This window comes from Mixta intestinalis, assembly GCF_009914055.1.
In the GTDB taxonomy this organism is placed as follows: domain Bacteria; phylum Pseudomonadota; class Gammaproteobacteria; order Enterobacterales; family Enterobacteriaceae; genus Mixta; species Mixta intestinalis.
This window is the reverse complement of the sequence record NZ_CP028271.1, coordinates 4133366-4191036: the sequence shown is the minus strand read 5'-3', so window position 1 is coordinate 4191036 and position 57671 is coordinate 4133366. Positions and strand designations below refer to the sequence as shown.

The 57671-nt window shown below is 52.7% G+C and carries 48 protein-coding genes and 3 pseudogenes (1 of these 51 cut by a window edge); 18 read left to right on the top strand and 33 right to left on the bottom strand.

Annotated elements, in window-relative coordinates:
* From nirB to cysG, 3 genes are all read left to right on the top strand, one after another.
* Positions 1–1360: the 3' portion of a nitrite reductase large subunit NirB gene (gene nirB, locus C7M51_RS19360; RefSeq protein ID WP_160623160.1), read on the top strand. Its footprint begins 1184 nt before the window's first position; the window shows 1360 of its 2544 coding nt (coding positions 1185–2544); its start codon lies off the left edge, out of view; its stop codon occupies positions 1358–1360.
* Positions 1357–1686: a nitrite reductase small subunit NirD gene (nirD, locus tag C7M51_RS19355; RefSeq protein WP_160623159.1), complete on the top strand. Its 330-nt coding sequence runs from the start codon at positions 1357–1359 to the stop codon at positions 1684–1686. Before nirB ends, nirD begins: the two co-directional genes overlap by 4 nt.
* A 104-nt stretch (positions 1687–1790) precedes the next feature.
* The gene (cysG, locus tag C7M51_RS19350) at positions 1791–3155 is read left to right on the top strand and encodes a siroheme synthase CysG (protein ID WP_160623158.1); all 1365 of its coding nucleotides are present in this window, start codon (positions 1791–1793) and stop codon (positions 3153–3155) included.
* A gap of 77 nt (positions 3156–3232) precedes the next feature.
* Here cysG and trpS read toward each other — a convergent pair whose 3' ends face one another.
* The 12 genes and pseudogenes from trpS to pilM all read right to left on the bottom strand — a co-directional run bounded on the left by trpS (position 3233) and on the right by pilM (position 13148).
* The gene (gene trpS / locus C7M51_RS19345) at positions 3233–4237 is read right to left on the bottom strand and encodes a tryptophan--tRNA ligase (protein ID WP_160623157.1); all 1005 of its coding nucleotides are present in this window, start codon (positions 4235–4237) and stop codon (positions 3233–3235) included.
* 18 nt (positions 4238–4255) lie between these two features.
* Positions 4256–4933, bottom strand: coding sequence for a phosphoglycolate phosphatase (locus C7M51_RS19340; RefSeq protein ID WP_160623156.1), 678 nt, complete (start codon positions 4931–4933; stop codon positions 4256–4258).
* Entirely contained in the window at positions 4917–5603 is a 687-nt protein-coding gene (rpe, locus tag C7M51_RS19335) for a ribulose-phosphate 3-epimerase (protein WP_160623155.1), read from the bottom strand. The genes C7M51_RS19340 and rpe overlap by 17 nt, the downstream gene beginning before the upstream one ends.
* A gap of 66 nt (positions 5604–5669) precedes the next feature.
* Positions 5670–6483: pseudogene (dam, locus tag C7M51_RS19330) on the bottom strand (adenine-specific DNA-methyltransferase).
* A gap of 181 nt (positions 6484–6664) precedes the next feature.
* A pseudogene (locus tag C7M51_RS19325) lies at positions 6665–7679 on the bottom strand (SPOR domain-containing protein).
* A gap of 59 nt (positions 7680–7738) precedes the next feature.
* Positions 7739–8827, bottom strand: a complete 1089-nt coding sequence (aroB, locus tag C7M51_RS19320) for a 3-dehydroquinate synthase (RefSeq protein WP_160623154.1) — start codon at positions 8825–8827, stop codon at positions 7739–7741.
* 40 nt (positions 8828–8867) lie between these two features.
* Complete coding sequence (gene aroK / locus C7M51_RS19315; RefSeq protein ID WP_038629709.1) at positions 8868–9389, bottom strand: shikimate kinase AroK; 522 nt, start codon at positions 9387–9389, stop codon at positions 8868–8870.
* A gap of 361 nt (positions 9390–9750) precedes the next feature.
* On the bottom strand, positions 9751–10974 hold the full coding sequence (gene hofQ, locus C7M51_RS19310) for a DNA uptake porin HofQ (RefSeq protein ID WP_160623153.1): 1224 nt from the start codon (positions 10972–10974) through the stop codon (positions 9751–9753).
* Entirely contained in the window at positions 10916–11323 is a 408-nt protein-coding gene (locus tag C7M51_RS19305) for a HofP DNA utilization family protein (RefSeq protein ID WP_160623152.1), read from the bottom strand. Before C7M51_RS19305 ends, hofQ begins: the two co-directional genes overlap by 59 nt.
* Positions 11277–11786: a HofO family protein gene (locus C7M51_RS19300; protein ID WP_160623151.1), complete on the bottom strand. Its 510-nt coding sequence runs from the start codon at positions 11784–11786 to the stop codon at positions 11277–11279. The genes C7M51_RS19305 and C7M51_RS19300 overlap by 47 nt, the downstream gene beginning before the upstream one ends.
* The gene (locus C7M51_RS19295; protein ID WP_160623150.1) at positions 11776–12324 is read right to left on the bottom strand and encodes a PilN domain-containing protein; all 549 of its coding nucleotides are present in this window, start codon (positions 12322–12324) and stop codon (positions 11776–11778) included. The genes C7M51_RS19300 and C7M51_RS19295 overlap by 11 nt, the downstream gene beginning before the upstream one ends.
* Positions 12324–13148: a type IV pilus biogenesis protein PilM gene (gene pilM / locus C7M51_RS19290; RefSeq protein WP_160623149.1), complete on the bottom strand. Its 825-nt coding sequence runs from the start codon at positions 13146–13148 to the stop codon at positions 12324–12326. Before pilM ends, C7M51_RS19295 begins: the two co-directional genes overlap by 1 nt.
* Positions 13149–13268: 120 nt before the next feature.
* On the opposite strand from pilM, the gene mrcA reads away from it, so the two are divergent.
* The gene (mrcA, locus tag C7M51_RS19285; RefSeq protein WP_160623148.1) at positions 13269–15818 is read left to right on the top strand and encodes a peptidoglycan glycosyltransferase/peptidoglycan DD-transpeptidase MrcA; all 2550 of its coding nucleotides are present in this window, start codon (positions 13269–13271) and stop codon (positions 15816–15818) included.
* A 90-nt stretch (positions 15819–15908) separates the two neighbouring features.
* On the opposite strand, the gene nudE is transcribed toward mrcA, so the two are convergent.
* Positions 15909–16475, bottom strand: coding sequence for an ADP compounds hydrolase NudE (gene nudE, locus C7M51_RS19280; RefSeq protein ID WP_160623147.1), 567 nt, complete (start codon positions 16473–16475; stop codon positions 15909–15911).
* A 406-nt stretch (positions 16476–16881) separates the two neighbouring features.
* Here nudE and C7M51_RS19275 point away from each other — a divergent pair, with 406 nt between their 5' ends.
* The 5 genes from C7M51_RS19275 (at position 16882) to pckA (ending at position 23155) form a co-directional block, all read left to right on the top strand.
* Positions 16882–19020 (top strand): intracellular growth attenuator family protein, encoded by a 2139-nt coding sequence (locus tag C7M51_RS19275; RefSeq protein WP_160623146.1) that lies wholly within the window; start codon positions 16882–16884, stop codon positions 19018–19020.
* Positions 19021–19072: 52 nt separating this feature from the next.
* Positions 19073–19753 (top strand): GMP/IMP nucleotidase, encoded by a 681-nt coding sequence (gene yrfG, locus C7M51_RS19270; RefSeq protein ID WP_160623145.1) that lies wholly within the window; start codon positions 19073–19075, stop codon positions 19751–19753.
* Positions 19754–19770: 17 nt separating this feature from the next.
* Positions 19771–20172 carry a ribosome-associated heat shock protein Hsp15 gene (hslR, locus tag C7M51_RS19265; RefSeq protein ID WP_160623144.1) on the top strand — a complete coding sequence of 134 codons (402 nt, stop codon included), beginning with the start codon at positions 19771–19773 and terminating at the stop codon, positions 20170–20172.
* Between the two features lie 26 nt (positions 20173–20198).
* On the top strand, positions 20199–21077 hold the full coding sequence (hslO, locus tag C7M51_RS19260; protein ID WP_160623143.1) for an Hsp33 family molecular chaperone HslO: 879 nt from the start codon (positions 20199–20201) through the stop codon (positions 21075–21077).
* 458 nt (positions 21078–21535) lie between these two features.
* Complete coding sequence (pckA, locus tag C7M51_RS19255; RefSeq protein WP_160623142.1) at positions 21536–23155, top strand: phosphoenolpyruvate carboxykinase (ATP); 1620 nt, start codon at positions 21536–21538, stop codon at positions 23153–23155.
* A gap of 52 nt (positions 23156–23207) precedes the next feature.
* Here the strand turns inward: pckA and envZ are convergent, their stop codons facing one another.
* Positions 23208–24575 (bottom strand): two-component system sensor histidine kinase EnvZ, encoded by a 1368-nt coding sequence (gene envZ, locus C7M51_RS19250; protein ID WP_160623141.1) that lies wholly within the window; start codon positions 24573–24575, stop codon positions 23208–23210.
* Entirely contained in the window at positions 24572–25291 is a 720-nt protein-coding gene (gene ompR, locus C7M51_RS19245) for an osmolarity response regulator transcription factor OmpR (RefSeq protein ID WP_038629697.1), read from the bottom strand. Before ompR ends, envZ begins: the two co-directional genes overlap by 4 nt.
* A gap of 537 nt (positions 25292–25828) precedes the next feature.
* On the opposite strand from ompR, the gene C7M51_RS19240 reads away from it, so the two are divergent.
* Complete coding sequence (locus C7M51_RS19240; RefSeq protein WP_160623140.1) at positions 25829–26062, top strand: hypothetical protein; 234 nt, start codon at positions 25829–25831, stop codon at positions 26060–26062.
* 115 nt (positions 26063–26177) lie between these two features.
* Here the strand turns inward: C7M51_RS19240 and greB are convergent, their stop codons facing one another.
* A complete protein-coding gene (greB, locus tag C7M51_RS19235; protein WP_160623139.1) occupies positions 26178–26672 on the bottom strand; it encodes a transcription elongation factor GreB in 495 nt (164 codons plus the stop codon).
* A gap of 195 nt (positions 26673–26867) precedes the next feature.
* On the opposite strand from greB, the gene C7M51_RS19230 reads away from it, so the two are divergent.
* The 4 genes and pseudogenes from C7M51_RS19230 (at position 26868) to C7M51_RS19215 (ending at position 33658) form a co-directional block, all read left to right on the top strand.
* The gene (locus tag C7M51_RS19230; RefSeq protein ID WP_160623138.1) at positions 26868–29195 is read left to right on the top strand and encodes a Tex family protein; all 2328 of its coding nucleotides are present in this window, start codon (positions 26868–26870) and stop codon (positions 29193–29195) included.
* Positions 29196–29326: 131 nt separating this feature from the next.
* On the top strand, positions 29327–29566 hold the full coding sequence (feoA, locus tag C7M51_RS19225; RefSeq protein WP_160623137.1) for a ferrous iron transporter A: 240 nt from the start codon (positions 29327–29329) through the stop codon (positions 29564–29566).
* Positions 29563–31872 carry a Fe(2+) transporter permease subunit FeoB gene (gene feoB, locus C7M51_RS19220; RefSeq protein ID WP_160623136.1) on the top strand — a complete coding sequence of 770 codons (2310 nt, stop codon included), beginning with the start codon at positions 29563–29565 and terminating at the stop codon, positions 31870–31872. Before feoA ends, feoB begins: the two co-directional genes overlap by 4 nt.
* Before the next feature lie 90 nt (positions 31873–31962).
* Positions 31963–33658: pseudogene (locus tag C7M51_RS19215) on the top strand (alpha-amylase family glycosyl hydrolase).
* Positions 33659–33678: 20 nt separating this feature from the next.
* Here C7M51_RS19215 and C7M51_RS19210 read toward each other — a convergent pair.
* A complete protein-coding gene (locus tag C7M51_RS19210) occupies positions 33679–33948 on the bottom strand; it encodes a YdgH/BhsA/McbA family protein (RefSeq protein ID WP_160623135.1) in 270 nt (89 codons plus the stop codon).
* A gap of 178 nt (positions 33949–34126) precedes the next feature.
* A complete protein-coding gene (bioH, locus tag C7M51_RS19205; RefSeq protein ID WP_160623134.1) occupies positions 34127–34900 on the bottom strand; it encodes a pimeloyl-ACP methyl ester esterase BioH in 774 nt (257 codons plus the stop codon).
* Between the two features lie 38 nt (positions 34901–34938).
* Here bioH and gntX point away from each other — a divergent pair, with 38 nt between their 5' ends.
* Together gntX and nfuA are read left to right on the top strand one after the other, a co-directional pair.
* The gene (gene gntX / locus C7M51_RS19200) at positions 34939–35622 is read left to right on the top strand and encodes a DNA utilization protein GntX (protein ID WP_160623133.1); all 684 of its coding nucleotides are present in this window, start codon (positions 34939–34941) and stop codon (positions 35620–35622) included.
* A 58-nt stretch (positions 35623–35680) separates the two neighbouring features.
* Entirely contained in the window at positions 35681–36256 is a 576-nt protein-coding gene (gene nfuA, locus C7M51_RS19195) for a Fe-S biogenesis protein NfuA (protein WP_141176421.1), read from the top strand.
* Positions 36257–36330: 74 nt separating this feature from the next.
* Here the strand turns inward: nfuA and C7M51_RS19190 are convergent, their stop codons facing one another.
* The 6 genes from C7M51_RS19190 to malP form a co-directional block, all read right to left on the bottom strand.
* Complete coding sequence (locus C7M51_RS19190; protein ID WP_160623132.1) at positions 36331–37503, bottom strand: glycosyltransferase family 2 protein; 1173 nt, start codon at positions 37501–37503, stop codon at positions 36331–36333.
* Positions 37504–37574: 71 nt separating this feature from the next.
* Positions 37575–37769 (bottom strand): hypothetical protein, encoded by a 195-nt coding sequence (locus C7M51_RS19185; RefSeq protein WP_160623131.1) that lies wholly within the window; start codon positions 37767–37769, stop codon positions 37575–37577.
* A gap of 5 nt (positions 37770–37774) precedes the next feature.
* On the bottom strand, positions 37775–38131 hold the full coding sequence (locus C7M51_RS19180; RefSeq protein ID WP_160623130.1) for a nitrogen fixation protein NifS: 357 nt from the start codon (positions 38129–38131) through the stop codon (positions 37775–37777).
* Positions 38132–38626: 495 nt separating this feature from the next.
* Positions 38627–39538: a chitinase gene (locus tag C7M51_RS19175; RefSeq protein WP_160623129.1), complete on the bottom strand. Its 912-nt coding sequence runs from the start codon at positions 39536–39538 to the stop codon at positions 38627–38629.
* A 320-nt stretch (positions 39539–39858) separates the two neighbouring features.
* Positions 39859–41928, bottom strand: coding sequence for a 4-alpha-glucanotransferase (gene malQ, locus C7M51_RS19170; protein WP_160623128.1), 2070 nt, complete (start codon positions 41926–41928; stop codon positions 39859–39861).
* Between the two features lie 50 nt (positions 41929–41978).
* Positions 41979–44384, bottom strand: coding sequence for a maltodextrin phosphorylase (malP, locus tag C7M51_RS19165; protein ID WP_160623127.1), 2406 nt, complete (start codon positions 44382–44384; stop codon positions 41979–41981).
* A 484-nt stretch (positions 44385–44868) separates the two neighbouring features.
* Between malP and malT the strand changes: the two genes are divergently transcribed.
* Positions 44869–47586 carry an HTH-type transcriptional regulator MalT gene (gene malT, locus C7M51_RS19160; RefSeq protein ID WP_160623126.1) on the top strand — a complete coding sequence of 906 codons (2718 nt, stop codon included), beginning with the start codon at positions 44869–44871 and terminating at the stop codon, positions 47584–47586.
* Positions 47587–47588: 2 nt separating this feature from the next.
* Here malT and C7M51_RS19155 read toward each other — a convergent pair whose 3' ends face one another.
* The 3 genes from C7M51_RS19155 to glpE form a co-directional block, all read right to left on the bottom strand.
* A complete protein-coding gene (locus C7M51_RS19155; protein ID WP_160623125.1) occupies positions 47589–48347 on the bottom strand; it encodes a DeoR/GlpR family transcriptional regulator in 759 nt (252 codons plus the stop codon).
* Positions 48348–48410: 63 nt separating this feature from the next.
* Positions 48411–49235, bottom strand: coding sequence for a rhomboid family intramembrane serine protease GlpG (glpG, locus tag C7M51_RS19150; RefSeq protein WP_160623124.1), 825 nt, complete (start codon positions 49233–49235; stop codon positions 48411–48413).
* Between the two features lie 33 nt (positions 49236–49268).
* Entirely contained in the window at positions 49269–49586 is a 318-nt protein-coding gene (gene glpE, locus C7M51_RS19145; RefSeq protein ID WP_160623123.1) for a thiosulfate sulfurtransferase GlpE, read from the bottom strand.
* Positions 49587–49863: 277 nt separating this feature from the next.
* Here glpE and glpD point away from each other — a divergent pair, with 277 nt between their 5' ends.
* On the top strand, positions 49864–51372 hold the full coding sequence (gene glpD, locus C7M51_RS19140; protein ID WP_160623122.1) for a glycerol-3-phosphate dehydrogenase: 1509 nt from the start codon (positions 49864–49866) through the stop codon (positions 51370–51372).
* Positions 51373–51569: 197 nt separating this feature from the next.
* Here the strand turns inward: glpD and C7M51_RS19135 are convergent, their stop codons facing one another.
* The 6 genes from C7M51_RS19135 to C7M51_RS19110 all read right to left on the bottom strand — a co-directional run bounded on the left by C7M51_RS19135 (position 51570) and on the right by C7M51_RS19110 (position 57392).
* Positions 51570–52079, bottom strand: coding sequence for a hypothetical protein (locus tag C7M51_RS19135; protein ID WP_160623121.1), 510 nt, complete (start codon positions 52077–52079; stop codon positions 51570–51572).
* Positions 52080–52091: 12 nt separating this feature from the next.
* Entirely contained in the window at positions 52092–52991 is a 900-nt protein-coding gene (locus tag C7M51_RS19130; RefSeq protein WP_160623120.1) for a hypothetical protein, read from the bottom strand.
* A 4-nt stretch (positions 52992–52995) separates the two neighbouring features.
* Positions 52996–53712: a hypothetical protein gene (locus C7M51_RS19125; RefSeq protein ID WP_244323773.1), complete on the bottom strand. Its 717-nt coding sequence runs from the start codon at positions 53710–53712 to the stop codon at positions 52996–52998.
* On the bottom strand, positions 53699–56194 hold the full coding sequence (locus C7M51_RS19120) for a TcfC E-set like domain-containing protein (protein WP_244323772.1): 2496 nt from the start codon (positions 56192–56194) through the stop codon (positions 53699–53701). Before C7M51_RS19120 ends, C7M51_RS19125 begins: the two co-directional genes overlap by 14 nt.
* Before the next feature lie 89 nt (positions 56195–56283).
* The gene (locus C7M51_RS19115; protein ID WP_160623118.1) at positions 56284–56799 is read right to left on the bottom strand and encodes a hypothetical protein; all 516 of its coding nucleotides are present in this window, start codon (positions 56797–56799) and stop codon (positions 56284–56286) included.
* A gap of 47 nt (positions 56800–56846) precedes the next feature.
* Positions 56847–57392: a hypothetical protein gene (locus tag C7M51_RS19110; RefSeq protein WP_160623117.1), complete on the bottom strand. Its 546-nt coding sequence runs from the start codon at positions 57390–57392 to the stop codon at positions 56847–56849.
* Between the last annotated feature and the right edge of the window lie 279 nt (positions 57393–57671).

Sequence of the window (57671 nt, the reverse complement as noted above, 5' to 3'; positions counted from 1 at the left end):
TGACAGCCTGATTCTGCCTTCGCACGCGGGCAGTGAAAAACCGGTGCTGGGCGTTGATTCACTGCCGGAAAGCGCGCAGATTTGCTCCTGCTTTGACGTATCCAAAGGCGACATTATTAAAGCGGTAGCGCAAGGCTGTCATACCGTTGCCGCCATCAAAGCGGAAACCCGTGCCGGTACCGGCTGCGGTGGCTGCATACCGTTAATCACTCAGGTACTGAACGCCGAGCTGAGCCGCCAGGGTATTGAAGTCAACAACCACCTGTGCGAACACTTCGCCTGGTCACGTCAGGAGCTTTATCACCTGATCCGTGTTGAAGGTATTAAGACCTTTGATGAGTTGCTGACTAAGTATGGCAAAGGCTACGGCTGCGAAATCTGTAAACCGACTATCGGCTCGCTGCTCGCGTCCTGCTGGAACGACTATATTCTGGAACCGCAGCATACGCCGCTTCAGGAAACCAACGATAGCTTCCTCGGTAATATCCAGAAAGATGGCACCTACTCCGTGATCCCCCGCTCCGCTGGCGGCGAAATCACACCTGAAGGTCTGGTGGTGATTGGGCAGATTGCACGTCAGTACAACCTGTACACCAAAATCACCGGTTCTCAGCGTATCGGCCTGTTTGGCGTACAGAAAGACGATCTGCCCGCTATCTGGAGCAAGCTGATTGATGCTGGTTTTGAAACCGGTCACGCCTATGCCAAAGCGCTGCGCATGGCGAAAACCTGCGTCGGCAGCACCTGGTGCCGTTACGGCGTCGGTGACAGCCTGGGCTTCGGTATCGAACTGGAAAATCGCTACAAAGGCATCCGTACTCCGCATAAAGTTAAATTCGGTGTTTCTGGCTGTACGCGTGAATGTGCCGAAGCGCAAGGCAAAGACGTAGGCATTATCGCCACCGATAAAGGCTGGAACCTCTACGTTTGCGGTAACGGCGGCATGAAACCACGCCATGCCGATCTGCTGGCAGCCGATCTCGACAGAGAAACGCTGTTGCGCTACCTCGATCGCTTTATGATGTTCTACATCCGTACCGCCGATAAACTGCAACGCACCTCTCTGTGGCTGGAAAGCCTTGATGGCGGCATCGACTATCTGCGCAGCATCGTTGTTGATGACAAACTGGGTCTGAATGAACAACTGGAATCCGACATGCAGCAGCTACGCGATCGCGTTATCTGCGAATGGAAGGCCACGCTTGAGCATCCGGAACTGCAGAAACGCTTCGCGCACTTCATCAACAGTTCACAGCGCGACCCGCTGGTGCAAATGGTGGATGTACGTGAACAGCACCGTCCGGCTCGTCCACATGAGCGTATTGAGGTGAAACTGCTTGAAGAGGAGGAACGGGCATGAGCAACTGGCAAGCCGTTTGTAAATTAGAAGATATTTTGCCTGCCACCGGCGTTTGTGCGCTGGTGCAGGGTGAGCAGGTAGCCATCTTCCGTCCACGTGCGGATGAAGAAGTCTACGCTATCAGCAATATCGATCCTTTTGCTCAGGCCAGCGTACTGTCTCGTGGCATTATCGCCGAGCATCAGCAGGAACTGTGGGTCGCCAGCCCGCTGAAAAAACAGCATTTTCGCCTGCGTGACGGCCTCTGTATGGAAGATGCCGAACATTCAGTCCGCAGCTGGCCGGTACGGGTACACGAAGGCCAGGTAGAAGTCGCCTGCGACTAACGCCAGCTTCGTAAAACGTTCCGATCATTCCTGCCCGCGGCGCACTTCGTGCGCCGCATCACCTGCAAACCATAACCATTCATACCGCTACGCCGGAGAATACCATGGATTATCTACCCTTATTTTGCCAGCTTCGCGGCAAGGTCTGTTTGCTGGTCGGCGCGGGCGATGTCGCCGCTCGTAAGGCCCGCCTGCTGCTTGATGCCGGTGCGCAGCTTCATGTATGTGCACTGGAGTTCAGCCCGCCGTTCAGTGAATGGCAGCAAACGGGCGAAGCAACGCTGATACAGCAGCCCTTCTCCCCGGAACTGCTGGATAAGTGCTGGCTGGTGATTGCCGCTACCAGCGATGAGCAGGTCAATCAGCAGGTCAGCGAGGCAGCGGAAGCGCGTCGCCTGTTCTGCAACGTCGTGGATGCCCCGGCGCAGGCCAGCGCCATCATGCCTTCAATTATCGATCGTGCGCCGTTAACCATCGCTATCTCCTCCGGCGGGCGAGCGCCGGTGCTGGCGCGTCTGCTGCGTGAAAAGCTGGAAGCGCTGCTGCCGCAGCATCTCGGCAAACTGGCGTCGCTGGCGGGCAGCTTGCGCGAACGGGTCAAGCAGCACTATCCAACCGGTGCCGAACGCCGTCGCTTCTGGGAAAAGCTGTTTGTCAGCGATCGTCTGGCACAGTCGCTGGCTAACAACGATACGCCGCAGGCGCAGGCGCTTACTGACGAGCTGTTTAATCAACCGCTGGATAACCGCGGCGAAGTGGTACTGGTGGGGGCCGGACCTGGCGATGCCGGACTGTTGACGCTGAAAGGGCTACAGCAGATCCAACAGGCGGATATTGTGGTATATGACCGCCTGGTTTCCGATGAGGTATTGCAGCTGGCGCGACGTGATGCAGAAAGGATTTTCGTCGGTAAACGTGCCGGTCACCATTGCGTACCGCAGGAAGAGATTAACCAGATCCTGTTACAGCAGGCACAGCGAGGGAAACGCGTGGTGCGGCTGAAAGGCGGCGATCCCTTTATTTTTGGGCGCGGCGGCGAAGAGCTGGAAACGCTGGCGGGCAGCAATATTCCCTTTTCAGTCGTCCCCGGCATTACCGCCGCTTCCGGCTGTTCCGCCTACAGCGGTATTCCGCTGACCCATCGCGATTACGCACACAGCGTGCGCTTTGTGACCGGCCACCGCAAGCAGGAGTATTCGCTGGACTGGGCTAACCTGGCCGCAGAGCAGCAAACGCTGGTGTTCTATATGGGGCTGGCACAGGCGGGGGAAATTCAACGCCAGCTACAGGCGCACGGAATGGCGGGTTCGATGCCGGTGGCGCTGGTTGAAAATGGCACCAGCACGCGGCAACGTGTGGTATGCGGCGAGCTAAGCCAGCTGGAAATTCTGGCAACGCAGGTCAACAGCCCCAGCCTGATTATCGTTGGGCAAGTAGTTGCGCTGCGCGATACGCTACGCTGGTTTTAACGCTATCGTCTGAAGACAGAAAAGGCACCTCAGGGTGCCTTTTTTATTATCAATCGCGAGATTCCAGTTACGGCCTCTTACGGCAGAGCAACAAAACCTACCGCTTCGTAGACTTTTTTCAGCGTCTCCTGAGCATGTGCACGCGCTTTCGCTGCGCCGTCACGCATAACCTGATTCAGGAAAGCTTCATCTTCACGGTAGCGCTGATAGCGTGCCTGCAGCTCGCTCAACATACCGGAAACCGCTTCTGCTACTTCTCCCTTCAGGTGGCCGTACATCTTGCCTTCGAATTCCTGCTCCAGCTGGCTAATACTTTTACCGCTGACGGCAGAAAGAATATCCAGCAGGTTAGAAACCCCGGCTTTATTCTGCACGTCATAGCGTACTACCGGCGGCTCATCGGAGTCGGTTACTGCACGCTTGATTTTTTTCACTACCGATTTCGGATCTTCCAGCAGGCCGATAACGTTGTTACGGTTATCGTCTGATTTGGACATCTTCTTCGTCGGTTCCAGCAGCGACATCACGCGCGCACCAGATTTCGGAATAAACGGCTCCGGCACCTTAAACACATCGCCATAGATAGTGTTAAAACGCTGGGCAATATCGCGGCTCAGTTCCAGATGCTGTTTCTGATCTTCACCAACCGGCACCTGATTGGTTTGGTACAGCAGAATATCCGCCGCCATCAGCACCGGATAATCAAACAGACCGGCATTGATGTTTTCCGCATAGCGGGCGGATTTATCTTTGAACTGCGTCATGCGGCTCAGTTCGCCGAAGTAGGTGTAGCAGTTCAGCACCCAGCTCAGCTGCGTGTGCTCCGGCACGTGCGACTGAACAAAAATGGTGCTTTTTTGCGGATCGATACCACAGGCCAGATAGAGCGCCAGCGTATCCAGCGTCGCTTTGCGCAGCGCGGCAGGGTCCTGACGTACGGTAATGGCGTGCAGGTCAACGATACAGTAGATGCAGTGATAGTCATCCTGCATCTGGACCCACTGACGCATAGCTCCCATGTAGTTACCAATGGTCAGTTCGCCGGAGGGCTGTGCGCCGCTAAATACGATGGGTTTGCTCATACTTTTAAATCCTGATTATTACCGCCCCAATGCGGGCATAAGTTCGATGAAATCATCCAGAACGATATCCGGTTCGCTGGTTGCAATCGGCTCGCCGTAGTTGTAACCGAACGACATGCCGACGCAGGGACAGCCTGCCGCCTTTGCCGCCAGAATATCATTGCGCGAATCGCCAACAAATAGTAACTCTTCCGGCAGCAGGCCAAACTTGCCCAGCACCAGAAACAGCGGGGCCGGATGCGGTTTTTTTGCTACCACGTCATCGCCGCCAATCACTAATGAGAAATATTGATCGATACCGAGCGAACGCAGCAGCGGCGCGATGAAAGGCGTGGGTTTATTGGTCACCAGCGCCAGCGGCAGACCTGCGGCGGCAAGCTTTTCCAGCGTTTGCGCCACGTGCGGAAAGAGCGTGGTGCCTGCTTCCGCCGTCTCGGCATAATATTTATCAAACAGCGTCCTGGCCTCGTGCAGCTCCTCTGCCGTAGGCTGGCGCTCTAATGCCCAGCGCAGCGCGCGCTCCACCATAATATCGGCACCGTTGCCAATCCAGGTTGCCACGCGGGATGCCCCTGCCATCGGCAGCTGCATCGCTTTCAGCGCCAGGTCGACCGCGTCAGCCAGCCCTGGCACACTGTCTACCAGTGTGCCATCAAGATCGAATGCTAACGCGCGAATATTAGTGAAATGCGCCATGACGACTCTTCTCCAGCTCGTTACGCATCGCATCAATCACCTGTTTGTAATCAGGCTGGCCGAAGATAGCCGAACCCGCGACAAACATATCGGCACCCGCCGCCGCGATTTCCGCAATATTATCGACCTTCACGCCGCCGTCTACTTCAAGACGAATATCGTAACCGCTCTCATCGATACGCTTACGCGCTTCGCGCAGCTTATCCAGCGTGCCGGGAATAAATGACTGACCGCCGAAACCTGGGTTGACCGACATCAGCAGGATGACATCCAGCTTATCCATCACATAATCCAGATAGCTCAGTGAGGTTGCCGGATTGAATACCAGCCCTGCTTTACAGCCGTGCTCTTTGATCAGCTGCAGGCTACGATCGATATGTTCGCTGGCTTCAGGATGGAAGGTGATATAGCTGGCACCCGCTTTGGCAAATTGCGGGATCAGGGTATCAACGGGTTTTATCATCAGGTGGACATCGATCGGCGCGGTAATACCGTAGTCACGCAGCGCTTTCAGCACCATCGGCCCCATCGTCAGATTGGGCACATAATGATTATCCATTACGTCGAAATGTACCACATCGCCGCCCGCAGCCAGCACTTTCGCCGTGTCTTCACCCAAACGGGCGAAATCTGCTGAGAGGATTGAAGGGGCCAGCAAAAATCGTTTCATCCGTATCTCCCACTGTATACGCCAGTAAACCTACTGACAGATTACGTCGATCGCGGACGAAACCGGCTAGCGGAAAAGCGCCAGCAGTTCGTCAACTTTAGTGCGACCATTTATGCTTCTGCTGATTGAGCGGCGAGCCTTAACCACATGCAGCACCGCCTCCTGATACCACAGCCGGGTTAGCTCGGTATCATGATTAGAAATAAGCACTGGAATACTGTTTTCCTGCGCCAGCTTAACCGCCAGCTCCGCCAGATGCTGCTGCTCACGCAGGCTGAAACTGTTGGTATGGTAGGCGGTAAAATTCGCCGTAGCGGAAAGCGGCGCATAGGGCGGATCGCAGTAGACCACCGATCCCGCCTGCGCCTTATTCAAAGTAACATCGTAGGATTCGCAGACAAAGGTGGCCTTTTGCGCACGCTCGGCAAAGCCGTAGAGCTCATCTTCCGGGAAGTAGGGCTTACGGTAACGTCCAAAAGGAACGTTAAATTCGCCGCGCAGGTTATAGCGACACAGGCCGTTATAGCCGTGACGGTTCAAATAAAGGAACAGCAGCGCCCGCTGATAATCATCTTTGCTGGCGTTAAATTCGCTGCGGTACGTATAGTAAGCGTCCGCTTCGTTGCTGCGCGCGGTAAATAGCTGGCGCGCGTCCTCCACAAACTCACCAGTGCGTCCTTTAACGATGTTATAAAGGCTGATCAGATCGTTGTTGATATCTGCCAGTATGTAACGCGGATAATCAGTGTTAAGAAACACCGAACCGGCGCCCGACAAAAGGCTCAACCAGGCAGTCACCTTGCGGTAAATGGCGGCGAATATCTTCCAGAAGAGGATATTTTCCACCCGCCCATTTCAGGAAAGCGCGATGTTTTTTCATGCCGTCGTTTTGTTTACTTCTGTTCATCTGGCTGTGGCTATAGCGACAGCATATCTGCGCTTATGAATTTGTCTTACAGCGAGGATGGCAACCTGATGTTGCCATCCTGAGGCCGTCTATAATCGGCTGCGGCAGCGCACTGCCAGAGTACGCTGCCGCAGATATATCAGCGAATTGCTGCTTAATGTCCTGCTTCTTTCTTCACCTGACTTACAGGCTTAACCCAGGGGCTTCTGCGCCTGCACCTCAGCCGGCAGCGAAGCAACGGCACGTTTGGCATCGGCGGGCGTCGCGTAAGAACCGCTCACCAGCACGTACCATGGCTGCCCATTACGCGTGGTCTGATAGACGTGGTAATGGTTCAGGTTCTGCTTTTTCGCCCAGGCATTTAGCGTATCGGCACGTGAGGCGCTGCTCAGCTGCAAGGTATAACTTCCGCCCGGTACGCCTGACGATGCGCTGCCAGCCGCAGGTGATGAATGCGTAGCGCTGGCGGCTGGTTTGCTGCTTTGTTTCGCCACCGGTGCGGCATTTTGCCGGGTTGATGACTGAGTGGCGGCTGGTTTACGCGTCTGGGCGGGCCTGGCGCTATTTTGACGCGGCGCAGTAACCACTCGCCCAACGCTGCCGCTATTGGTAGCACTGGCATCGCCGATGTTGCCGCTAACCGTTGCTGGCGCGGTTGGCAATGAACTGCCGCCGATAGCGCCCTGCGTTGCAGAATCTATCTGGCCCTGCTGATTGGTCAATGCGTTATTAAGATCGCCGGGAAGCTCGACGCGTTGCTGGCCCTGCGGCGCTTCAACCGGCGCGGCCTGAGTCGGTGTTGGAGAAACGGGGGGAACGGAAATCGGCTGAGGCGATGATCCAGCCATCTCGCTGCTGGCGCTACTACCCGGCGTGTTGCCTTGTCCACTCATGGCAGAAGAACCGGAGAGATCGATATTCTTTTCGTTGCCACCGTTGGCTGTAGTCGCGTTGTTGCCCGGCTGCTTAGCGGGTTTGTCTGCGTCAGGCCCGTTTAATGCCGAGCCGATGCCGATAACCAGCAGCAGCAAAACCAGCACGCCGATGCCCATCATCATGCGCTGACGCGATGCCGGTGATTTAGGCGCAGAAGACGCTTTGCGTGGTCGCGTTGGTCGGCGATCGCTGGTATCCGGTTTTAACTCGTCTTCCGGTTTGAACTCATCCATTCAACCTCCCGTCTTACGGCAAACGCCGCCAATGCGCTCCGTTTGCGGCTATGTCACTGTCACGCCTTGCGGCACTCTTCAATTGCGGCAAGCACAATATCATGCGCCACGCCGCCACGCACCTCGGCTTTACCGATTGCAAGCGGCAGCACCAGACGTAGCTCGCCCGCCAGCACTTTTTTATCGCGCAGCATATGCGGCAGATAATCCTGCGCCGTCATCTCCTGCGGCCCATCAACCGGCAGTCCGGCGCGTTTCAGCAAAGCGATAATACGATCGGTATCGGCGGCGCTAAATTGCCCCAACCGTTCAGCGGTGCGGGCCGCCATCACCATCCCGGCAGCCACCGCTTCGCCGTGCAGCCAGTTACCGTAACCCATATGCGCTTCGATAGCGTGACCGTAAGTATGTCCTAAATTCAACAGCGCGCGCAGCCCGGTTTCGCGTTCATCTGCGGCGACAACCTCAGCCTTCAGCTCGCAGCAGCGACGGATGCACTGCGCCATCGCTTCACCGTCTAACGCCATTAGCGCATCGAGGTTATGCTCCAGCCAGCTAAAGAACTCGCCGTCAAGGATGATGCCATATTTGATCACCTCTGCCATACCGGAAGCCAGCTCGCGAGGAGGCAGACTGCGCAGGCAATCGAGATCGATTACGACTGACGCCGGTTGATAGAAGGCCCCAATCATGTTTTTGCCCAGCGGATGATTGACGGCGGTTTTTCCACCAACCGAAGAATCCACCTGCGAAAGCAGCGTGGTAGGAATTTGGATAAAGCGCACGCCGCGCTGGTAGCTGGCCGCGGCGAAACCGGCTAAATCACCGATAACGCCTCCGCCCAGCGCCAGCAGCGTGGTATCGCGACCGTGAGGCTTTTGCAGCAAAGCGGTAAAGACCTGATCCATTACCGCCAGGGTTTTATACTGTTCGCCATCGGGAAGGATAACCTGATCCACTTTGATCCCCGCATCTTCCAGCCGCTGTCGCAGCGAGGCCAGCCAGAGCGGGGCCAGCGTTTCATTGGTTACCAACATAGCCTGGTCGCCTGCCTTCAACGGCCAAAAGGCGGCCGCATCGTTAAACAGACCGGCGGCGATGGTGATCGGGTAGCTACGCTCCCCAAGGGTAACGGTGATCCTCTCCATGACGCTGTATAACCTTTTCGCTATGCCCTCAGGCGATGAATTAGTTCTTTTCCAGTAGATTGATGATCTGATTAGCTACCACTTTCGCACTTTGATCGTCGGTGCGAATGGTGACATCAGCAATCTCTTCATACAGAGGATTTCGTTCATCCGCCAGCGCTTCCAGCACTTCGCGCGGCGGCGTATCCACCTGTAATAAAGGACGCTTCTTATCGCGCTGCGTACGCGCCAGTTGCTTCTCAATAGTGGTTTCGAGATAGACCACAACACCACGGGCGGAGAGACGATTACGGGTTTCGCGGGATTTTACAGAGCCGCCGCCGGTAGCCAGCACGATGCCCTGTTTCTCTGTGAGTTCATTGATGATTTTTTCTTCACGTTCGCGAAAACCTGCTTCGCCTTCAACGTCAAACACCCAGCCCACATCCGCTCCGGTACGTCGCTCAATTTCCTGATCGGAATCGTAGAATTCCATATTGAGTTGCTGAGCTAACTGACGACCAATAGTGCTTTTGCCGGCACCCATAGGCCCAACCAGAAAGATATTGCGTTTCTCTGCCATTTTTTCGGTATTACTAAGACAATGCGTTGATGATACCCCGTCTGCAACGGCCGGGCCGCTGGCGGGACATGAACTGAAACCTCATGAGCGATAGTGCGAGAGTCAGATTAAAAATTATCTCAACACTCAAGGTCGTTTGGCAACCGAATAAATTGCCCGGCTCAGAACGCGCAGCCAGCGCGCGTCACACAGTTCGCTAAGAGTCAAAACCGCTGCCTGTCAGGCAACGTGCTGTCACGGTATCGTGGCGGCAACACATGCATTTGCTCTGCCATAAGCCAAAATCGCTAAACCTTGTAAGCTAATTCCGCTCCTGCGTCAAACGCATATGATACCAGGCCGGGAAAAAAAGCGCTGCTGGCTACTCTTCATGCACCAGGCGCGGCGTAATAAAAATCATCAGCTCCCGACGCTTTTCATCCTGAATATCGTGACGAAAAAGCGCTCCCAGCAGCGGTATATCGCCCAGCAGGGGAACTTTATCACGATTACGCGACGATTCCTGTTGAAATATGCCACCCAGGGCTAATGTCTGCCCCTCTCTGAGGGTAACCTGGGTAGTGATTTCCTGCTTATTAATTGTCAGAATCTCTCTGTCGCCGTTGTTGATATTGCGTCCAGGCACATTCTGACTGATATGCAGCGCCAGGCGAATGCGCCCGTTGGGCTGCACCACCGGCGTAACGTCCATCCCCAGTACCGCTTCCTTAAACTCGATACTGGTAGCGCCATCGCTACCGCTGGATACCTCGTAGGGAATCTCAGTGCCCTGCTTAATACTGGCAGGCTGCTGGTGAGAAGCAATTAATCTTGGGCTGGCGATAATCTCAATTTGGTTCTCCTGCTCCAGCGCGCTTAATTCCAGATTAAGCAGACGTCCATCCAGGCGAGCCAGCGTCAACCCCGCCGCCAGCGACGGCGAGCTGACGCCGAGGTTGAGATTCAGTGTCGGATTACGCAACGCCTGATTGATCATTTCTTCACCTGACAGCTGCCAGCTTACACCCAGCTCACGCAGATGCGTTTCGCTCATGCTGACGATATGCGCCGTTAACTCTACCTGTTGCAGCGGCACGTCCAGCGCATGTACCCAGGCCGCCACGCTGTTAAGTGCCGCAGGCGTATCGCGCAGCAACAGCATATTGGCTCGCGTATCGACGGTCACGCTACCGCGCTCCGTCATCAATTTTGCCCGTTCTGACTGCAGGCTGGCGTTGACGCTGGTGACCTCTGCATGTTGCAGCGTCAACGCCATTTCCTGCAAAGGCTGCTGCTGCGCGCGTTCCTCTTTTTCCGCCTCCTGCCAGCTCTGGGGAAATACAAGCAGCACTGTGCCCTGCTGTTCAATCGTTAGCCGCCCCATTCGCGCCACGAGATTTAACGCCTGCCGCCAGGGAATAGCCTGCAAACGCAACGTCATCTGCCCTTCAACGCCAGGCGCAACCATCAGATTTAGCTGCTGATAGTCTGCCAGCGCCTGTAATACCTGCTCTATCGGCGCATCCTGAAAAGCGACAGAGAGCGGCTCATCCCTGCCCTGTGCGATGGCGCTCAACAGCCACAGCAGCACTATCCCGATCCTCATGATATTTTCCTTTTATTTGCAGCGTAGCCAGCTGCGGCACGCAGCCCAAAGGCGCGCGTAACGTCAGACGAAATGCCACCAGTTCTTCTATCTGCCACTCAGCAAAAGGCATGGGATGGTTGCGCGCCACGCGCAGGATTTTCCCCTGGGGTGAACGTAGCCAACCAACGTAATCCGCAGGCCGCCCGATAATGCCCAACAGTCGCCAGTTTTCCAGCGAAGCCGCTGGCTGCTGGCAAACTACCTGCGGAGCGGCAAAGGGATCGCGTCCGGCGGCAGGTAGACAGATAAACAGCACACCGCTAATCCAGAGATGCTGGCTTATCAAACGCCAAATGAAATGTGGCATACAGACGCGCCTCCTTACGCTGTACGTTAAAAGCGTTCAGCGTAGGCGCGGGCTCGCAGGCGATCAGATAGGCAAAAAGCGTTTTTAGCTGCGCCCAGCTGAGCCACAGCTGTAACAGACTTTCCCGATCGCCTGGCATCCACTGCTCCAGTTCGCTTCCACTGTGTTGCAACAGCGTATAAAGTGAAAATGGCCTGCCTTCGCGCACCATCTCATCCAGAAGCTGTTGATTATGTGCCTGTAACTGCTGTAGACCGCTCTGGTTTAACAGGTGCGTCAGCCGCTGCCGATAGTGGCGCTGCTGCTGCCTCGTTTCCTGCTGTAGCTGGCGAAGCTGCGCCTCTACCGGCGTAATCCAGAGGCTGCTAACGGTTAACGTCACCGCTACCAATAGCCCAAGCAGAGTGAGCCAACGCAGCATTTCTGACATCAATAGCCAGCGCAGCAAAAACTCATTTTTCATCTTTTGCTTCCTCCACCAGTTTTGCCGCCAGCGTGAAGTGATAAAGGCCGTCCTCATTTTTTTGCAGCGCGCCGGGCAACCAGTCCTGCAAAAACTGCGGCAGCCTGAGCCGCTGATTCAGCAATCGGGCAGCCTCAGGCCGCAGGCTGACGCCTTCAATGTGCAGCGCGTGCTGCTGATGTTTTAAAGAAGAGAGCCATAGCTCATCCGGCACGCTGAGCTCAAGCTGACGCATAAAAGTCTGCCAGTAGGCAAGCCGCTGGCGCTGTTGCTGCCGCTGTGCCACCTGCGTCTGTAGCTTTTGCAGCTGCGCGCGAAGTGTGCCGTACCGCTGCGTTAGCAGTTGTAACTGCCGGTCGGCCTGCTGCCATTGCTGCAATATTTCCTGCCGTTGCTGTACGTTTTTTGTCAGACTTTGTCGGGCGGTCAGCAATACCATCAGCGCCAGCAATAACAGCACGCTGCTTCGCCAAATCCAGTGCACCAGCCGCCGTTGCAGCTTACGCTGTCGCCAGTCCAGCAGATTAACGCCGCTCATTACGCTCCTTCCTGATGCAGCGCCAGTCCAAGCGCGAGGGTAAACAGGCCACCGTTGGCGGGCAGCGGAGGCTGTATAAAACGCAGCAGGCTTAACGGCTGCAAAGGCTGCATTCCCATCAGTAGCTCGGCAGAAAGCGCAGCGCTAAACCAGAATTGCTGCGCCGCGGGCAACACCTGCGCCAGCTGCCCGCTTTCCATTATCAGCGTACCCGGTGCCCAGCCTGAAACAGCCTCTTCCCGACCGGGCATAAACCACAGCCAGTGATCGCTAAGCTGATGGATCAGCGCTGCATCCATGGGTAGCTGCATCAGTTCGCCAACGGTTTCCAGTGCGCTACTGGCGGGAGCCACCACGTCGGGCGCTAAATCAGCCTGGGTGAGGGTGAGTAGCCACTGCTTAACGATACTCTGTCGGGCGGCGGTCAGGCATAAGCGCATTTGCGGCTGCGGAACCGCGCAGTAATCCAGCGCCAGTTCGTTGGCCGTGAGTGGAAAGAGACGCTCGGCGGCGGCGCTGGCATAGCGCCCCAGCTCCGGTTCGCGTAGTTGCTGGGGAGGCGCGGCTAAATAACGCTGTAGCACCGCCTGAGACGGAAAACCTATACGCAAAGATATTTTGCGTGGCAGTTGCTTACGCCAGCGCCGTAACAGAGTGATTAAATCAGGGGATTCAATTAAAGTTCCGTTATTCAAAGTATTGTGCGGCAGCGCATGTTGCCACCAGTGGCGTAGCTGCCAGCCATTACGGCGGCGCTGAATAGCTAAGGCGCAGAGCTGCCCGTTCTGAATGTCCAGCCCCACCTGCCAATTCTGAAAAGCCATTTTTGCGCGATCTCCATATCGTCATAATATAAAAGGACGTATCAAAGCGTCTGGCTTGCCTTTATACTACCGCGCGATTGTTTATAAACTGCCCAAATGACATGAAGTGGGAAATCTCAGGTGAAGTTCGTAAAGTATTTATTGATTCTTGCAGTGTGTTGCATTTTGCTGGGCGTTGGCTCGGTTTACGGGTTATACAAATACATTGAGCCGCAGCTTCCGGATGTGAACACGCTGAAAGACGTTCGTTTGCAAACGCCGATGCAGGTCTACAGCGCTGATGGTGAACTTATCGCCCAGTATGGCGAAAAGCGCCGTATTCCTCTGACCCTGGCGCAAATGCCCCCTGAGCTGGTTAAAGCCTTTATTGCCACCGAAGATAGCCGTTTTTATGAGCATCACGGCGTCGATCCGATCGGTATTTTCCGTGCGGCCAGCGTCGCCCTGCTTTCCGGTCACGCTTCGCAGGGCGCCAGTACCATTACCCAGCAGCTGGCGCGTAACTTCTTTCTGAGCCCGGAACGCACCCTGATGCGTAAGATCAAGGAAGCGTTTCTGGCAATCCGCATTGAACAGCTGCTCAGCAAGGATGAAATTCTTGAGCTTTATCTGAATAAGATTTATCTCGGCTACCGCGCCTATGGTGTCGGTGCGGCGGCTCAGGTCTATTTCGGTAAGAATGTCGATGCGCTGACGCTAAGCGAAATGGCGATGATCGCCGGGTTGCCAAAAGCGCCGTCGACGTTCAACCCGCTCTATTCTCATTCACGTGCGCTGTCGCGTCGTAATGTGGTGCTGGCACGTATGCTGGATCAGCACTACATCACGCAGCAGCAATACACGGAAGCGCGCAGCGAACCGTTAGAAGCGAGCTATCACGGGCCAGAAATCGTCTTTTCCGCCCCCTATCTCACCGAAATGGTGCGTCAGGAAATGCTGAAGCGCTATGGCGAGAACGCTTATAGCGATGGTTTCAAGGTTTACACTACCGTTACCCGCCGACTACAGCAGGCCGCGCAGGACGCAGTACGTAATAACGTACTGGCGTACGATATGCGCCACGGCTACCGCGGCCCGGCCAATATCCTGTGGCGAGTGGGCGAGCCCGCCTGGGATCACGCGCAGATTCTGAAAACGCTGAAGACGCTACCGGTCTATGGCCCGCTGTGGCCCGCCGTTGTCACCAGCGCCAACAGCAACGAGGCAACCGCGCTGATGCGCGACGGCAGCAACGTTTCGCTGACGATGGAAGGCGTTCGTTGGGCGCGTCCTTTTAAATCCGATACGCTACAGGGTGCCGTGCCGCGCAGCGTGACCCAGGTGCTCCAGCCAGGACAGCAGATTTGGGTTCGTAAGGTTGAGAATACCTGGTGGCTGGCTCAGGTGCCGGACGTAAACTCTTCGCTGGTTTCTCTTGATCCGCATGATGGCGCGGTACGCGCGTTAGTCGGCGGCTTCGATTTTAACCAGAGCAAATTTAACCGTGTGACGCAGTCGCTGCGTCAGGTTGGTTCAAATATCAAGCCGTTCCTCTACACGGCGGCAATGGATCGCGGTCTGACGCTGGCATCCATTCTGAACGATGTACCGATCTCGCGTTGGGATGCGGGTGCAGGCTCCGACTGGCGTCCTAAAAACTCCCCGGCAGTCTATGATGGTCCGATTCGCCTGCGTCAGGGGCTGGGCCAGTCGAAAAACGTTGTTATGGTACGCGCGATGCGTGCGATGGGCGTCGACTATGCCGCAGAGTATTTACAGCGCTTCGGCTTCCCGGCACAGAACATTGTCCGTACCGAATCGCTGGCGCTCGGTGCCGCCTCCTTTACACCGCTACAAATGGCGCGTGGCTACGCGGTGATGGCGAACGGCGGATTTCTTGTCGATCCTTACTTCATCCGTAAAATCGAAAATGAGAACGGTGAAACGCTGTTTGAGAACAAGCCGCGCATCGCCTGCCCGGAATGCAATTTGCCGGTAATTTATGGCGAAACCAAAAAATCGGTCGCGCTGGGTGAAGAGAGCGTGGAAAACGTCGCGATATCGCAGGAAAACCGTAACGCCACCGTACCGCAGCCTGTCTTACAGCAGGTAGGCGCAGCGCAGCCAGCGGTAGCACAGCAGTACGCGCCGCACGTGATTAATACGCCGCTCTCTTTCCTGATAAAAAGCGCGCTGAACTCCAATATTTTTGGCGAGCCGGGTTGGATGGGAACTGGCTGGCGTGCCGGACGCGATCTGAAGCGCAACGATATCGGTGGCAAAACGGGTACCACTAACAGTTCGAAAGATGCCTGGTTCTCTGGCTATGGCCCTGGCGTAGTGACAACGGTGTGGATCGGCTTTGACGATCACCGCCGCGATTTAGGACGTTCAACCGTCTCCGGGGCGATAAAAGATCAAATCTCCGGTTATGAAGGCGGCGCTAAAAGCGCACAGCCTGCGTGGGATGATTATATGAAAGCCGCGCTGGATGGCGTGCCAGAGCAGCCATTGACGCCACCGCCGGGGATCGTCACGGTAACGATCGATCGCAGCACCGGCAAGTTAGCCAACGGCGGCGGCAATACGCGTCAGGAATACTTTATCGAAGGCACTCAGCCTACCGAGTATTCCGTGCATGATGTCGGCACCACGCTTATGGATAATGGCGAGACACACGAGCTGTTCTGATAACCAGACAAGCGACGTAAAAAGGGGCGATGATTCGCCCCTTTTTTTATCATGTTTATCGCAACGCCCGGTTTCAGCGCTGCTGACCATTTAATAGGCCAGACGCTGCTGTTTTACCAACCATTCGCGCACGAGGAACAGTGCGCTAATGTTACGCGCCTCGCTAAAATCAGGCTCATCCAGCAGTGCCATTAAATTATCCAGCGGCCAACGGATTACCGGCAGCGGCTCTGGTTCGTCCCCTTCCAGTTTTTCAGGATAGAGGTTTTCAGCCACCACCACATTCATTTTGCTGGAAAAGTAAGAGGGAGCCATCGTCAACTTGCCCAGTGCTTCCATCTCTTCTGCGCCAAATCCGGCCTCTTCTTTCAGTTCCCGATTCGCTGCCTCAAACACCGACTCGCCAGCGTCAATCAGCCCCTTCGGGAAGCCCAGCTCATAGGTTTCCAGGCCAACTACATATTCCTGAATCAGCACCAGGTGATTGTCAATAATCGGCACAATCATTACCGCTTCGCGTTCGGAAGGACGCATACGTTCATATACGCGTTGTTCGCCGTTGCTAAAAACCAGATCCACCGCCTCAATGGTAAACAGGCGCGAACGGGCAACGGGCTCAACACTTAAAATTTTGGGTTTCTCTAATTCTCTCGACATGGGGACCCCAGATAGAGCGCGGTTGATGATCGCCGGCCGGTCGTCATGACATCAAGATCGGCAAAAAGATATTGTGCGACAGGCATCACGGGAATCCAATCATCATATGGTTTAATTTACTTTTTTATAACAAACAGAGGTCACGATTGCAGAATACTTTTTACGCCAAAGTCAACGGGCAACTTACAAATAGGATAATGCCGATACTTTCCTTTAGCCGTGCCGGGTAATATCTCAATAAGGTTTTCTGTATAGTACATATAATTTTATGATTTAGTGCGCTATTTTCGTTATCAGGTTGGTTGCCAGCGCTACCCAATCCCGCCAAAATTAGTACACTTTCTGTAACTTAGCCTGGAGCGAGCAATTATAGTGACGGCAGTAGTATGGCTGGAATGAGCATAGCATGAACACAATAATTATTATTCTTGGTGTAATGCTTACCTGCTCTGTTATCGCAGGTATCTGTTTTTGGTACGCTATGCGGCATCGTCCGCCGTTGGCGAAACCGCTGCCGTTTATTAGTCCCCCCTATCGTAACCTGACGCCGGAAGAGCGCGAAGCTGTTGAACGCTATCTCGATTCTCTGGCGAAGAAACAGCGCACCATCCAGCCCGGCGGGGCCAGCGCCTCGCCCGAAATGCTGTCGTTAAGTTCCCAAAGTAATAAAGTCTATCCCGTCACCCGCGCCATTACCCGCTACGGCCTTTCTACCGACGATCCGCAGAAGTGGCGTTACTATCTCGACGCGCTTGAAGTGCACCTGCCGCCGCTATGGGAGCAATATATTGCCGAAGAGAATTTCGTTGAGCTGATTAAAACGCACACCATACCGCTGGTGATTTCGCTTAACGGTCACTCTCTGCTGAGCTACGCCTGGGAGCAAAGCATGTTGCCTTCGGTGGTGCATCCCAGCGCGGCTAACGCCTCGATTCGTCAGGAACAGAGCGAGAACATTGAGCTGCTTCAGGTACGTAAAGAGACGCCGGAGGAACACTGCCTGTCACGCAGCGACGGCACACGTGAAGCCACGGTGATCTGCATCGGTTTACTGCTGCTTTTTATTAGCCTGGTGACGCCGCTGATTTTTATGCCCTGGCTGGTCAGCGCCAGTCTGGCGTTGATTCTGATCAGCCTGTGGTTTATGTATCGCCGTCCGGCAGAGAAAGATCTGCGTGAGATTCACTGTCTACGCGGTGCGCCAAAGCGCTGGGGACTGTTCAGCGAAGCCAATCAGGGACAGATCAATAACATTTCTCTCGGCATTATCGATCTGATCTATCCGTCACACTGGCAGCCCTATGTCGCGTACGATTTGGGGCAGACCACCGATGTGGATATCTATCTGAATCGCCAGGTGGTGCGACAGGGCAGATTCCTGTCGCTACAGGATGAAGTGCGCAATTTCCCGGTTCAGCGCTGGCGAAAAAACATGGTGCTGGCCTGCGGATCGCTGCTGGTTCTGGCGTTACTGGTCAGCTGGGTTCCGTTAACCATGCCGCTGAAGCTAAGCCTTGCATGGCTAACCGGCACCGAACGTATTCAGGTTAACTCGGTAACTGAACTGGAGCGAATGCCACTGCACGTGGGCGATAGCCTGAAAGTCAGCGGCACCGGCATGTGTTCAGTGCCCGCCAGCTACCAGAGCAACCGCAGCTATGCCTTTATGCCTTTTGATTGTTCGGCCATTTACTGGAATCTGGCCTCACCTTTGCCGCTACCGCAGTCGGAAATTATTGATAAGGCTTCAGCACTGCTAACGGTTACCAAACAGCAACTGCATCCGCAAAACGGTGCCGACAGTAAGCTGAATCCACAGCTCGCCACCGCTATCCAGAAATCAGGGATGATTTTGCTGGATGATTTCGCCGATCTGGTAGTGAAAACGCAGGATCTCTGTAACCAGCCGCAGGACTGCGTGCGGCTGAAAAACGCGCTGGTTAACCTCGGTAACGCGAAAGACTGGGAAACATTAGTAAAGCGGGCAGATTCTGGCGCGCTTAACGGCATGAATGTGCTGCTGCGTCCGGTCAGCGCCGAAGCACTGGAAAATCTGGTGAATACTTCAACCTCAACTTTCTTCTACCGCGAAACGCACCGTGCGGCAGAAGCGCTAAACAGCCCACCGCCCAATGGTTTCCTGATCGTTAGCGATGAAGGGCGACAGCTGGTTAATCATCCACAACCAACCATCTCGCTGTTTGACTTCAATGCGCCGGAGCAGTGGCAAGAGCTGCAACGCCTTGCCGGAATGCTGCTCCACACCTCATTTAACGCGGCAGGCATTATTACCAGCATCCATACGGACGCCAACGGCACGCGCCATATTGCGCTGCACAGCAAGCCGGATCCACTCACGCTCTGGCGCTATTTAGGCACTTCGCTGCTGCTGCTGGTGCTGTGCCTGAGCATACTAATAAATGGTCTGCTGGCGCTAAAACGCATCCATCGCAACCGCAAACGTATTGTGGAAATTCAGCAATACTACGACAAATGTTTTAACCACGCGCTCACGCCATTACCGGGTATGCGTCCGTTATTCTGACCTTTTCAACTGTGCTACCCTGTGGCCCAATTTTTACTGGCCCGGAGGCGGCATGCAGCTTGAGATTAACTGGCGCGATATTGACACCGTATTGCTGGATATGGATGGCACACTGCTCGATCTGGCGTTCGATAACTATTTCTGGCTAACGCTGGTGCCGCAAAGGCTGAGCCAGCAGCGCAACCTCTCTCTGGCTGAAGCCAACCGCTTCATTATGGCGAAATACCAGGCGGTGCAGCATACGCTAAACTGGTATTGTCTGGACTACTGGAGCCGCGAGCTGGAACTGGATATCCGCGCCATGACCTGGGAAGTACGTAGCCGCGCCCGACTACGCGCCGATACCCTTCCCTTTCTGCATGCTCTGCGCGTCAGCGGCAAGCGCACTATTCTACTTACTAACGCGCATCCTTTTAATCTGGACGTAAAACTTCAGCAAACCGGACTCGATCGGCACCTTGATTTATTGCTATCGACCCATACATTTGGCTTTCCGAAAGAAGATCAGCGTTTATGGCAGGCCGTAGAGCAGCATACCGGCTTTGAAAAACAGCGAACGTTGTTCATCGACGACAGCGAGCCGGTACTGGATGCCGCGCAACGCTGGGGAATCGCCTGCTGCCTTGGCGTCGGCAATCCCGATTCCGGTCAGCCCGCAAAAACTTTTGCTCGCCATCAGAGCATCAGCGACTACCGAACCTTGCTCGGCGCGCTGACGCCAGAGGCGCGGTAAACCCGACGGGAGCAGCAATGAAAGAGAAAACCGCAGAAGGCGTTCGGCTCGACAAATGGCTGTGGGCGGCGCGCTTTTATAAAACCCGTGCCATAGCGCGTGAAATGATTGAAGGCGGCAAGGTTCACTATAACGGGCAACGCAGCAAGCCCAGCAAACTGGTTGAACTGGATGCCGAACTAACTTTACGTCAGGGCAACGATGAGCGCACCGTTATCATCCGTGCCGTTACCGATCAGCGTCGTCCCGCCAGCGAAGCACAGCAGCTTTACAGCGAAACGCCGGAAAGCGTGGAAAAACGCGAGAAGATGGCGCAGGCGCGTAAGCTGAACGCGCTGACGATGCCGCATCCCGATCGTCGGCCAGATAAAAAAGAGCGCCGCGATCTGATGAAATTTAAATTTTCTGGCGACGAATAACGCGCCGCCAACACGAGAGAAAAACTATGGCTCATCAAGACCAAATGCACCGTTACCTGTTCGAAAACCACGCGGTTCGCGGCGAACTGGTTAACCTGTCCGATACGTGGCGGGAAATTATTTCCGGGCACGATTATCCGCAGCCGGTTCAGCAGCTACTGGGCGAACTTCTGGTCGCTACCAGCTTGCTGACCGCCACGCTGAAATTTGAAGGCGACATTACGGTTCAGCTTCAGGGCGATGGCGCACTGTCGCTGGCGGTGATTAACGGTAATAACCGTCAGGAAATGCGTGGCGTAGCGCGTATGCAGGGCGATATCGCACCGGGCAGTACGCTGAAAGAGATGGTTGGCAATGGCTATCTGGTTATCACCATCTCCCCGGAGAAAGGCGAACGCTACCAGGGCGTGGTAGGCCTGGAAGGTGAGACGCTGGCAGCCTGCCTGGAAGACTATTTTATGCGTTCTGAACAGCTGCCGACGCGCCTGTTTATTCGCACCGGCGAATATGAAGGCCAGCCGGGTGCTGCCGGTATCCTGTTGCAGGTGCTGCCTGCCCAGAACGCCGATCCGGAAGATTTCAATCACCTGGCAACGCTGACGGAAACCATCAAAACCGAAGAACTGATCGGCCTGCCTGCGAACGAGGTGCTGTGGCGTCTCTATAACCAGGAAGAAGTGACGGTTTATGATCCGCAAAGCGTCAGCTTTAAGTGTTCCTGCTCACGTGAGCGCTGCGGTGAAGTGCTGAAAACGCTGCCGCAGGAAGAGGTCGATCAGATCCTGAAGGAAGACGGGCAGATCGATATGCACTGCGACTATTGCGGCAGCCATTATCTTTACGATGCGGTAGATATCGCCGCTATTCGCAACGATTCCAGTAATGGTAGCGAACAGATCCATTAAGCACGGACGGGGCTTTCCGGATGCCATAAGCACATTAATGCGATAGCCCCGCATAGTTAACTAAGCAAGCGCTTACCCTTCTTTTAAGGCGGCTCAGGCCGCCTTTTGTTAACAAAATCTTCTCAGAGAAACACCTGAGCGATGCCCGCTCCTGGCACTTAAATTCACTGGTTCAGCACGTTAGCGCAGCATAAAGTCTGGAGGCTATACGGATAAAATGAAATGTTGTTTTATAATAACCATTCATTAACCATTACTTTTCATAAGATAAAGATGAATTTCTATAAAAAACCGTTTTGTCTCTCATTTCTGCTACTCTCTCCTTCCGCTGCATGTAGACAGTAGTAGACTGCCGCAATTGTAAAGCAGACTGAATCGCTTCGCTCTGTTTTATGGCTGGTCGCAGCAAGTCCTCCCCCTACATTTGTGGCAGTACAAATCGACAAAGGAGCAGTAATATGCGCGCTAATGGCCTGACGCCACAGGATCTCGTCGCTTATGGCATCACCGATACGGTTGAAGTGGTTCATAATCCCGATTATGAAACTTTATTTAAGGAAGAAACCCGACCGGAGCTGAGCGGCTATGAGCGTGGCACGCTAACGCAGTCCGGCGCGATCGCTGTCGACACCGGTATCTTCACCGGACGATCGCCAAAAGATAAATATATTGTGCGTGACGCAACCACGCGCGATACCCTGTGGTGGAACGACCAGGGCAAAGGGAAAAACGATAACCAGCCTTTGTCTGAGGAAACCTGGCAGGCACTGAAATCCTGCGTAACGCAGCAGCTTTCCGGTAAACGCCTGTTCGTTATTGACGCCTGGTGTGGCGCGAACCCCGATACACGCCTGAGCGTGCGTTTTATTACCGAAGTCGCCTGGCAGGCGCATTTCGTCAAAAATATGTTTATTCGCCCCGATGAGGAAGGTCTCGCCAGCTTTAAGCCCGATTTCGTGGTGATGAACGGTGCAAAATGTACCAATCCTGACTGGCAGCAGCAGGGCCTGCATTCAGAGAACTTTGTCGCTTTTAACCTTAGCGAGAATATGCAGCTGATTGGCGGCACCTGGTACGGCGGCGAAATGAAAAAAGGGCTGTTCGCGGTAATGAACTACCTGTTGCCGCTGAAAGGTATCGCCGCGATGCACTGCTCGGCTAACGTTGGTGAGAAGGGCGACGTTGCGATCTTCTTCGGTCTTTCCGGCACCGGAAAAACCACGCTTTCCACCGATCCGAAACGCCAGCTTATCGGCGACGATGAGCACGGCTGGGACGACGACGGCGTGTTTAACTTTGAAGGCGGCTGCTACGCGAAAACCATCAACCTGTCGGAGCAGGCAGAGCCAGAAATTTATCACGCTATCCGCCGCGATGCGCTGCTGGAAAACGTTGTGGTACGCAACGATGGTTCGATTGATTACAGCGACGCCAGCAAAACAGAGAATACACGCGTCTCTTATCCCATTTATCACATTGAAAATATCGTCAAACCGGTTTCTAAAGCAGGCCATGCGAAGAAAGTGATCTTCCTGACCGCCGATGCCTTCGGCGTGCTGCCACCGGTTTCGCGCCTGTCACCCGATCAGACGCAGTATCATTTCCTTTCCGGCTTTACCGCCAAGCTGGCCGGTACCGAGCGCGGCGTCACCGAACCGACACCAACCTTCTCCGCCTGCTTTGGCGCGGCTTTTTTAACGCTGCATCCAACCCAATATGCAGAAGTGTTGGTGAAGCGGATGCAGGCGGCGGGCGCGGAAGCTTATTTGGTCAACACCGGCTGGAACGGCACCGGCAAACGTATTTCGTTGAAGGACACGCGCGCCATCATTAATGCGATCCTTAACGGCGATCTGTCAGATGCGGAAACCCATACGCTGCCGATCTTTAATCTTGAGGTGCCGGTAGCGCTGGCCGGGATCGATAGCCATATTCTCGATCCGCGTAATACCTGGCAGGATCCTTCTCTGTGGGAAAGCCGTGCGCTGGATTTGGCACAGCGCTTTATTAATAACTTTGAGAAGTACACTGACACCCCAGCCGGGGCTGCCCTGGTTTCTGCCGGTCCACAGGTTTAACCGCGACACAAAAGAAAAAACCCCGCCTTTTGGCGGGGTTTTGCTTTATCGCTTAGCTTGTGGCAGAGGCTGAAGGTAACCCCCCTGACGGGTGCGGCGTATCGGACAACGGTAGCCAGGCGCGAATACGCAGGCCGCCACGCTCGCTAATGCCGATATCCAGCGAGCCCTGATGGGCATCAATAATACGCTGTACAATCGCCAGCCCCAGGCCGGTACCGCTGGTGCTGCGCGCGCTATCGCCGCGCACAAAAGGTTGTAACAGATGCTTGAGCTGCTCCGGCTTAATGCCCGGACCATCATCTTCCACCTGGAACCAGGCGCGCTGTAACTCACGCCCGCTGCTGACCTTGATCCAGCCGTTGCCATAACGCGCCGCGTTTACCACCATATTAGCCGCTGCGCGCTTAATTGAGAGCGGATTGATATCCAGCATCAGCTCTTCCGGCATAACCGCATCCTCGATTTCGCGCTCATAGCCGCTTTCCGCCGCCACTACCTCATTCAGCACGGCGTTAAGATCGGCGCGTTCGGTCTGCATCTCCTGGCCGGTGCGCAGATAATCAATAAACTGCTCGATAATGGCGTTACACTCTTCAATATCTTTATTGATTGACTCTGCCAGGTAGCCATCCTCTTCACTCATCATCTCCGTCGCCAGACGAATACGGGTCAGCGGCGTACGGAGATCGTGACTGACGCCTGCCATCAGCAGCGTACGATCGTCCGCCAGTTGCTTAACGCCGGAAGCCATCTGGTTAAAGGCGCGCGTAACCGAACGCACTTCTGAGGCCCCATACTCGCGCAGCGGCGGTGGAATAATACCTTTCCCTACCTGCAATGCGGCGCGCTCCAGCTCCACCAGCGGTCGGTTCTGAATGCGAATAAACAGCCAGGCTCCCCCAATCGCCAACAGCATAATCGCCAGCGTATAGCGGAACAGCGGCGAGAAATCGCCCTGATGAATTTCCGTCAGCGGCACGCGTACCCAGATGTCGGGAGAAAGCCAGGTTTTTAGCCACACTACCGGCGAATTCTTGTTCACTTCAACCCGCACATCGGTAGGGCCACCAAGCTGACGCGCCATCTGATCGCTTAAAAACTGATAGTGCTGAGCCCAACGTAATCCGCTCTCCTCCGCCGCCGCATTGGTATAAAGAGAGATCCCCAGTTCACGGTAGATCTCACGCCGGAACGCCGGCGGCACTTCCAGCTGGGTGCCGTCTTCCAGTTGCAGTCGGTCAGTCATTAACATCCGCACTTCATACGCCAGCACCTTATTAAACTGCTGTAGGCTGGGCAGAATAGCGAAGTTAAGCACCACCAGATAGGTGGTCACCAGGCTGACAAACAGCAGCGTGACGATCAGCAGCAGCGTGCGCGCAAACGAACTGCGGGGAGAAAAGCGGAGTCGCTTCATGCTTTAGTGCCGTCCGGTACAAAAACGTAGCCCAGGCCCCAGACGGTCTGGATATAGCGTGGATGCGCCGGATCCTCTTCCACCATACGACGCAGGCGCGAAATCTGCACATCAATGGAGCGTTCCATGGCGCTGTATTCTCGCCCACGCGCCAGGTTCATCAGCTTATCGCGTGACAGCGGCTCGCGTGGATGGCTGACCAGCGCCTTCAGTACCGCAAACTCGCCGCTGGTTAACGGCATTGGCTCATCTTCACGGAACATTTCACGCGTGCCGAGGTTCAGCTTAAATTTACCAAAGGCGATTACCGCTTCTTCCTGCGAAGGTGCGCCCGGCAGCTCGTTGGCCTGACGGCGCAGCACGGCACGGATACGCGCCAGCAGCTCACGCGGGTTAAACGGCTTCGGTATATAGTCATCGGCACCGATTTCCAGCCCAACGATACGATCGACCTCTTCGCCTTTCGCCGTCACCATAATGATCGGCATGGGGTTGCTTTGGCTGCGCAGACGGCGGCAGATCGATAAACCATCTTCTCCCGGCAACATCAGATCAAGCACCATCAGGTGGAAAGATTCGCGGGTTAACAGGCGATCCATTTGCTCGGCGTTAGCCACGCTGCGCACCTGAAAACCCTGTTCTGTCAGATAACGCTCCAACAGCGCACGCAGGCGCATGTCATCGTCAACGACCAGAATTTTGTAGTTTTCTTGCATTTCGATACTCCCAAAGGCGCTATTGCCCGAGCCGATATTGTTAAAAAAGAAGCGTAGCTGTGACAGCCATTATTGGTTTATATTCTAGCCGAAATTGTTACAAAGCATATTAAACAGCAGGTTATCGCGCATTTAATATGCTTTTTCGCGATCGGACAGGCCGCCATGCCGCGCTCCGGCTTTTCTGAAAACACACCGCAATCTCTGCCTTACACTGGCGCAGACCACCAGGTTTTTCTTTTCCATCTAAAAACAGGCACTTAAGTTAAAACTGGCGTATCACCTGTTTTTTTACCCCCTTACCTGAAACGCCACCCGTCAGATTAGCGTGCGTTGAGTCCAACTATTAGCAGAAAACGCTGACGTTTATTTTTTTATCGTTATGCTCAGCCAGGAATATTCGCAGGCCGAAAACGACCGATCCAGCAATAACTTAACTCAACCCTATTCGTTAAAAAACAATGCTTTTCACGTGCCGTGCATAAAACCTATATTCGATACGGCACGCGTTCTTTTATTTATCAGCCGGGAATAAAGATGAACAAGATAATGCTGATTTGCTCTCTGGTTCTGTTTATCAGCGGTTATGTTATGGCAGCCGAGCCTGCCAGCAGCAACCTAACCGATATCGAGGCCGCCAGCGGGATAGTAGATCCTGCCGACGAGCAGAAGCTGGCAGCTACGGATTTTCTGTCGGAGATAACGCCCGTTAACACCACGATTATTCTTACCGCCATAAACCGATTTCATCAGAAAGCCTCTGACTACTGAGGCAATATTCTTACCCTTGCTGTAGCTATAAATCTGTTTTTTGCCGTACTCTTTCGCCACCGGAGAATAAGTGTTGCCCTGGCTTTATTGAAAAAGTCATTATTCTCCGCTCTTTTTACGCTGCGCCACCACTATCACGCTGATACTCGATACGGTTCACAAACCAAATTTTTTCACCTTCCGGCGTATTAACATGCACTTCATCATCCACCTCTTTTTTAATCAGCGCGCGCGCCATCGGCGAATCGATAGAAATATAATCTTTTACCTCGCCGTAGATTTCATCCGGCCCCACAATCCGAAAACGCTTTACTTCGCCCTGCTCGTTTTCTACCTCAACCCAGGCACCGAAGAACACCTTCCCTTCCTGTTGTGGCGAGTAATCAACGATCTTCAGCTCCGCCAGGCACTTACGCAGATAGCGTACCCGGCGATCGATTTGGCGCAACAGGCGCTTATTGTAGGTGTAATCGGCGTTTTCCGAGCGATCGCCCAGGCTGGCGGCCCAGGAGACAATTTTAGTGATCTCCGGGCGTTTCTCGTTCCATAAATGATCGTGTTCCGCCCGAAGTTTGTTATACCCTTCACGGGTAATCAGTTGAGTCTTCACACCGCTTTCCTGTCTGCTGATCGTAATGAGCGGGCTGGCAAGCCGCCCGTTTGCGTTAATGGTACAACAGAATCGTCAATCGGGAAGTGGCTCTCGGAATCTGGCCTAAAGCGCGCCGCATTGCTGGCAATTTCAGCCATCAATCCGTATAACTGTCCCCTGTTTCTCAAACTGTGCTAGTAAGATAGTGAACCGATGATGAATGATTCGCTGAGCCGCATTATTGCGGGTGAACTTCAGGCGCGGGCTGAACAAGTTGATGCCGCTATCCGCCTGCTGGATGAAGGGAATACCGTGCCGTTTATCGCACGTTATCGTAAGGAAGTAACCGGCGGGCTTGATGATACTCAGCTACGCCAGCTGGAAACCCGCCTCGGCTATCTGCGCGAGTTAGAAGATCGTCGCCAGGCGATCCTTAAATCTGTCGCCGAGCAGGGCAAGCTCAGCGATGAACTCGCCGCCGCCATCAACGGCACCCTGAGTAAAACCGAACTCGAAGACCTGTACCTTCCCTACAAACCGAAACGCCGCACGCGCGGACAGATCGCCATTGAAGCAGGGCTGGAGCCGTTAGCCGATACGCTATGGCAGGATCCTTCGCATCAGCCGGAGCAGCTGGCCGCTGAATTTGTCGATGCGGACAAGGGCATCGCAGACGTTAAAGCCGCGCTGGATGGCGCACGCTATATCCTGATGGAACGCTTCGCAGAAGATGCCGCGCTGCTGGCAAAGGTGCGCGATTACCTGTGGAAAAACGCGCATCTGGTTTCACGCGTGGTGGAAGGGAAAGAGGACGCGGGTGCGAAATTCCGTGATTATTTCGACCATCATGAAGCGCTGGCGACCGTACCTTCCCATCGTGCGCTGGCGATGTTCCGTGGGCGCAACGAAGGCGTCCTGCAACTTTCGCTCAATGCCGATCCGCAGTTCGACGAACCGCCGCGTGAAAGTTACGGTGAGCAGCTTATTGCCGACCATCTTAACCTGCGCCTGAATAACGCCCCGGCGGACGCCTGGCGCAAAGCGGTAGTCAGCTGGACGTGGCGCATTAAAGTTTTGCTGCATCTGGAAACCGAACTGATGGGCAGCATACGCGAACGTGCGGAAGAAGAGGCGATTAACGTTTTTGCTCGTAACCTGCACGATCTGCTGATGGCGGCCCCGGCCGGTATGCGCGCCACGATGGGCCTCGATCCCGGCCTGCGCACCGGCGTTAAAGTTGCCGTAGTGGATGCTACCGGCAAGCTGGTGGCTACCGATACCGTTTATCCGCATACCGGCCAGGCGGCAAAAGCGGCGGCAGCGGTAGCGGCACTCTGTACTCGCCATCAGGTAGAACTGGTCGCGATCGGCAACGGCACCGCCTCACGAGAAACCGAACGTTTCTTCCTCGACCTGCAAAAACAGTTCCCGCAGGTGACGGCGCAGAAAGTGGTGGTCAGCGAAGCGGGCGCATCGGTTTACTCCGCCTCCGAGCTGGCAGCGCAGGAGTTCCCCGATCTGGATGTGTCGCTGCGCGGTGCGGTTTCTATCGCCCGTCGCCTGCAGGATCCGCTGGCGGAGCTGGTAAAAATCGATCCGAAATCGATCGGTGTCGGTCAGTATCAGCATGATGTCAGCCAGTCGATGCTGGCGAAAAAGCTGGATGCGGTGGTAGAAGACTGTGTGAACGCCGTTGGTGTCGATCTCAATACCGCTTCCGTGGCGCTGCTGACGCGCGTTGCCGGGCTGTCACGCATGATGGCGCAAAATATTGTCAGCTGGCGCGATGAGAACGGACGCTTCCAGAACCGTCAGCAGTTACTGAAAGTCAGCCGCCTCGGCCCGAAAGCCTTCGAGCAGTGCGCCGGCTTTTTACGTATCAATCACGGCGATAACCCGCTTGATGCCTCAACCGTGCATCCGGAAGCCTATCCGGTAGTCGAGCGTATTCTCGAAGCTACCCGCCAGTCGCTGCGCGAACTGATGGGCAATGCTGGCGAGCTGCGCAAGCTGAAAGCGGTAGACTTTACCACCGAGCGTTTCGGCGTCCCCACCGTCAGCGATATCCTGAAAGAGCTGGAAAAACCGGGCCGCGATCCGCGTCCAGAGTTTAAAACCGCCCAGTTCGCGGAAGGTGTCGAAACCATGAACGATCTGCTGCCGGGTATGGTGCTGGAAGGTGCGGTCACCAATGTGACCAACTTCGGTGCCTTTGTGGATATCGGCGTCCATCAGGATGGCCTTGTCCATATCTCTTCGCTCTCCGATAAGTTCGTTGAGGATCCGCATACCGTGGTTAAAGCGGGCGATATCGTGAAAGTGAAGGTGCTTGAGGTCGATATACAGCGTAAACGCATCGCGTTGACTATGCGTCTGGACGAACAGCCAGGCGAAAGCGCTTCACGTGGTGCGCCGCGTGCGCAGGGGCGTGAAAACAACAGCCGCGCCGCTGCCAAACCACGGGCGCGTGCCACCACCAACGCGCCGGGCAACAGCGCTATGGGCGATGCCTTAGCCGCCGCCTTCGGCAAAAAACGTTAAGCTTCACGGGCGGCTTTTTGCCGCCCTCTGTTCCGTTTTTGTTCTAAATCAACATTAACGAGAATTATTCTCACTAGTATGGTCCCGTTTTGTTATTGTCGCGCAACGCGACGGTCAATGAGGTACCAGCCATGTCTTTGCTTGCCCGTCAGCACTATCAAATAATCGGTTTCACTTCCGCAGTCAGCCCTGCCTGGCGTCAAAAGTTACTTTCCCTGGGCCTGCTGCCCGGCTCCTGCTTTGAGGTGGTTCGTATTGCACCTTTAGGCGATCCTCTGCAAATACAGGCGGGGCGCGTTAGCCTGATGCTGCGTAAAAAGGATCTGGCGCTGTTACAGCTACAGCCTGTCACGCAGACGGAGGCGGCATGAAACAGTGTACGATTGGCCTGTTGGGCAATCCGAATGCCGGTAAAACCACGCTGTTTAACCAGCTTACCGGCGCACGTCAGCGCGTCGGTAACTGGGCGGGCGTCACCGTCGAACGCAAAGAAGGTTTCTTCACCGCAGGCAATACTCGCGTCAACCTCATCGACCTTCCCGGTACCTACTCACTGACCACCGTCTCACAGCAGGCTTCGCTTGATGAACAGATCGCCTGCCATTTCGTACTCAGTGAGCAGGCAGACCTGCTGATTAACGTCGTCGACGCCTGTAACCTTGAGCGTAACCTCTACCTGACGTTACAGCTGCGCGAACTGGGCGTGCCCTGCATCGTCGCGCTGAATATGCTGGATATGGCGGAAAACCAGAATATCACTATCGATATTCCGGCGCTGGAGCAGCGTCTCGGCTGCCCGGTAGTGCCGGTGGTTTCAACGCGCGGCAGCGGCATCGATCGTCTGAAACAGCTGATTGACGAAGGCATTCGCATGGGCGCGCCAATCGAGGTGGCCTACCCGCCCGCCCTGAGTGAAGCTGCCGACCAGCTGGCGGCGGCGATGCCGGTTAGCGAACAGCGTCAGCGTCGACGCTGGCTGGCGTTCCAGCTGCTGGAGGGCGATATCTATAGCCGCCGGCAGGTTGGCGATCTGGCGTTACAGCGTCTGGCAGAATCGGATGCGCCGCTACCGCAGGATGCTGCCGTCGAGATCGCGGCGGCGCGCTATCAACAGCTTGCCACTATCTGCGCGGGCGTCAGCAATCAGCAGCAGGCAGCGCCCGATCGCCTGTCGCAACGCCTCGACCGTATCGTGCTGAACCGCTGGCTGGGCATTCCCATCTTCCTGTTGATGATGTATTTGATGTTCTTGCTGGCCATCAATATTGGCGGCGCGCTGCAACCGCTGTTTGATGTCGGTTCGGCGGCGCTGTTTATTCATGGCACGCAGTGGATCGGCCATACGCTGCATTTCCCTGAATGGCTGACGCTGTTCCTCGCGCAGGGCATCGGCGGCGGTATTAATACGGTTTTACCGCTGGTACCGCAAATCGGCCTGATGTATCTGTTTCTCTCTTTTATGGAGGATTCCGGCTATATGGCGCGTGCCGCCTTTGTTGTCGATCGGCTTATGCAGTCGCTCGGCCTGCCGGGTAAATCTTTTGTACCGCTGATTGTCGGCTTCGGTTGCAATGTTCCTTCGGTCATGGGCGCCCGCACGCTGGACGCACCACGCGAACGGCTGATTACCGTAATGATGGCACCCTTTATGTCCTGCGGGGCCAGGCTGGCGATCTTTGCCGTTTTCTCCGCCGCCTTCTTCGGCTCGCATGGGGCGCTGGTGGTATTCAGCCTCTATCTGACCGGGATCGTGATGGCAATCTTAACCGGGCTGCTGTTAAAACATACGCTGCTGCGCGGCGAGGCCTCACCTTTCGTTATGGAGCTGCCGAGCTGGCACGTTCCGCATCTGAAAAGCCTGATGCTACAGGCCTGGCAGCGTCTGCGCAGCTTTGTTCTGCGCGCCGGGAAAGTGATTGTGGTTGCCAGTATCCTGATCGGTGGCCTGAACAGCTTTTCATTTAACGGGCAGCCGGTAGACAGCATTAATGACTCGGCGCTGGCCAGCGTCAGTCGGGTAATTACGCCGCTGCTGACGCCCATCGGCGTACATGCTGATAACTGGCAGGCAACGGTCGGCCTGCTCACCGGAGCGATGGCGAAAGAGGTCGTGGTCGGTACGTTGAATACGCTCTATACCGCCGAAGCACTGCATGAAGAACCTTTCGATGCCGAAGCGTGGAGCCTGACGGAGGAGCTGAAAGACGCGGTAACGGAAACCTGGGACGGATTAAAAGAGACACTGAGCCTGAGCGTACTGGCGAACCCGATTGAGGCCAGCAAAGGCGATGGCGAAATGGCCAGCGGCGCCATGGGTCAAATGCATCGTCAGTTTGGCAGTAACGCCGCCGCTTTTAGCTATCTGCTGTTTGTACTGCTCTACGTACCCTGCGTATCCGTAATGGGCGCGATTGCACGCGAAAGCAGCCGCCGCTGGATGGGCTTCTCTATTTTCTGGGGCTTAAACGTGGCTTACTCGCTGGCAACACTCTTCTGGCAGTTCTCACGTATCGGCGAGCAGCCGCTTACCAGCAGCCTGATTATTTTGCTGGTGGTGCTGTTTAATGGCGCACTGCTGATGTTTTTACGCCGGATGCCTCAGCCGTCGCAAAGTATCCCTATCAAAGTGATGCCTGCTGAACGCTATGAGACGTTAAAAAGCGAAAGCTGTCACTAGCCTCGGAGCCACGGTTGCGAATTCAGCCCGGCGGACTACAGTAAAAACTACCGCCTCTCTGAATTTAACGCCGTGGCCTGCCGGGTAAAAATGGATATTATCAATAACCTCATCGATAAGATCTACCAGAACACTTTTCCTGCGGCCACGCGTGAACGCCTGCTTTCACACGTGCGCGCCGCGCGCGATGGGATAAAAAAACCACGCAAACCGCACTGGGATGAAAAAGATGTGGTGCTGATTACCTATGCCGATCAGTTTCGAGAGCCGGAAGCACCGACGCTCGCCACCTTTTCCCGCTTCTACCAACAGCACCTTCAATCCACTTTCAACCTCGTGCATCTGCTGCCTTTCTTTCCCTGGTCTTCCGACGATGGTTTTTCCGTTATCGATTATCATCAGGTGAATCCGATCTGTGGCGAATGGCGCAACGTAGCGGAGCTGCATACCCATACGCGCCTGATGTTCGATTTTGTCTGCAACCATATCTCTTCACACAGCGCCTGGTTTAAACACTATCTGGCCTGCGATGCAGGATGGGACAATTTTTTTATCAGTATGCCGCCGGGCACCGACTTAAGCGGCGTGACACGCCCGCGCACCTCACCGCTGCTGACGCCCTTTCTTCGCGCCAATGGTGAAACCCACTACATCTGGACGACCTTCAGCGCCGATCAGATCGACCTTAATTTTGCCAGCCCTGAAGTGCTGATCCGCATGGTGGATGTGCTGCTGGAATACCTGAAAAAAGGGGCCGACTACGTGCGCCTTGATGCCGTCGGTTATATGTGGAAGACGCCCGGCACGCGCTGTATCCATCTGGAAAATACCCATCTGTTGGTTAAGCTGTTTCGTGCTATCGCCGATGTGGTGGCACCCGGCACGGTCATTATTACTGAGACCAACGTGCCGCATCAGGACAATATTAGCTATTTCGGCAACGGCAGGGATGAGGCGCAAATGGTTTACCAGTTTTCCCTGCCGCCGCTGGTACTGCACGCGATCCATAACGGCTCGGCGCGCGCTGCGTCAATGGGCCGCCGGGCTCGATCTGGGCGGCGGCACCACGACTTTCTTTAATTTTCTCGCCTCCCATGACGGCATCGGCCTTAATCCAGCGCGCGGTATTCTGCCGGAAGTAGAAATCGTTTCGCTGGTGCGTGATTTGGCGCTGGAGGGCGCGCTGGTTTCCTATAAAAATAACCCCGATGGCACCACCAGCCCTTATGAAATTAATGTCACTCTGATGGATGCGCTCAGTAAACAGGATGATGACGACGATACGCGCATTCGTCGCTTTATGCTGGCGCACGCGATACTGCTGGCTTTTCCCGGCGTACCGGCCATTTATATTCAAAGTATTCTTGGCTCGCGTAACGATAACGAGGGGGTAAAAGTGGCTGGTCACAACCGCGCAATTAACCGCGAAAAATATGCGCTCTCCTTTATTGAAAAGGCGCTGGCGGGCGGTGACTATTTGCGTCAGCAGATTTTTAATCGCCTCAGCGCGTTGATTCAGCTACGCACTCGCCAGCCGGCATTTCATCCCGATAATCCGCTGGAGATCCTCGACGGTGACAACCGGCTGTTGATAATGCGGCGCTATACGCCTGACAGAGAGAACGGCTTGCTGTGCCTGTTTAATTTGAGCAGTAAAAGCGTGGACGCCAGCCTGCCGGAGGCAAAAAAATATCGTGATATTGTCGAGCAGCGCGTTATTGATGGAGCACGGCCCGTTACGTTAGCGCCCTGGGGCTATCTGTGGCTGAAAGGACAGCAGGCATAGTCGCTATGCCTGCTGACGCTTTATTTATAGACGTCTGCCGTAGCACTGAAGCGCCCATGTTCCCGTCCAGCGACGATAACGTAATACTGACCGCCCTTCTCGTCCGCCATTTTTGACAGCTCACGTTTGGCATCCATCGGCGAGGTAGTTTCCGCCGTGGTATTAACCGTGCCGATTTTTTCCAGATTCATCTTTTGCGCTTCTTCTTTCGTCACCTCTTTCGCTGCCAGTACAGAGAAAGAGAGTCCGCCGAGCAGGCAAGTAACAGCAACAGTTTTCATCAGATTCATAGTATACCTTCGCATTAAAGTTGACCGATTGTCCCTATGGCCGCCGAATGAATACAATGAGATAGGGTTAAAGCGCCCGATTCCCTGGGTGACTTTCAGAACGTCAAAGTCAGCGGCCTTGCTCAGCATCAAGTATTAACGCCCGGTGATATTTTGCCAGCTAAAGGTATAAAGTTTCTTAAACAGAATGGCTAAAGCGCACCACCGCCTCGCAAAATGCCTGCGGATGAGACATAAAAGGCGCATGGGCCGCTTTGTCTATTATCAGCGAAGCGCTACGCGGCCAGCGTTCGTCCAGCAGCGCAGCGACTTTTCGCGGCACCAGGCCGTCAAGAGAGCCGTAGATGCGCAGCAGCGGCATCTGTAAGTCTTCCATTTCAGTACGCAGATCGACATGCCGCAAAATGTCCAGCCCACCGGCCAGCACCGCTACCGGAGGAACCGGCTGGGAGAGCACCACCTCTTTTAGCATACGCGCATCCTGGCGGGCGCTTTGGGTGCCCAGCGTCTGCAATGCCAGAAAGCGTTCGACGGTACGCTGATAATCCTCGCTAAGCTGCTGCTGAAAACCCGCCAGCGTATCGGGCTTGATGCCCGGCCAACGATCGTCCTGAGCAGTAAAACAGGGAGAAGAAGCCACGGTTATCAACCCTTCCACCCGCTGCGGATAGCGCAGCGCCAGCTGACTGGCTACCAGGCCGCCCAGTGACCAACCGAGTACCAGCGACTTTTCAGGCAGCTGAGGCAGCAGCGCCGCAACCATCTCATCCAGCGTTAGCGCACCAAAACCCTGGCTGCGTCCAAAGCCCGGCAAATCGACCAAATGCAGACGAAAATGTGCGCTGAGCGGCTCAACAATGCAACGCCAGACTTCCGCATTCAATCCCCATCCGTGAAGCAGCACAAGATTACGATCGCCAGTGCCGATAGTGTGCCAGTAAAGCTGCGCCATCAGTTATTGTCTCTTTATTGCCAGTCAAGGAGGACGTTATGCTACCAATGCAGGGAGGCTGTTGGCTATGTCAGACGCCGCTGAAATTACCGCGACAGGGGCTGTGCAGTTATTGTCTGCGCGCGCTGCCGCTGCTACCGCTCTGCTGCCCGCGTTGTGGTCTGCCAGCCGGGAATTCACTTGTCGACTGTAGCCGCTGCCTGCGGCGTCCACCGCCCTGGCAACAATTGGTTGCGGTTAGCGACTATCGCTCGCCGTTAAGCCAGCTTATCGCCCGTCATAAATTTTCTCGTATTACCGCACTCTCTGTGATGCTGGCGCGACTGATTTTGCTAAGCTGGTTAGCGGCCCGGCGTCAACGCGGCCTGCGTCGTCCCGATCTGCTGTTGACCGTGCCGCTGCATCACCGGCGCGCCTGGCGACGCGGTTTTAATCAAGCCGATCTGTTAGCTAAGCCGCTGGCGCACTGGCTGGGCTGTGCCTGGCATCCTGAGGGATTAACGCGCCGCGCTGCCGGGCGCGTACAGCATCATCTGAGCGCCAGCGCCCGTAAACAGAACCTGCGTAATGCTTTTCGTCTTGAAATCGCCGTGCGCGATCGCCATATCGCTTTAATCGATGATGTGGTGACAACCGGCAGTACGGTGGCAGAAATTAGCCGCCTGTTGATGCAGGCTGGTGCCGCCAGCGTCCAGATATGGTGCCTGTGCCGTACCTTGTAGAGCGTCGGAGATGGGCGTATTATAACCAACTAAATTAGTCAACTATTGAGCAACTGCCATGATCCGAATTACCGATGCCGCCCAGGAGCACTTTGCCAAATTGCTGTCAAACCAGGAAGATGGCACCCAGATTCGCGTGTTCGTCATTAATCCGGGCACGCCATCTGCTGAATGTGGCGTTTCCTACTGCCCGCCCGATGCCGTAGAGCCGTCTGATACTGAACTGAAGTTCGAAAAGCTTTCCGCTTACGTCGATGAGCTGAGCGCACCTTACCTTGAAGACGCTGAAATCGATTTCGTGACTGACAACCTCGGTTCTCAGCTGACGCTGAAAGCGCCGAACGCCAAAATGCGTAAGGTTGCAGACGATGCGCCGCTGATCGAGCGCGTTGAATATCTGCTACAGGCGCAGATTAACCCGCAGCTGGCCGGCCATGGTGGCCGTGTGTCGCTGATGGAAATTACCGATGAAGGCTATGCCATTCTGCAGTTTGGCGGCGGCTGTAACGGTTGTTCTATGGTCGACGTGACGCTGAAAGAAGGGATTGAGAAAGAGCTGCTGGCCGCTTTCCCGGAACTGAAAGGCGTGCGCGATCTGACCGAGCACCAGCGCGGTGAGCACTCATATTATTAATATTTGAACTTTTTATAAAATAAGCAAATTAATAATAAAAGACGATCTTAATGGTCGTCTTTTATTCTAATAACTCAATAAAAATCTCCTTCTCTATTTTCTGTTTTTCTGCCTTGTAATAATGAAAAATAATAAGTTATCATATCCGAATGGTAATTATGGTTAACCAAGAAGCTAAATAGTTTTTCTGCCTGCTGATAATAACCGCACTCAAACAAATAAATAGCTATAATACTGTCCAAGTGAAAACCTTTTGTATGGAGCATTTCTGGCATATCCATTTGGTTGTCTTCTCTGTATTCAATTAAATAGTCCAACATTTCTTTAGCTTTAATTTTCCAGCTATTTAGCTGAAATAACCCTCTGTAAAAAACAATATTTTTATTGTTTGGTTCTATACTGCCTAATAAATCAAGTGTTTTTTCAAAATCCTTTTGCGGGCATGATCCTTTCAATTGATATCTTATCAGCATATCAATAATAGCTTTTTTATAAATAACCTCTTGTTTTTTATCAATATACTTTAATATTTTCTTTATCTTTTTTATTGCATAAGTAGCATCAAAAAGCTCATAACCATTTCTTAAAAGAAAATAATTCCATCTCGCATTTAATGGTTCTATCTGTAATGTTTTCTCTAATAATTTAATATTTCTCTCTAATTTGTTTTTACTTTTTACAACTTCATCCAAATAGCCATCATGACAAATGACTATATCATAATCTGGAATTATTTTCAGTGTAAAATTGTTGCTTCTCAATTCTTCATGAACATGCCCGAAATAGTAAATGTCATTTTCATTAAAAAAAAACCTCGGTACTCCGGTTGTATAGTTCTCATCGTGGTCAACAATTTTTGGACAAATAACATTTAAATTAATTTCGTCATTAATTGCTAGTTCAGGTAATTTTTTTAGAATTTCTTTGCGATCTGATTTTAAAACCTCATCTGCATCAATGAAAAAAACATATTTACCTTTTGAATTATTTAACGCATAATTTCTGGCATCAGCGAAGCTTTCAGTCCACTTGAAATTTAATAATTTCAGATTCAGCACACGTTGTTCTATTATTATATTAATTGTATTATCTGTAGATCCGGTATCTACTATAATTATTTCATCGAATTTACCAGATATGCTATCAATACATCTTTTTATAGTCCTTTCTTCATTTTTTACTATCAATAATGCTACAGTATTCAACTGATTCACATTAATTTTATCTTGCGCAGTATCATATTCCATTGATCCCTCGCTTTTTTTTAATACATTTCCTAATTTTCTTTTCTGAAAAAGGGCGCTTTTGCGCCCTCATTTCAGCGACGACTACATAAACCAGAGCCGGGAGGTAATGGTGAGCCATAAAAACCTCCAGGCCAGGAACAGGGCCTTATTCCCCCCATTATTGCTCCCCAAATAACTGACGGACCTGGGTTATATCCGGCCCCAGAAACTTTAGCATGTAATAATTCATCTTTAATTTCTTTCAGCAACTTTTCATTATCTTGCATATAAATTACCGCCCTTCCATTTCCGTTGATTTAATTAGTCTGCAAACCCTTTCTATATTATTTGTTGCATACTCCATTGTAGATAAATAAATAATATTTTTTTTATCGAAACCATTAGTGTAAAACTGCCATCGTAAACCTGGCGCGCAAATGATTATTTCTGCATAATTTTTTAGTATTTCTATGTCAGCTTCTGAAGTGTCTTGTTCAACTACCCAAGGGTAACCTTCTCGTTTAAGGTAGCTATCTAAAGCTTGAATATAGTTTTCTTCACAAAACCAAGAAAATATAGCGCTACTTATGGGAGGCGATCTACCTGGCACAGGGCTTGAGTTAAATACGAATACGATCTTTTTAGACATGGTATCCTCTTTATAAACTCTACTCCATATAGATACTAGAAAAATATAACCAACCATTTTGTGATCGGTTTCCTATTTTTAACAACTGAAAGTGATTTCTCTACAAAAAAAATAACCACACCCCCTCCAATTTCTTGAAGGTATTCATGCAGGAAATAAGCCCTATTGTAGCCAGACTTCTATTAAATATACAAGTCATAAGGTAATTTTTTCTGAGATGGTGCGCCATATATAATTAGCATTTGAAATATACTAATATAACACCATTAATTATCTATGCATTGACTGATAAAGTTAAGGGATAATTTCATCACAATTGGTTACTGGGACCTCGAAAATTAACCCCTGACAAGCATCTTCAAAATAAAATCAAAGCAATAAAAATTTCATAATCGTATAAAAATAAATTTTTATACAAAAGAGGCAGCCGCAAGGGCTGCCTTTATACTTACAGACAAAGATGTCCGATACAGGTTTATTATTTTACTGCTTCAATTAGCCGATAAAATATTTGGCATATTCACAGGAATAAGTTTGCTGTGGATTACTGCTGGATTCCAGTTCAACCCACTGGGAATTTGACGGATTATCGCGGTTAAAAGACCACGAACCGATAAAGGCGACGTTATGTTCTCTTGCATACACGCCAACTTCGCGCGCGTTTTCTAATGTGAACATCGACATATCGTCATTTTTACCGATCATCGGCGTTACTGCCACTTTGTTATACAGCTCGCGCAGAGAAAGCGTTGGATAGAACGTTGCCATCTGGTTAGCCATACTGGTTACCGCGTCGTTAGCCGCTTTACCCATATGGTCATAATAGGCAGGATTGTAGTAGTCCATAGCCATGCCGTTAATAACAAACGTCAGACCGGCATCAACGGCTTTACGTACAATACCTAAGCCGGTATTTGTCAGCCCGGTAGGCATAACCGGCAGGGTAAAGCTAATAGCGACATCCTTGTGGTTTTTCTGTACTATTTTCAGCGCCTCACAGATTTTATCCGCATCGAACAGATCATTTTCCAGATCGAAATCCAGACCTGAAACGCCAAACATATCGATGGTCTTTTCATAAGTTTCTACCAGTTTTTCAACGGGCAGTTTGGCTGAAATGTCATAATTGGCGGCGCCGCCAAAAGAGACAATGACCTTTTTGCCGAGGGCATTTAAATCATCGGCCAGCGGTTTAGCCCATTCCAACGGCATGGTCGGCTGTGCCGCCCAGCATGCGCTTTCACTTTTTGGTTCAAAGGTCAGGAATGCCAGGATAAGACCATCAATATTCCAGTCAATAACGCGCTGGGTATATTCAGGATTAGGGCGTCCTTGTGGGTAGTTCTGCCAGTCGTCCCACTGAGCATTAACGGTAACATCAATATAGGGTGTATAAGTCGTTGTCATTTTATTTATCCTCATTATCGGGTGTAAGACATTTCACACCACCGAGATAAACATACGCCGGTTATTTTAGTGAGGAAATATGTAGAATTATCAAAAGAAAATGGTTAGAAATTAAAAAATAATCATTTAGCTGCTAATTTATTTGGAAATATATATCACCATTACCAAAAAACGCCGCTTTATTGTGAAAACCCGATGACTGGCATAATAAATTAATAGAATTGCCATGCTGTTTAACGCCTTTTACATTAATAATAAAGGCGGCCCTTAGCCACCTTTATTATTACTTGTTTCTATCCTAAGATTTCATTTTCACCGGCTTATTTGTTGCGATGGTCATCCAGATCCTTAATCAGCCGATTAACCTGCTCATCGCTGAACATCTCTTCCAGCGTGCGGCTAAGCTTGCGCCTCCAGTTAGGGTATTGATCCACCGTTCCCGGTACGTTCACCGGCTGCTCCATATCCAGCCAGTCTTCCGGCTGTAGGCCTAACAGTCCACTGGCGCTTTCGGCAATATAACGCTGCATCCCCCGGTTCAGTTCCGGCGACATTGGCAGCTTCGCCGCCCGCTTGCCCAGCTTTTTAGGCACGCAGCCCTGCTCATGCAGCGCATTCAGTAGCGCCTGCTTCTGCCGCTCGCGGTTCTCATACAGCCCCTTCAGCACCTCCTTGTCGGGATAAAGCCCCAGCTTTTCGCCCAACGTTAAATCGCCCGCGCTCCAGAAGCCGCGCAGCGTTGGCAGATCGTGCGTGGTGGCGCTGGCCATCGCCTGACGCTGCCACTGCTGCGGCGCACGATAACGATCGGCGCTCTCCTGCTCAAAAAACAGTACCTTCCATGAGTAGATGCCGCTGCTACGCAGTTTGCCAACGATCGCCTGCGGCACCGTACCTAAATCCTCGCCGATTACCATACAGCGGTTGCGCTGGCTTTCCAGCGCCAGAATCGCCAGCAGATCGTCCACCGGATAGGAGACATAGGCACCGTTATCAGCCGTCATGCCGTAGGGGATCCACCACAGGCGCAGCATCGACATGACGTGATCGATACGCAGCGCGCCACAGCTTGCCATGTTCGCACGCAGCATATCGATAAAGGGCTGGTAGCCGCGTTCGACCATAACGTGTGGATCGATCGGTGGCAGCCCCCAGTTCTGACCTAACGGCCCCAGAATATCAGGCGGAGCGCCAACGGACGCTTTCAGGCAGTAGAGTTCAGGATCGCACCAGGTTTCCGCGCCGCCTTCCGCCACGCCAACGGCCAGATCGCGATAGAGACCAACCGACATACCGCGTTGCTGGCACACCTGCCAGCACTCGTCGAACTGACGGTTCGCCAGCCACTGTAGCCAGAGCCAGAAGTGCACTTCATCTTCATGCTGCCGACAGAACTGCTGCACCGCCTCGCTCTGCGCGTGACGCCACGCTTCCGGCCATACCGGCCAACCCCAGCGCTGCGCATCTTCTTTCAGCATTGCGCCATGCAGCGCGTCATAGGCCGCCTGGCTATAGAGACTTTCACCACCGGCACGAATGAAGGCTTCGAAATGCAGCCGCGTCTCATCCTGCGCATCGCGGGTAGTAAACTGCGCCCAGGCGAGGCGTAGCCCCTCGATTTTCAGCTGGTTCACCGCAGTGTAATCCACCCAGTCAGCCTGCCGCGCTGCCGTTACGCGCCGCTGCGTCTCTTTCTTTTTCCACCAGCGCTGTGCCGCCTCGCTGTGCTGGAAATCGGGCACTCGTTCGACATCAATGTAAATGATATTCATCCAGCGCCGCGAAGAGGGGCTATAGGGGCTGGCGCTTTCCGGGCTGGCGGGATAGAGCGCATGAATAGGGTTAAGGCCGATAAAGTCGCCGCCGCGATCGGCAATCTGCCCCAGCATCACGCTTAGGTCGCCAAAATCACCGATGCCCCAGTTACGTTCAGAGCGCAGCGTATAAAGCTGGACGCAGGCTCCCCAAAGCTTGCGCCCTTCCAGCAGCGCCTGCGGTTCATAGCAGCGGCGCGGTGCCATAATCACCCGGCAGGTCCAACTCTTTTTCCCCTGCTTCAGCGTCAGCTGATGATAGCCCTGCGGCAGACGCGGCGGCAGCGTTAACGTCTCGCCGCCCTGCACCTCACCCTGCCAGCTTTTCCCCTGTTCGGTCTGTAGCTGCCATTGAAAAGGACCGCTGCCGCCAATGGTGATGACTCGCTTACGTCGTCCGCCAAACACTTTTACCGTCGGCAGCGGCGCATCGCTCGCCGCGCGTGGGAACCCCATCGCCTCCAGCAAAAGCTGTCTGGTTTCCGCAGCTATCGCCTCCGGTTTCCCTTTGGCATTGATGTAGCTGGCAGCAATTCCGGCCGCGCTGGCCGCTTTCTCAAGCTGAGTTAAATCCATAACGCTTCCTGAACCCATGGTTGACTATAAGCGGCCTGCGCCGCTCTCCTTCAGCGTTGGCTTTGCCAGATACGCTGCTGATAGTCGCGTACAGAACGATCGGAGCTGAACATGCCGGTACGCGCTGTATTCAGAATAGCTGCCCTTGTCCAGGCTTCTTTATCGCGCCACAGTGCTTCAACGCGCGCCTGCGCCGCAATGTAATCGGCGAAATCGGCCAGCACCAGCCAGGGATCGCCATTCCTGGTCAGGCTATTCATCAGCAGATCGAAGGCATGTTTATCGCCCTGGCTGAAATGGCCCTTTTCAAGTTCTTTCAGCAGCCCGTCGAGATGCTTATCTTTCTTACGCAGCTTTTTCGGATCGTAGCCGTTCGCCTTCAGCGATTTCACTTCATCCACGCTGTTGCCGAAAATAAAGATATTCTCTTCGCCTACCTGCTCGGCGATTTCAACATTAGCGCCATCCAGCGTGCCGATAGTCAGCGCGCCATTCAGGGCGAGCTTCATATTGCCGGTGCCGGACGCTTCATAACCAGCCGTCGAGATCTGCTCGGAAAGATCCGCCGCCGGGATCAATAGCTCTGCGGCGGTCACGCGATAATCGGGGATAAACACCACCTTCAGACGATCGCCGATCAGCGGATCGTTATTGATCGTCTCCGCGACTTTATTGATCGCGTAAATGATATTTTTCGCCAGGTAGTAGCCGGGCGCGGCCTTGGCACCAAACAGAAAAACGCGCGGCACTTTATCCAGCTGCGGATTATCACGCAGTTGACGATAGCAGTGCAGAATGTGCAGCAGGCCGAGGTGCTGACGTTTGTATTCATGCAGCCGTTTGATCTGTACGTCAAACAGCGCATCGGGATTGATGTCGATGCCGGTAACCTGATGCACCCAGGCCGCCAACCGCTGCTTGTTGTCGAGCTTGATCTGGCGATAGCGCTGACGAAACGCCTTATCATCGGCATAAGGTTCCAGCCCTGTTAACGCATCAAGCTGCGTTACCCAGCGATCGTTGCCTAATGTCTCATCAATCAGCGCCGACAGCGCCGGATTACACTGCTTCAGCCAGCGCCGCGGCGTAATGCCGTTGGTGACATTAAAAAATTTGTGCGGCCACAGCTGGTAATACTCCGGGAAGAGATCTTTTACCACCAGCTCCGAGTGCAACGCCGCTACACCATTGACCGCAAAGCCGCCAACCACGCACAGGTTCGCCATCCGCACCTGCTTATCATGCAGCACCGCCACTTTTTCCCAGACGGTTTCATCGCCCGGCCATCGCTGCGCCACCAGCTTTTTGAAGCGCCGGTTAATCTCCTTGATGATGATGAAATGCCGCGGCAGCAGCGAACGCACCAGCCGTTCATCCCAACGTTCCAGCGCTTCTGGCATCAGCGTATGGTTGGTATAGGCAAAAACGTTGCTGGTGATATGCCACGCCTCATCCCATGTCAGCTGATGTTCATCCAGCAGAACGCGCAGCAGCTCAGGGATCGCGATAGTGGGATGAGTGTCGTTAAGCTGGATCACTTCATAATCGGGCAGTGCCGCCAGCGCACGTCCGGCCTGATGATGGCGGCGCAGAATATCCGCTACGGAACAGGCGCACTGAAAATATTGCTGCATCAGGCGCAGGCGCTTCCCTTCCTGATGGTTATCGTTGGGATAAAGCACCTTCGTCAGCTTAGCCGCATCGATACCCGGCTGCTCCGCCTGCAGGAATTTGCCATCGTTGAACAAAGAGAGATCGAACGGATGAGCGTGAGTCGCCTGCCACAGGCGCAGCGGCTGCGCCAGGCCGTTACGGTAGCCGATTACCGGCAGATCCCAGGCTTCGCCACGCATAATAAACGCCGGTTCCCAGCGTAGCGAACCGTCGTTGTTTTTTATCACTTTTCCGCCGATGCCTACCTGCACATCCAGCGCGGCGTTATGGCGAAACCAGGGGTAGCGATCGCGCTGCCAGTCATCCGGTGCCTCGCGCTGCTGGCCTTCGTCAAACGACTGGCGGAACAGGCCATATTGATAGTTCAGGCCGTAGCCGGTAGCAGACTGGCCAACCGTCGCCATCGAATCGAGATAGCAGGCCGCCAGACGCCCCAGGCCGCCGTTACCCAGCGCCGGATCGACTTCCTCTTCCAGCAGCTCGCTTAAATTGACGCCCTGCTCCGCCAGCAGCGTTTGCACTTCGTCATACCAGCCGAGGTTAAGCAGGTTATTGCCGGTCAGTCGGCCAATTAAAAATTCCATCGAGAGGTAGTTAACATGGCGCTGCGCTTGCTCTGGTTTTGCCATCGGCTGCGCCGCCAGCAGCTCCGCCAGCGCCGCGCTGACCGCCTGCCACCATTGATGCTGTGTCATTTCGCTGGCGCTTGCCAGACCTACATGCTGCCACTGGCGCGTTAACGCCGCTTCAAAACGTGCTTTATTAAATTTTTGCTGCGACATACAAATCTCTTCCGGTAAGTGAATGGTTTCGCAAAAAAAATGATGCACATATGCTGACGTTAACCCCACGGGGCGGCATCCTCCCGTAACCGGATTAGACGGGGATGAGTCGCAGGGCGTAGGCGAGACACTCATTCGTCAGCCTGATAAGTTAAGACAGCATTAAGGAAAAACGCTTGTAGTGTGATGCAATAAATGTAAAAAAAATGATATGAGCTAACGCTATCGGCTCATAAAGCCTGGTGTCAGGTAAAGATATCATCTTGCTCGTTAACCTTTACCTTACATTGCCGTTGCACCTGCTAGACGCTAATAGAAAAAATGTCGAGAAAGTATAAAGAAATGTGATGAGGTGCAACTTAATGAACAGTGGCAACGCCTTAACCTTGCATTACGCTTCCACTCATCAGAAAGTACTGAATAATTACACGCCGTGAATTAATTCTTTTTGTTTCCTTCTATGTCAACACAGTGAAGTGTCGCCATGCTGATACCATCGAAACTCAGCCGTCCACTACGGCTTCAGAACACCATTGTTCGGGAGCGTTTGATAGCCAGGCTTGCGAACATTGCGCACTACCGTTTAGCGTTAATCAGCAGCCCAGCCGGGTACGGTAAAACCACGCTGGTAGCTCAGTGGGCGGCAGACAAAAGCGATCTCGGCTGGTATTCGCTGGATGAGAGCGATAACTACCCGGAACGCTTTGCTAACTACTTTATGGCGGCAATGCAGCAGGCGACCGGCGGGCACTGTATCCGTAGCGAAGCGCTGGCACAAAAGCGCCAGTACGCCAGCCTGAGCGCGCTTTTTTCCCAGCTGTTTGTAGAGCTTGCCGAGTGGCAGCGCCCGCTTTTCCTTGTGATTGACGATTACCATCTGATTACCAATGACGCCATTCATCAGGCGATGCGCTTTTTTATCCGTCATCAGCCAGAAAATCTGACGCTGATTATTCTGTCGCGCAACCTGCCCTCGCTCGGTATCGCTAATCTGCGCGTACGCGAGCAGCTGCTGGAAATCAACAGCCAGTCGCTGGCCTTTACGCCGCAGGAGGCCAAGCAGTTTTTTGACTGCCGTTTGCAGCAGCCGATAGGGGCAGATGACTCACAGCGGCTGTGCGATGAAGTGGCAGGCTGGGCGACTGCGCTGCAACTTATCGCCCTGACGGAACGTCAGTCAAATACGCCAACGCACCAGTCCGCTCAACGCCTCGCCGGGATTAATGCCAGCCACCTCTCCGACTATCTGGTTGATGAGGTTCTGGGCTACGTGGACAGCGCAACGCGTAATTTTCTCCTGCGTAGCTCGGTGCTGCGCTCCATGAACGATACGTTAATTGCCCGCCTGACCGGTGAGGAAAACGCGCAGCTACGCCTTGAAGAAACCGAACGTCAGGGCCTGTTCTTACAGCGTATGGACGATCGCGGCGGCTGGTTTAATTTCCATCCGCTGTTTGCCAGTTTTCTGCGTCAGCGCTGTCAGTGGGAGCTGGGTAGCGAATTACATCAGCTGCATCGTGCGGCGGCTGAAGGCTGGATGGCGCTCGGCTATGCCGGTGAAGCCATCCATCATGCGCTGGCGGCGGAAGACACTACGCTGCTGCGTGATATTTTGCTGCATCACGCCTGGTCGCTGTTTAATCACAGCGAGCTGGCGCTGCTGGAAGAAGGGTTAAAAGCGCTGCCGTGGCAATTGCTGGTTGATAATCCACGTCTGATTTTGTTGCAGGCCTGGCTGGCACAAAGCCAGCATCGCTACGGTGAAGTCAACCTGCTGCTGGCGCGGGCGGAAGAAGAGATGACTTCGCAACAGATCGCCATCGATCCCCTGCTGAGCGCTGAATTTGATGCGCTGCGAGCGCAGGTTGCTATAAACGCCGGGAAGCCGGAAGAGGCTGAACGGCTGGCGAATCAGGCGCTGGCGCATCTGCCGCTGGCGCATTACTACAGCCGTATCGTTGCCACGTCGGTGAAAGGCGAGGTGCTGCACTGTCAGGGTGCGCTGGAGGCGGCACTGACGGCTATGCAGCAAACAGAAGAAATGGCGCGTCATTATAACAGCTGTCACTACGCACTCTGGGCGCTGTTGCAGCAGAGCGAGATCCTGCTGGCACAGGGCTTTTTACAAACGGCTTGGGATATTCAGGAAAAGGCTTTTGCGTTGATTAATGAAGAAGGCCTGGAGCAGCTGCCGATGCACGAGTTTTTGCTGCGCATTCGCTCCCAGCTGCTCTGGTCATGGGCGCGGCTTGATGAGGCGGAAGCTATCGCACGCAAAGGGTTAGCGGTGCTGGCTAACTTCCAGCCGCAGCAACAGCTACAGTGCCTGGCGATGCTGGCGAAATGCGCGCTGGCGCGTGGCGATCTGGATAATGCGCGCCGTCATTTAATCCGCTGTGAAAACCTGCTGGGCAACGGTCAGTATCACAGCGACTGGGTAACCAATGCCGATAAGCCGCGCGTGATTTACTGGCAAATGACTAACGATAAAATCGCCGCCGCTAACTGGCTACGGCTGACCGCCAGGCCCGCAAACGCCGATAATCACTTCTCTCAGGGGCAGTGGCGTAACATTGCCCGCGTGCAGATCCTGCTGGGGCAGTTTGATGAAGCGGAAGTGGTGCTGGATGAATTAAATGAGAATGCGCGGCGACTACGCTTAACCAGCGATCTGAACCGTAACCTGCTGCTGCTCAACACCCTTTACTGGCAAAACGGACGGAAAAGCGAAGCACAGCAGGCGCTGATTGAAGCGCTAACGCTGGCGAACCGTACCGGTTTTATCAGCCATTTTGTGATTGAAGGCGAAACTATGGCGCAGCAGCTGCGCCAGCTATTGCAATTGCACACGCTGCCGGAGCTGGAGCAGCATCGGGCGCAGCGCATATTGCGCGACATCAATCAGCATCATCGGCATAAATTTGCCCATTTCGACGAGAGCTTCGTCAGCCGCCTGTTGACCCATCCCCAGGTGCCGGAGCTGATTCGCACCAGCCCGCTGACCCAGCGTGAATGGCAGGTGCTCGGCCTGATCTATTCAGGCTACAGCAACGATCAGATCGCTGGCGAGCTGGAGGTGGCACAGACCACGATTAAAACCCATATTCGTAATCTGTATCAGAAGCTTGGCGTGATGCATCGGCAGGAAGCGGTACAGCAGGCGCAACATCTGTTGCACCTGATGGGGATGAGCGTGGCTTGATTTCAGCACAGCTCCAGATGAACTTCATGCTGCTCGATCACTTTCATTACGCTGGCGGGCGGCATTTCATTCGTAAACAGATAGTCGATCAGGCTCATATTCCCCAGATTCACCATCGCGTTGCGGCCAAATTTAGAATGATCGGTTACCAGCATGACGCAGCGTGAATTATCGATGATCGCCCGCTTGGTGCGTACTTCGTGATAGTCAAACTCCAGCAGCGAGCCATCCATATCGATGCCACTGATGCCGAGAATGCCGTAATCGAGCCGAAACTGTGAGATAAAATCCAGCGTCGCTTCGCCCATAATGCCGCCGTCGCGCGTGCGCACTTCGCCACCGGCGATAATTAAGCGAAAATCGGGCTTGGTCATCAGCAACGTCGCAACGTTGAGGTTGTTGGTGACAATGCGCAGATCGCTATGATGCATCAGCGCATGAGCCACGGCTTCCGGCGTGGTGCCGATATCAATAAACAGCGTGGCACCATTGGGAATTTGACTCGCCACGCGCTGGGCTATACGCGCTTTTTCTGCCGACCACATCATCTTGCGATCTTGCCAGGCGGTATTTTCTGAGCTGGAAGGCAGCGCTGCGCCACCGTGATGCCGTTGAATCTTATTCTGTTCCGCCAGATCGTTCAGATCGCGACGGATAGTCTGCGGACTGACATCAAAATGCTCCACCAGTTCTTCGGTACTGACATAACCCTGACGCCGAACCAGATCGATAATAGCGTCATGACGTTGCGTCTGCTTCACATAAATCTCCTGTTATAAATACGGTATCGGGCCGCCATTCCCGCTTGTAAATATCAATGGGCGTCAGCGATAGCGCTGGTGGCGTGTATCAATAAAGGCCATTACCAGACCCGCAGTCAGGCAAAAAATACAGGCAATGCTTGCCGATGCGCCGAGAATGCCAGAATAGCTGATGGCGAACCAAAGAACGGTGAAAACAATCAGGCCGCGCGGCAGGAATACATCGCCTTCGGTATCACGCTCGCCGCGTAGCCAGGCGTAACCCATCAGTGTGTATACCACACAGGTCAGGCCGCTAAAGGAGATCTCGCTATATTCCGCCTGTAACCAGCCGCCCAGCAGAGCGGAAATCAGTGTAATAACCAACAGTTTGCTGCTGCCGAGATGCTTTTCAATCATGCCGCCGATATACCACCACCACAGCAGATTAAACACCAAATGCAGCAGCGTTAGATGCAGCAGTATATGACTAAACCAGCGCCACGGCTGTGAAAACTGCCCCCCATCCATACGCCAGCCCAGCCATGCCAGCATAGTCAGATCGCCAAAAAGCCACATGGCAAAAAAAATGACACAACAGAGGAGGCTCAGCGTCATCGTGAACGGCCCGGCGCGTTGACGCAGAAGCGCCAACAGGCTTTCGCCCTGCCATAGCAATCCACGATCGATATGACCGGATTGCCAACTGGCCGCCCGGTAACGCGGTTGCTGTGGATCATTAAGGAACTGTTTAAGTTCGTTTTCGACCATCTCCTGTTTCGTATCATCTTCCAGTAACAGAGTCAGCCGATCTTCCTGTGCCATATACAGCGGTATGCCGCGTATAGCCATATAATCCACAAACGACTGCGCCATGCGCGGGTTAGCAAATCCAGTAAGTCGTATCATGTTTCTTCCCTGAGTTTATTGCCTGCGTAAGGCTTACTCTACCAGCTGCGGGTAAGCCATACGCCAGGCATCAAAGCCACCATCGATACTGTATACCTGCTCGAAGCCCTGGTGAATCAGATATTGCGCTGCGCCTTTGCTGCTATTGCCGTGATAGCACATCACCAGTACCGGCTTTTCGAAATCCGTCTGCTGCATAAAGTGATTTAACGTATCGTTCGACAGATGAAACGCCCCCTTTGCATGTCCCGCAGCAAAACTTTGCGGATCGCGCACATCTACCAGTACCGCTTCGTCTTCTGCCAGATAATTTTGCGCCATTTCGACGCTGATGCATTCAAATTGTTCCATGATGGTTTCCAGTTAGCCAGTAGCAGGACGGTGAAATAACGCGGCTGACAGCCTTCGCTGGGGTGGCTCGACGTTGCTCATCCCCTATTGTAGCGCGAAGCGCGTTCACAATAACCAGACCGCTAAAAGGGTTACTGCTGTCGCCGGGCAATAATGTTAACTCAATCACGCAAAGATGTTTTTATTGGGTTAACGCTGGCGTCAATGTTGGTTTGCGATTATTATAATGCTCGAAAACGAACATAGACGAACTATTCCGAACATCGGAGGAGATGACGTGGAAACCAAAGATCTGATCGTTATCGGCGGCGGTATCAACGGTGCCGGTATTGCGGCCGATGCCGCAGGACGCGGGCTGTCAGTGCTGATGCTGGAGGCGCAGGATCTGGCTTGCGCAACTTCTTCCGCCAGCTCAAAGCTGATCCATGGTGGCTTACGCTACCTTGAACACTATGAATTCCGCCTGGTCAGTGAAGCACTGGCCGAACGTGAAGTGTTGCTAAGAATGGCGCCGCATATTGCTTTTCCTATGCGCTTTCGCCTGCCGCACCGCCCACATTTACGTCCAGCCTGGATGATCAGGGCCGGGCTGTTTCTGTACGATCATCTGGGTAAGCGCACCAGCCTGCCCGGCAGTAAGGGTGTGCGCTTTGGATCAGAATCGGTATTAAAAAAGGAAATTTCGCGCGGATTCGAATATTCCGACTGCTGGGTAGATGATGCACGCCTGGTGGTATTGAACGCACAGGAAGTGGTTAAACACGGCGGTGAAGTTCGTACCCGTACGCGTGTTACGCGTGCCTGGCGCGAAAATGGGCTGTGGATGGTGGAAGCGGAAGATATCGACAGTGGAAAAACCCTGACGTGGCGGGCGAAGGGCCTGGTCAACGCTGCCGGTCCGTGGGTAAAACAGCTCTTTGATGACGGCCTGAAGCTGAAATCACCTTACGGTATCCGGCTGATTAAAGGCAGTCATATTGTGGTGCCGCGCGTACATAATGAAAAGCAGGCCTATATCCTGCAAAATGAAGATCACCGTATCGTGTTTGTCATTCCGTGGATGGATGAGTTTTCCATTATCGGCACCACCGACGTCGAATATAAAGGCGATCCTAAGCAGGTTAAAATCGATGATAACGAGATCGACTATCTGCTGAAGGTCTATAACGCGCATTTTAAAAAGCCGCTGGGACGACAGGATATCGTATGGACCTACTCTGGCGTTCGTCCACTATGCGATGATGAATCCGATTCACCGCAGGCCATCACACGCGACTATACGCTTGATGTACGTGACGATGCAGGCAAAACGCCGCTGCTGTCGGTTTTTGGCGGCAAGTTGACCACCTATCGTAAACTGGCTGAACACGCACTCGACAAGCTGGCAAAATATTACCCCGAAGCCGGTCCGGCATGGACCAAAAATGCTGTATTACCAGGCGGTGATATTGCCGGAACGCGTGAGGATTACGCTGCCAGCTTGCGTCGCCGCTATCCTTTTATCAGTGAAAGTCTGGCACGCCATTACGCCCGTACCTATGGCAGCAACAGCGAACTAATTTTACAGAACGCAAGTTCGCTGGCAGACCTGGGGGAAGAATTTGGTCACGGTTTTTATGAGGCCGAGCTACGTTATCTGGTAGAAAATGAATGGGTGCGCGAACGAGACGATGCTATCTGGCGTCGCACCAAGTCAGGCATGTGGCTGAATGATGCCCAGAAAGAGCGGGTAGCGCAGTGGCTGGAAACCCATCGCAGGAAACCTGCATTATCTCTTGCCTCTTAATACCGGGCAGCATGTAGCGAAAAATCATCAAGCCCGGAGCGACGGCAATCGCTCCGGGCTGCTGCTGTATATAATCGCCGGTTAAAGCACTTTAAAACTTAATGTTTTTTCGTCGTGTAAATATTTTCTTATCTGCACTCGGAAAAATTAGGGCAGGGGTTACTCTGCCCTAACGCAAAAATTTACTGCTGAGTTCATCAGATTGATGGCGTAACCGTTACTTCATAAGTTCCGCTGTACGAACCTAACGGATAAGTTTCACTACGATCTGCGGAGATAAAACGGACTTTAACCCCTTTTTGCAAATCGGGAACATCCTGTAATGTAGCGTAGACTGGCTGATTTTGTAGTGAGTATGAAGTTGTGACCTCACCACCATCTGACCGAACCCAGGATGTCTTCATCCTCATCAGATCGTTATTTTCTGAAACCAGGCTCTTATTAGCGGGTTCTTGCAGCGATAACGAAACCGAGCTTGCGTTACCAATAAAATGGAATACTGGCGTAATACCATCCATATAACCATTAATATCTTTTAACGAAACAGATATCGATCCATTGGTTACATCCTTGCCATCAACATAGACTCTTACGCCCGTACTAATCTCGGCATTAACATCAATAGAAACCTTTGCAGGTACACCTGCGGCATACGCTTCATTAAGCGATGCAAAAAGCATTAATACCGGCAAAATTAAATTTTTCATATTGTTCTCCTGTTAACTTTCCGGTGTTATTACTGCGGTAATAGTATCGAGCAAGCGCGTTTTAGCCGCCATGCCCCTAAAATTTTGCCCTGAAAGTTTAAATTCAATGTTTAACGTTTGAGAAATTTTCTTGCCTGACGGTAATTGTCCCTGGTAGTCCTCGTCAGGTAAAATTTCTTTCCCTTCAACCAATATCTGGTAAGGAACAAGTTTTTCTGCCACAGATGAGCGCAAATTATAATGGCCATTTTGAATCTGTGATGATTCAAATTTCACCGTGTAGGGAAAAGATTCCTCACTCGCCTGCGTCTTTTTAGTAATTTTCAATTCTCTGGTAATCGAATAGTCCTGCATTTCGCTTACCTGCCCAAATGAGGCCGCAGACTTGTTAAATGCCACTTTCAAAACCGGCGCAGTACTTGCGGCCAACAGACTGGCATCTAAATAGAGCGGGAATTGCGCGCTTTCATTAGCTTCTGTATTAAAGCTTACGCTACCAATCTGGACACGGTTACCATATTCCTGCGCCGATAATAGCATCGGGCTTTTTTGTTGATAATCTGCCTCAACTTTTACCCTAAGCAGGCGATTATCGGTATTGCCTTCAAAAACTACGGGCTCTCCACACCGTAACCTATGATTATTTTCAACCAGCGTCATCGGTAAACGCAACGACGACGGCAGCACGATATTACCATCTTTACAGCTTGCCGGGCCCAACGGCATAACGCTTACTGTCAGGGTTTTACCTGCCTGCTGCGTAAAAGCCATAACATCTCTACCGCCACCGCCTGTCGCACCCTCAGAAAAAATATGTATTTCTCCGCTGAGTTTAGGTTGGATTACTATGGCTCCTTCGGCCAGCACACCAAACGGTAACAGTAAAGTAGATAAAGTTAACCACCGTCTCATGGCTTTACTCCTTAAGCTGGCAATTTTCATAATTATGCAGCTTACCCTGAAGTTCAAATGCAAGCTGTTTGGCTACTGTTAACGTACGATCCGTTCCAGGATAAACGTTGTACTGTCCCTTTACTTTGCGCCCATCAATCACTAAATTGCGCAATTCGCTACGCACATTGCCGGTTGCGTTTAATACCCACTTATCTTTATTGCAGGTCAGGGCGATACCCTGCGTACGCTTGCCAGAAGGCAAATAGCGCAGTAGCACATCGTAACCAATAGCAAAGCGAACTTTTCCTTTATCCAACGCCTGCTCCGGGTAGGCTGGGCGAACACGTAAACGGTAAACCTGCTCATGCGTAACCGGCTTTAAGGGCATAATTCTGACCTTACGCTCTTCACCATAGGGAACGACAAGTTTGGTCGGCGAAAAGACCAGCGTTGGATTTTCCGCACCCAGTTCCTTAACGCGCTCTTCTTTACCGTCACCGGGGTGAGGAACATAAAACAGCTCCAGCGTCACAAACTCATATTGCTGCTGAACAGCGGTTTTCTTTTCATCGACGTTATTTTCAGGACGGAAAATCGACTTAACGATAATGTAATTATCGCGTGGCGTTTCTTCTTTAATTTCCTTCACCACAGGAATAACTTCAATAGCCTGCGCTGCTCCGGATGCCAGCAGATACGCCATCCCCAAAGACCACCATAATCCTTTATTGAATTTCACAATTAACCTCACGAATCTGCATTATGCCCTGGGTCACCCGGACGTTTTGTTCTAACAGCGGACAGATATAAACCTGCCCTTCTTTATTCACCGTTAACGATTCCAGACGGGCATCGGTTTTCAAAGTAAAGTCACCGACAAACAATCCTTCCTCATCGGACATCGCATTACCACCAACGACGCGCGCATTAGCCATAGGCTGACCGTCATAATAAAGACGCCCTGTAACCGTCTGATTTTTGGTGGCGGAAACTTTAACTTTATATACCTGGCCGGGCCTCGCCCAGGTTGTCGTCGATTGCGTCGTCAGGTTATAAAAAGCCTCAGTCTTACCAGTAAACATCTGTTCAGCTTTTGGTGTCACTTTTTGATAAGGGCTGATGCCCATCGTCGTTTTTTGACCGCCCTTCACCACTACCGGCTCGCCGCTAAGGTTACGGACTTCAAAATATTGATCCTCAGGTAAGTCACTGGCATCAACAATCAACGCTGCCGTATTGCCTGTACGTCCAAAGGCAATTTCCCCATCACCAATGGCGAATCCGCTACGCTGTGAAAGATAGAGCTGGTTGTAATTGCTGTTACCAAAAGTTTTAGTAATGCCTGCGGCATTATAGCCGTAGCGGTTATCTACGGAAATACCAGCATTGGCGCTATTGCTTTCGCCCGGCCCACGGTCGTAGCTGGCATTGAGAGAATATCTTCCGCCGCGATCGAACTCTGGGTTATCTAAATCAAGTGTGTAGTCGGCACTATAAATATTCCGATCGCTGCCATCATCATTAATACGCGAACGTAAATATAAAGACTGGTAATGATTGTAACTACGCTCACGTATTCCCAGCGTCAACTGAGCAAATACACGATCCTCCGTCGAGCTATCGCTGGAATTCAAGCTGGTAAATTCATTAACGCCACGGTGATAGCCTAAATCGACGCGTAAATTAAGCATATCGGAAAGAAGAAAATCACGGTTCAGAGTGACATCCCAGCTTTCAAACTCCGTTTTTTGCTGGCGTCCATAGTCCTGATAAAGCGTATTTAGCCCATAGGTTACGCCAAATCCCACGTTCCAGGGTAAATAGGCACTAACCCCAAACTGTAAATAATCAAAATCGTAGGTGGGTACAATACCAAAGCGACGAAACTCATTTTCCTCACCACGGTATCGATTATCACGATAGCTAACATTCAGGCCAAACCGATGAATGTTTTTCATCGCACCAATCTGATAACCACGGCTGTCATCGTCACCATAAATGGCATCTGCATATATGCGCTGAGCAAACCAGCTGTTAACAGGAATATCCAGGCTAGCGTTGCCGTAGAAGGTTTCATTATCCATCAACATTCCGCCCCCGAAAGAGAAGGCAGACTCGGTGGTATAACCCAGCGATAAGTTAGCGAAGTAATTATCGCCAATACCGTGTTTATAATTATCGCACCCGCTGGTACAACCTCCGCGATAGGTTCGAGAAGTAAGCGCTCCACGACGTTGATCGTAACGCCCCATCTGAGCCATATATTCTACGTCGCCGGAGCGGAACCTGCCGTTGCGTTTAAAAAATGGCTGAACCTTCTCCTCCTGGCTGCCGTTATTCAGCCTGGTGACCAACGTGACATCATAACCACCGCTGGGCCAGGAATCGGTATTCAAACGTTGCAGCCCGGCAGGGAACTGCTGGAGATCGATCAGACGTCCGCTGCGGTAAATTTCAACCGTTCCCGCCTGGGGCAAATAGACCGTTACTGGCGTAGCCGCGCCATTGCCCGGATCGAGATAGCCATCTAGCATATAGCCTAACGAAACACCATCATAGCTGACGGCATTATAGAAGCTGTAATTCATCGACGGCGTGCTGTCATCCAGATTCCCGGTTAACCGCTGACGTCCCGCTTTAAAGCGCATGTTGTTATGCTCAAGATTCAGCGCCAGCTCATCAAGATTAAAATTGATCTCTTTAGCGTAGCTCCAAAGCCCCTTGATATAGCTGTTACCCGTCAGGTTAAGCGTATCTACAGCCGATACGCTCAGGCTGTCGCTATAGCTGTCTGATAAATAGTTGAGGTTATGGGAATGAACAAAACCAGCCTGATTACGATAAGGCACATAGGTACGCTCATAAGTCTCTTCTTTAGCTTTAAAGAAGGAGGCGGGAAAAATCAGACGCAGCGAGGCATCAGATTCATCAAGGCTGGCGACAATATCTTTCTCGGCGAAGGCATCTTTGCCAACCCGCATCAAAGGGGCAGAGAGCTTTTCTAACAACGCCTGCTTTGACAGCGTTAACGGCGGCATATCCTCAGCGGTAATTTGTTCGACAATGACAGAGGGAGCAAGTAATCGAACTTCACGTCTATCAAATTCCACAGCAATTGAGGTAATAGAAATGTCGGTGTAGATAATGTTAAATACGCCATTTTGCTTAGCATTAAAGATATCCTCAAATCCGGAAGGAAGTGAGGTATCAGAAGCCAGCAACGGGAAGGTAATGCCTCCTGAGCCAGCCCCCAGCAAGCATATTATAAGCTTTATTTTCTGATTCATATTCCCCAGCGTTTCTTAAAGAATTAAAGGATTGGCGTAACCATTAAGGTAAAAGCGTTGGAATATTTACCTTTGGCATAATAACCAGCCAGATGTTCAGAAACAAAACGGATCTTTACGCTATTCTCAGTGGAGCCCTGAGTTAATTTTTTTATTACCGGCATGCGTAAAGCCTGCGTAGCATTCTTTTCTACGCCTTTAAAAATAAAACTACCAGAAAGATCTATATCAGCTTGCTTACCACTCTCATGTGTTAAGCTAAAATTCTTATCAGTAAAAACAATATCCGCCTGGTCAACGTTTCCTACTAAATAAATTTTTGGCGAAACATTCTCAAATTTTTGAGATACGCCGTTAACTACTAACGGAAAATCAATATCTTTTCCGTCTACGGGTTTACCGTCATAATATATCGTAACTTTGGGTAATGATTCTGCTGAAATCTCTATATCTACCTGCGAATTAACAACAGATAATGCTGTCTGACTCCATAACAGAATTGCCGCACCCAGTCCGACAATATAGTTATTAGTAATCATAAGATAATAGGGCAGTCCGTAGACTGCCCCGATCCTTTAAAGGAATATTACGGGTTAGCAACTACGTTAGCGTAAACTACGCCAGTATAGAGGCCCTGACCCAAGGTGTCGTAGTTATCGATAGAAGTGAACTGGAACGCAACCGGCAGTTCAGCATGGGTACCATTAACGGTCAGGGTATAGTCATTGCTATCACCTGAGTTATTAAAATACTGCGCGTCTGCACCTTCAATCACAGTATTAATTTTGTAAGTCATAGACTTCATGGTACCGCCATCGGTGTTAACCAGGGTGAAAGCGTCGCCCGTTGCCACACCAGCATCATCCATTACCAGCTGAACAGCGGTATCAGCTACGTTGTTACTCCACAGTTTCAGATCGCGGACTTCAGCTTCCATTTTACCAGACGGCGCAGCTTCCAGAACTACGTCAACTTCAGTTACCGGACGACCATCCGGATCGGTGATTTTCACGCTGTCCGGTACGTTTGCGCTAACGTTGAATTTAGTATCGTAGCTGGCAGGAGCAGAAGCCATTGCTGAAGCAGAAACGACCAGACCAGCTAATACAGAGAGCATAAATTTTGTTTTCATTTAAAAATCAATCCTTAATCATAAATGGAACGGGAATAATTAATACGAAAGATTGGCTGGCGTTACAGCTAAAGCAGTCCGTTAAACACCAGCTAATAATAACTTTCATATCATTGTAACTATCCACGCTTTATTATCAGGCTATGGATAACCACGGAGCAGATGCTAAGTCTTTTATCCGTTTTTATCACTTAAATTTTCCTTATTTACCCTTATAAAATCTCTCAACAACAGCCAGGGCCATTATTTTTATAAAATTTATGAACAAGATCGTTAGCG

Excerpts from the sequence above, each read along its gene's own strand:
- nirD (WP_160623159.1), top strand. The coding sequence starts at position 1,357 with ATGAGCAACTGGCAAGCCGTTTGTAAATTAGAAGATATTTTGCCTGCC.
- cysG (WP_160623158.1), top strand. The coding sequence starts at position 1,791 with ATGGATTATCTACCCTTATTTTGCCAGCTTCGCGGCAAGGTCTGTTTG.
- trpS (WP_160623157.1), bottom strand. The coding sequence starts at position 4,237 with ATGAGCAAACCCATCGTATTTAGCGGCGCACAGCCCTCCGGCGAACTG.
- C7M51_RS19340 (WP_160623156.1), bottom strand. The coding sequence starts at position 4,933 with ATGGCGCATTTCACTAATATTCGCGCGTTAGCATTCGATCTTGATGGC.
- rpe (WP_160623155.1), bottom strand. The coding sequence starts at position 5,603 with ATGAAACGATTTTTGCTGGCCCCTTCAATCCTCTCAGCAGATTTCGCC.
- aroB (WP_160623154.1), bottom strand. The coding sequence starts at position 8,827 with ATGGAGAGGATCACCGTTACCCTTGGGGAGCGTAGCTACCCGATCACC.
- aroK (WP_038629709.1), bottom strand. The coding sequence starts at position 9,389 with ATGGCAGAGAAACGCAATATCTTTCTGGTTGGGCCTATGGGTGCCGGC.
- hofQ (WP_160623153.1), bottom strand. The coding sequence starts at position 10,974 with ATGAGGATCGGGATAGTGCTGCTGTGGCTGTTGAGCGCCATCGCACAG.
- C7M51_RS19305 (WP_160623152.1), bottom strand. The coding sequence starts at position 11,323 with ATGCCACATTTCATTTGGCGTTTGATAAGCCAGCATCTCTGGATTAGC.
- C7M51_RS19300 (WP_160623151.1), bottom strand. The coding sequence starts at position 11,786 with ATGAAAAATGAGTTTTTGCTGCGCTGGCTATTGATGTCAGAAATGCTG.
- C7M51_RS19295 (WP_160623150.1), bottom strand. The coding sequence starts at position 12,324 with ATGAGCGGCGTTAATCTGCTGGACTGGCGACAGCGTAAGCTGCAACGG.
- pilM (WP_160623149.1), bottom strand. The coding sequence starts at position 13,148 with ATGGCTTTTCAGAATTGGCAGGTGGGGCTGGACATTCAGAACGGGCAG.
- nudE (WP_160623147.1), bottom strand. The coding sequence starts at position 16,475 with ATGTCGAGAGAATTAGAGAAACCCAAAATTTTAAGTGTTGAGCCCGTT.
- C7M51_RS19275 (WP_160623146.1), top strand. The coding sequence starts at position 16,882 with ATGAACACAATAATTATTATTCTTGGTGTAATGCTTACCTGCTCTGTT.
- yrfG (WP_160623145.1), top strand. The coding sequence starts at position 19,073 with ATGCAGCTTGAGATTAACTGGCGCGATATTGACACCGTATTGCTGGAT.
- hslR (WP_160623144.1), top strand. The coding sequence starts at position 19,771 with ATGAAAGAGAAAACCGCAGAAGGCGTTCGGCTCGACAAATGGCTGTGG.
- hslO (WP_160623143.1), top strand. The coding sequence starts at position 20,199 with ATGGCTCATCAAGACCAAATGCACCGTTACCTGTTCGAAAACCACGCG.
- pckA (WP_160623142.1), top strand. The coding sequence starts at position 21,536 with ATGCGCGCTAATGGCCTGACGCCACAGGATCTCGTCGCTTATGGCATC.
- envZ (WP_160623141.1), bottom strand. The coding sequence starts at position 24,575 with ATGAAGCGACTCCGCTTTTCTCCCCGCAGTTCGTTTGCGCGCACGCTG.
- ompR (WP_038629697.1), bottom strand. The coding sequence starts at position 25,291 with ATGCAAGAAAACTACAAAATTCTGGTCGTTGACGATGACATGCGCCTG.
- C7M51_RS19240 (WP_160623140.1), top strand. The coding sequence starts at position 25,829 with ATGAACAAGATAATGCTGATTTGCTCTCTGGTTCTGTTTATCAGCGGT.
- C7M51_RS19230 (WP_160623138.1), top strand. The coding sequence starts at position 26,868 with ATGATGAATGATTCGCTGAGCCGCATTATTGCGGGTGAACTTCAGGCG.
- feoA (WP_160623137.1), top strand. The coding sequence starts at position 29,327 with ATGTCTTTGCTTGCCCGTCAGCACTATCAAATAATCGGTTTCACTTCC.
- feoB (WP_160623136.1), top strand. The coding sequence starts at position 29,563 with ATGAAACAGTGTACGATTGGCCTGTTGGGCAATCCGAATGCCGGTAAA.
- C7M51_RS19210 (WP_160623135.1), bottom strand. The coding sequence starts at position 33,948 with ATGAATCTGATGAAAACTGTTGCTGTTACTTGCCTGCTCGGCGGACTC.
- bioH (WP_160623134.1), bottom strand. The coding sequence starts at position 34,900 with ATGGCGCAGCTTTACTGGCACACTATCGGCACTGGCGATCGTAATCTT.
- gntX (WP_160623133.1), top strand. The coding sequence starts at position 34,939 with ATGCTACCAATGCAGGGAGGCTGTTGGCTATGTCAGACGCCGCTGAAA.
- nfuA (WP_141176421.1), top strand. The coding sequence starts at position 35,681 with ATGATCCGAATTACCGATGCCGCCCAGGAGCACTTTGCCAAATTGCTG.
- C7M51_RS19190 (WP_160623132.1), bottom strand. The coding sequence starts at position 37,503 with ATGGAATATGATACTGCGCAAGATAAAATTAATGTGAATCAGTTGAAT.
- C7M51_RS19185 (WP_160623131.1), bottom strand. The coding sequence starts at position 37,769 with ATGCAAGATAATGAAAAGTTGCTGAAAGAAATTAAAGATGAATTATTA.
- C7M51_RS19180 (WP_160623130.1), bottom strand. The coding sequence starts at position 38,131 with ATGTCTAAAAAGATCGTATTCGTATTTAACTCAAGCCCTGTGCCAGGT.
- C7M51_RS19175 (WP_160623129.1), bottom strand. The coding sequence starts at position 39,538 with ATGACAACGACTTATACACCCTATATTGATGTTACCGTTAATGCTCAG.
- malQ (WP_160623128.1), bottom strand. The coding sequence starts at position 41,928 with ATGGATTTAACTCAGCTTGAGAAAGCGGCCAGCGCGGCCGGAATTGCT.
- malP (WP_160623127.1), bottom strand. The coding sequence starts at position 44,384 with ATGTCGCAGCAAAAATTTAATAAAGCACGTTTTGAAGCGGCGTTAACG.
- malT (WP_160623126.1), top strand. The coding sequence starts at position 44,869 with ATGCTGATACCATCGAAACTCAGCCGTCCACTACGGCTTCAGAACACC.
- glpG (WP_160623124.1), bottom strand. The coding sequence starts at position 49,235 with ATGATACGACTTACTGGATTTGCTAACCCGCGCATGGCGCAGTCGTTT.
- glpE (WP_160623123.1), bottom strand. The coding sequence starts at position 49,586 with ATGGAACAATTTGAATGCATCAGCGTCGAAATGGCGCAAAATTATCTG.
- C7M51_RS19135 (WP_160623121.1), bottom strand. The coding sequence starts at position 52,079 with ATGAAAAATTTAATTTTGCCGGTATTAATGCTTTTTGCATCGCTTAAT.
- C7M51_RS19130 (WP_160623120.1), bottom strand. The coding sequence starts at position 52,991 with ATGAGACGGTGGTTAACTTTATCTACTTTACTGTTACCGTTTGGTGTG.
- C7M51_RS19115 (WP_160623118.1), bottom strand. The coding sequence starts at position 56,799 with ATGATTACTAATAACTATATTGTCGGACTGGGTGCGGCAATTCTGTTA.
- C7M51_RS19110 (WP_160623117.1), bottom strand. The coding sequence starts at position 57,392 with ATGAAAACAAAATTTATGCTCTCTGTATTAGCTGGTCTGGTCGTTTCT.